The sequence below is a fragment of the Sphaerisporangium aureirubrum genome (assembly GCF_042658925.1).
GTDB lineage: Bacteria > Actinomycetota > Actinomycetes > Streptosporangiales > Streptosporangiaceae > Sphaerisporangium > Sphaerisporangium aureirubrum.
Genome location: NZ_JBHSRF010000051.1, coordinates 1 through 57,253 on the forward strand (window position 1 = coordinate 1; position 57,253 = coordinate 57,253).

At 70.7% G+C, this 57,253-nt stretch carries 51 protein-coding genes, 2 tRNA genes and 1 riboswitch (1 of these 54 cut by a window edge); of the genes, 28 read left to right on the top strand and 25 right to left on the bottom strand.

Annotated features, from left to right (window positions below; all coding sequences use genetic code 11):
- Positions 1-494 precede the first annotated feature (494 nt).
- The 7 genes from ACFP1K_RS27220 to ACFP1K_RS27250 form a co-directional block, all read right to left on the bottom strand.
- Positions 495-3,095: a valine--tRNA ligase gene (locus ACFP1K_RS27220; RefSeq protein ID WP_380758533.1), complete on the bottom strand. Its 2,601-nt coding sequence runs from the start codon at positions 3,093-3,095 to the stop codon at positions 495-497.
- Between the two features lie 239 nt (positions 3,096-3,334).
- Positions 3,335-4,618, bottom strand: a complete 1,284-nt coding sequence (clpX, locus tag ACFP1K_RS27225) for an ATP-dependent Clp protease ATP-binding subunit ClpX (protein ID WP_380758413.1) — start codon at positions 4,616-4,618, stop codon at positions 3,335-3,337.
- Positions 4,619-4,798: 180 nt separating this feature from the next.
- Positions 4,799-5,443: an ATP-dependent Clp protease proteolytic subunit gene (locus tag ACFP1K_RS27230; protein ID WP_380758414.1), complete on the bottom strand. Its 645-nt coding sequence runs from the start codon at positions 5,441-5,443 to the stop codon at positions 4,799-4,801.
- A 9-nt stretch (positions 5,444-5,452) separates the two neighbouring features.
- Entirely contained in the window at positions 5,453-6,097 is a 645-nt protein-coding gene (locus ACFP1K_RS27235) for a ClpP family protease (RefSeq protein ID WP_380758416.1), read from the bottom strand.
- Positions 6,098-6,215: 118 nt separating this feature from the next.
- Entirely contained in the window at positions 6,216-7,790 is a 1,575-nt protein-coding gene (locus ACFP1K_RS27240) for a Na+/H+ antiporter (protein WP_380758419.1), read from the bottom strand.
- Between the two features lie 257 nt (positions 7,791-8,047).
- Positions 8,048-9,427, bottom strand: coding sequence for a trigger factor (gene tig, locus ACFP1K_RS27245; protein ID WP_380758422.1), 1,380 nt, complete (start codon positions 9,425-9,427; stop codon positions 8,048-8,050).
- 208 nt (positions 9,428-9,635) lie between these two features.
- Complete coding sequence (locus ACFP1K_RS27250) at positions 9,636-10,505, bottom strand: helix-turn-helix domain-containing protein (protein WP_380758424.1); 870 nt, start codon at positions 10,503-10,505, stop codon at positions 9,636-9,638.
- A 273-nt stretch (positions 10,506-10,778) separates the two neighbouring features.
- Between ACFP1K_RS27250 and ACFP1K_RS27255 the strand changes: the two genes are divergently transcribed.
- Complete coding sequence (locus ACFP1K_RS27255; protein WP_380758426.1) at positions 10,779-11,264, top strand: ATP-binding protein; 486 nt, start codon at positions 10,779-10,781, stop codon at positions 11,262-11,264.
- A gap of 148 nt (positions 11,265-11,412) precedes the next feature.
- Here the strand turns inward: ACFP1K_RS27255 and ACFP1K_RS27260 are convergent.
- Positions 11,413-11,486: transfer RNA gene (locus ACFP1K_RS27260), tRNA-Pro, on the bottom strand.
- 90 nt (positions 11,487-11,576) lie between these two features.
- Here ACFP1K_RS27260 and ACFP1K_RS27265 point away from each other — a divergent pair.
- Positions 11,577-11,647, top strand: a tRNA-Gly gene (locus tag ACFP1K_RS27265).
- 92 nt (positions 11,648-11,739) lie between these two features.
- On the opposite strand, the gene ACFP1K_RS27270 is transcribed toward ACFP1K_RS27265, so the two are convergent.
- Both ACFP1K_RS27270 and ACFP1K_RS27275 read right to left on the bottom strand, forming a co-directional pair.
- On the bottom strand, positions 11,740-12,234 hold the full coding sequence (locus ACFP1K_RS27270; RefSeq protein WP_380758428.1) for a hypothetical protein: 495 nt from the start codon (positions 12,232-12,234) through the stop codon (positions 11,740-11,742).
- A gap of 16 nt (positions 12,235-12,250) precedes the next feature.
- A complete protein-coding gene (locus ACFP1K_RS27275) occupies positions 12,251-13,276 on the bottom strand; it encodes a LacI family DNA-binding transcriptional regulator (protein ID WP_380758430.1) in 1,026 nt (341 codons plus the stop codon).
- Between the two features lie 472 nt (positions 13,277-13,748).
- Here ACFP1K_RS27275 and ACFP1K_RS27280 point away from each other — a divergent pair, with 472 nt between their 5' ends.
- Positions 13,749-15,839 (top strand): cellulase family glycosylhydrolase, encoded by a 2,091-nt coding sequence (locus ACFP1K_RS27280; RefSeq protein ID WP_380758432.1) that lies wholly within the window; start codon positions 13,749-13,751, stop codon positions 15,837-15,839.
- A gap of 48 nt (positions 15,840-15,887) precedes the next feature.
- Here ACFP1K_RS27280 and ACFP1K_RS27285 read toward each other — a convergent pair whose 3' ends face one another.
- Both ACFP1K_RS27285 and ACFP1K_RS27290 read right to left on the bottom strand, forming a co-directional pair.
- A complete protein-coding gene (locus ACFP1K_RS27285) occupies positions 15,888-16,562 on the bottom strand; it encodes a class I SAM-dependent methyltransferase (RefSeq protein WP_380758434.1) in 675 nt (224 codons plus the stop codon).
- Positions 16,563-16,618: 56 nt separating this feature from the next.
- On the bottom strand, positions 16,619-17,122 hold the full coding sequence (locus tag ACFP1K_RS27290) for a hypothetical protein (RefSeq protein ID WP_380758436.1): 504 nt from the start codon (positions 17,120-17,122) through the stop codon (positions 16,619-16,621).
- Between the two features lie 273 nt (positions 17,123-17,395).
- Here ACFP1K_RS27290 and ACFP1K_RS27295 point away from each other — a divergent pair, with 273 nt between their 5' ends.
- The 3 genes from ACFP1K_RS27295 to ACFP1K_RS27305 all read left to right on the top strand — a co-directional run bounded on the left by ACFP1K_RS27295 (position 17,396) and on the right by ACFP1K_RS27305 (position 20,058).
- Complete coding sequence (locus ACFP1K_RS27295; protein WP_380758438.1) at positions 17,396-17,950, top strand: CGNR zinc finger domain-containing protein; 555 nt, start codon at positions 17,396-17,398, stop codon at positions 17,948-17,950.
- Positions 17,951-17,997: 47 nt separating this feature from the next.
- Positions 17,998-19,374: a dihydrolipoyl dehydrogenase family protein gene (locus ACFP1K_RS27300; RefSeq protein ID WP_380758440.1), complete on the top strand. Its 1,377-nt coding sequence runs from the start codon at positions 17,998-18,000 to the stop codon at positions 19,372-19,374.
- Positions 19,375-19,485: 111 nt separating this feature from the next.
- The gene (locus tag ACFP1K_RS27305) at positions 19,486-20,058 is read left to right on the top strand and encodes a TIGR03086 family metal-binding protein (protein WP_380758442.1); all 573 of its coding nucleotides are present in this window, start codon (positions 19,486-19,488) and stop codon (positions 20,056-20,058) included.
- Positions 20,059-20,074: 16 nt separating this feature from the next.
- Here the strand turns inward: ACFP1K_RS27305 and ACFP1K_RS27310 are convergent, their stop codons facing one another.
- On the bottom strand, positions 20,075-20,149 hold the full coding sequence (locus ACFP1K_RS27310) for a 50S ribosomal protein bL37 (RefSeq protein WP_380758535.1): 75 nt from the start codon (positions 20,147-20,149) through the stop codon (positions 20,075-20,077).
- 159 nt (positions 20,150-20,308) lie between these two features.
- Here ACFP1K_RS27310 and ACFP1K_RS27315 point away from each other — a divergent pair, with 159 nt between their 5' ends.
- From ACFP1K_RS27315 to ACFP1K_RS27325, 3 genes are all read left to right on the top strand, one after another.
- The gene (locus ACFP1K_RS27315; RefSeq protein WP_380758444.1) at positions 20,309-21,127 is read left to right on the top strand and encodes a DeoR/GlpR family DNA-binding transcription regulator; all 819 of its coding nucleotides are present in this window, start codon (positions 20,309-20,311) and stop codon (positions 21,125-21,127) included.
- Positions 21,124-22,194, top strand: a complete 1,071-nt coding sequence (gene galT / locus ACFP1K_RS27320) for a galactose-1-phosphate uridylyltransferase (protein WP_380758445.1) — start codon at positions 21,124-21,126, stop codon at positions 22,192-22,194. The genes ACFP1K_RS27315 and galT overlap by 4 nt, the downstream gene beginning before the upstream one ends.
- Before the next feature lie 73 nt (positions 22,195-22,267).
- A riboswitch (cyclic di-AMP (ydaO/yuaA leader) is annotated at positions 22,268-22,405 on the top strand.
- A 34-nt stretch (positions 22,406-22,439) separates the two neighbouring features.
- Positions 22,440-23,378: a coiled-coil domain-containing protein gene (locus ACFP1K_RS27325; protein ID WP_380758447.1), complete on the top strand. Its 939-nt coding sequence runs from the start codon at positions 22,440-22,442 to the stop codon at positions 23,376-23,378.
- A gap of 36 nt (positions 23,379-23,414) precedes the next feature.
- Here the strand turns inward: ACFP1K_RS27325 and ACFP1K_RS27330 are convergent, their stop codons facing one another.
- A complete protein-coding gene (locus tag ACFP1K_RS27330; protein ID WP_380758449.1) occupies positions 23,415-24,719 on the bottom strand; it encodes a M50 family metallopeptidase in 1,305 nt (434 codons plus the stop codon).
- A gap of 253 nt (positions 24,720-24,972) precedes the next feature.
- Here ACFP1K_RS27330 and ACFP1K_RS27335 point away from each other — a divergent pair, with 253 nt between their 5' ends.
- Entirely contained in the window at positions 24,973-25,578 is a 606-nt protein-coding gene (locus ACFP1K_RS27335; RefSeq protein ID WP_380758452.1) for a LuxR C-terminal-related transcriptional regulator, read from the top strand.
- Between the two features lie 9 nt (positions 25,579-25,587).
- On the opposite strand, the gene ACFP1K_RS27340 is transcribed toward ACFP1K_RS27335, so the two are convergent.
- Complete coding sequence (locus tag ACFP1K_RS27340) at positions 25,588-26,703, bottom strand: PP2C family protein-serine/threonine phosphatase (RefSeq protein WP_380758455.1); 1,116 nt, start codon at positions 26,701-26,703, stop codon at positions 25,588-25,590.
- Positions 26,704-26,821: 118 nt separating this feature from the next.
- Between ACFP1K_RS27340 and ACFP1K_RS27345 the strand changes: the two genes are divergently transcribed.
- A complete protein-coding gene (locus ACFP1K_RS27345) occupies positions 26,822-28,075 on the top strand; it encodes a GNAT family N-acetyltransferase (protein WP_380758458.1) in 1,254 nt (417 codons plus the stop codon).
- A gap of 21 nt (positions 28,076-28,096) precedes the next feature.
- Positions 28,097-28,312 carry a hypothetical protein gene (locus ACFP1K_RS27350; RefSeq protein ID WP_380758460.1) on the top strand — a complete coding sequence of 72 codons (216 nt, stop codon included), beginning with the start codon at positions 28,097-28,099 and terminating at the stop codon, positions 28,310-28,312.
- A 54-nt stretch (positions 28,313-28,366) separates the two neighbouring features.
- On the opposite strand, the gene ACFP1K_RS27355 is transcribed toward ACFP1K_RS27350, so the two are convergent.
- A complete protein-coding gene (locus tag ACFP1K_RS27355; RefSeq protein ID WP_380758462.1) occupies positions 28,367-28,843 on the bottom strand; it encodes a ribose-5-phosphate isomerase in 477 nt (158 codons plus the stop codon).
- 132 nt (positions 28,844-28,975) lie between these two features.
- Here ACFP1K_RS27355 and def point away from each other — a divergent pair, with 132 nt between their 5' ends.
- Entirely contained in the window at positions 28,976-29,464 is a 489-nt protein-coding gene (gene def / locus ACFP1K_RS27360; RefSeq protein ID WP_380758465.1) for a peptide deformylase, read from the top strand.
- Between the two features lie 18 nt (positions 29,465-29,482).
- Here def and ACFP1K_RS27365 read toward each other — a convergent pair whose 3' ends face one another.
- Positions 29,483-30,889 (bottom strand): aldehyde dehydrogenase family protein, encoded by a 1,407-nt coding sequence (locus ACFP1K_RS27365; protein WP_380758467.1) that lies wholly within the window; start codon positions 30,887-30,889, stop codon positions 29,483-29,485.
- 160 nt (positions 30,890-31,049) lie between these two features.
- Positions 31,050-31,688: a mycothiol-dependent nitroreductase Rv2466c family protein gene (locus ACFP1K_RS27370; RefSeq protein WP_380758469.1), complete on the bottom strand. Its 639-nt coding sequence runs from the start codon at positions 31,686-31,688 to the stop codon at positions 31,050-31,052.
- Between the two features lie 236 nt (positions 31,689-31,924).
- Here ACFP1K_RS27370 and pepN point away from each other — a divergent pair, with 236 nt between their 5' ends.
- The 4 genes from pepN (at position 31,925) to ACFP1K_RS27390 (ending at position 38,149) form a co-directional block, all read left to right on the top strand.
- The gene (gene pepN / locus ACFP1K_RS27375) at positions 31,925-34,492 is read left to right on the top strand and encodes an aminopeptidase N (protein ID WP_380758471.1); all 2,568 of its coding nucleotides are present in this window, start codon (positions 31,925-31,927) and stop codon (positions 34,490-34,492) included.
- Between the two features lie 205 nt (positions 34,493-34,697).
- Complete coding sequence (locus ACFP1K_RS27380) at positions 34,698-35,258, top strand: LemA family protein (RefSeq protein WP_380758473.1); 561 nt, start codon at positions 34,698-34,700, stop codon at positions 35,256-35,258.
- Positions 35,259-35,271: 13 nt separating this feature from the next.
- On the top strand, positions 35,272-37,131 hold the full coding sequence (locus ACFP1K_RS27385; RefSeq protein ID WP_380758476.1) for a DUF2207 family protein: 1,860 nt from the start codon (positions 35,272-35,274) through the stop codon (positions 37,129-37,131).
- Positions 37,132-37,177: 46 nt separating this feature from the next.
- Positions 37,178-38,149 carry a hypothetical protein gene (locus ACFP1K_RS27390; protein WP_380758478.1) on the top strand — a complete coding sequence of 324 codons (972 nt, stop codon included), beginning with the start codon at positions 37,178-37,180 and terminating at the stop codon, positions 38,147-38,149.
- Position 38,150: 1 nt separating this feature from the next.
- Here ACFP1K_RS27390 and ACFP1K_RS27395 read toward each other — a convergent pair whose 3' ends face one another.
- Complete coding sequence (locus tag ACFP1K_RS27395; RefSeq protein ID WP_380758480.1) at positions 38,151-39,569, bottom strand: amidase; 1,419 nt, start codon at positions 39,567-39,569, stop codon at positions 38,151-38,153.
- A gap of 205 nt (positions 39,570-39,774) precedes the next feature.
- Between ACFP1K_RS27395 and ACFP1K_RS27400 the strand changes: the two genes are divergently transcribed.
- From ACFP1K_RS27400 to ACFP1K_RS27420, 5 genes are all read left to right on the top strand, one after another.
- A complete protein-coding gene (locus ACFP1K_RS27400; RefSeq protein ID WP_380758482.1) occupies positions 39,775-40,542 on the top strand; it encodes a nuclease-related domain-containing protein in 768 nt (255 codons plus the stop codon).
- A 160-nt stretch (positions 40,543-40,702) separates the two neighbouring features.
- Positions 40,703-42,544 (top strand): dihydroxy-acid dehydratase, encoded by a 1,842-nt coding sequence (ilvD, locus tag ACFP1K_RS27405; protein WP_380758484.1) that lies wholly within the window; start codon positions 40,703-40,705, stop codon positions 42,542-42,544.
- A gap of 201 nt (positions 42,545-42,745) precedes the next feature.
- The gene (locus ACFP1K_RS27410) at positions 42,746-43,372 is read left to right on the top strand and encodes a PadR family transcriptional regulator (protein ID WP_380758486.1); all 627 of its coding nucleotides are present in this window, start codon (positions 42,746-42,748) and stop codon (positions 43,370-43,372) included.
- On the top strand, positions 43,369-44,823 hold the full coding sequence (locus ACFP1K_RS27415; protein WP_380758489.1) for an FAD-dependent monooxygenase: 1,455 nt from the start codon (positions 43,369-43,371) through the stop codon (positions 44,821-44,823). The genes ACFP1K_RS27410 and ACFP1K_RS27415 overlap by 4 nt, the downstream gene beginning before the upstream one ends.
- 23 nt (positions 44,824-44,846) lie before the next feature.
- Complete coding sequence (locus tag ACFP1K_RS27420) at positions 44,847-45,056, top strand: FmdB family zinc ribbon protein (RefSeq protein ID WP_380758491.1); 210 nt, start codon at positions 44,847-44,849, stop codon at positions 45,054-45,056.
- Positions 45,057-45,182: 126 nt separating this feature from the next.
- Here the strand turns inward: ACFP1K_RS27420 and ACFP1K_RS27425 are convergent, their stop codons facing one another.
- Both ACFP1K_RS27425 and ACFP1K_RS27430 read right to left on the bottom strand, forming a co-directional pair.
- Complete coding sequence (locus ACFP1K_RS27425) at positions 45,183-45,662, bottom strand: helix-turn-helix transcriptional regulator (protein WP_380758493.1); 480 nt, start codon at positions 45,660-45,662, stop codon at positions 45,183-45,185.
- 163 nt (positions 45,663-45,825) lie between these two features.
- Positions 45,826-46,335, bottom strand: coding sequence for an HNH endonuclease (locus ACFP1K_RS27430; RefSeq protein ID WP_380758494.1), 510 nt, complete (start codon positions 46,333-46,335; stop codon positions 45,826-45,828).
- Between the two features lie 354 nt (positions 46,336-46,689).
- Here ACFP1K_RS27430 and ACFP1K_RS27435 point away from each other — a divergent pair, with 354 nt between their 5' ends.
- Positions 46,690-48,762 carry a prolyl oligopeptidase family serine peptidase gene (locus ACFP1K_RS27435; RefSeq protein WP_380758497.1) on the top strand — a complete coding sequence of 691 codons (2,073 nt, stop codon included), beginning with the start codon at positions 46,690-46,692 and terminating at the stop codon, positions 48,760-48,762.
- A 68-nt stretch (positions 48,763-48,830) separates the two neighbouring features.
- Here ACFP1K_RS27435 and purU read toward each other — a convergent pair whose 3' ends face one another.
- Positions 48,831-49,679 (bottom strand): formyltetrahydrofolate deformylase, encoded by an 849-nt coding sequence (gene purU, locus ACFP1K_RS27440; RefSeq protein ID WP_380758499.1) that lies wholly within the window; start codon positions 49,677-49,679, stop codon positions 48,831-48,833.
- Between the two features lie 164 nt (positions 49,680-49,843).
- On the opposite strand from purU, the gene ACFP1K_RS27445 reads away from it, so the two are divergent.
- Entirely contained in the window at positions 49,844-50,251 is a 408-nt protein-coding gene (locus ACFP1K_RS27445) for a hypothetical protein (protein WP_380758501.1), read from the top strand.
- Positions 50,241-50,696, top strand: a complete 456-nt coding sequence (locus ACFP1K_RS27450; protein WP_380758504.1) for an NUDIX hydrolase — start codon at positions 50,241-50,243, stop codon at positions 50,694-50,696. Before ACFP1K_RS27445 ends, ACFP1K_RS27450 begins: the two co-directional genes overlap by 11 nt.
- 74 nt (positions 50,697-50,770) lie before the next feature.
- Here ACFP1K_RS27450 and ACFP1K_RS27455 read toward each other — a convergent pair whose 3' ends face one another.
- From ACFP1K_RS27455 to ACFP1K_RS27465, 3 genes are all read right to left on the bottom strand, one after another.
- Positions 50,771-52,819 carry a tetratricopeptide repeat protein gene (locus ACFP1K_RS27455; protein WP_380758506.1) on the bottom strand — a complete coding sequence of 683 codons (2,049 nt, stop codon included), beginning with the start codon at positions 52,817-52,819 and terminating at the stop codon, positions 50,771-50,773.
- 178 nt (positions 52,820-52,997) lie between these two features.
- Entirely contained in the window at positions 52,998-53,501 is a 504-nt protein-coding gene (locus ACFP1K_RS27460) for a GNAT family N-acetyltransferase (protein WP_380758508.1), read from the bottom strand.
- Positions 53,502-53,506: 5 nt separating this feature from the next.
- Positions 53,507-55,075 (bottom strand): XRE family transcriptional regulator, encoded by a 1,569-nt coding sequence (locus ACFP1K_RS27465; RefSeq protein WP_380758510.1) that lies wholly within the window; start codon positions 55,073-55,075, stop codon positions 53,507-53,509.
- A gap of 319 nt (positions 55,076-55,394) precedes the next feature.
- Between ACFP1K_RS27465 and ACFP1K_RS27470 the strand changes: the two genes are divergently transcribed.
- The 3 genes from ACFP1K_RS27470 to ACFP1K_RS27480 form a co-directional block, all read left to right on the top strand.
- Entirely contained in the window at positions 55,395-55,664 is a 270-nt protein-coding gene (locus tag ACFP1K_RS27470; RefSeq protein WP_380758512.1) for a hypothetical protein, read from the top strand.
- A 619-nt stretch (positions 55,665-56,283) separates the two neighbouring features.
- Entirely contained in the window at positions 56,284-57,150 is an 867-nt protein-coding gene (locus ACFP1K_RS27475; protein WP_380758514.1) for a mechanosensitive ion channel family protein, read from the top strand.
- A 34-nt stretch (positions 57,151-57,184) separates the two neighbouring features.
- Positions 57,185-57,253, top strand: partial view of a globin gene (locus ACFP1K_RS27480; RefSeq protein WP_380758516.1) — the 5' portion only. 321 nt of this gene lie beyond the right edge of the window; only the first 69 of its 390 coding nucleotides appear in the window; the start codon lies at positions 57,185-57,187; its stop codon lies off the right edge, out of view.

The window sequence follows — 57,253 nt, forward strand, 5'->3', positions numbered from 1 at the left end:
CACCCGCAGAACACGGGCAAGCCAGGGGACGGGGTTCATGCATATTCATGCACTGGCTTTTAGCACACTGTTGAGTTCTCAAGAAACGGACGCGTACACCGAATCAACCGGATCTTCGATCCGGCCCCATCGGGGCTTCCATTCTGTTCGCTCTGAAACAGAGCAACCCGGCAAACTTACCCAAGTTCCCTAGTCTGGTCAAATCGCGACGCAGTACTCTGAAATCGGACGAGTCATCGGGAGCGCAGGAGATCGAGCACCTTGGGAGCTGATCGGCTCCCGGGCCTCCGCCCTGTTGGGCGGCGGGCCGGTGATCGCCCTGCGGATAGAACTCTAGCACCGGTGAAGGGGTGTCATGACCAACTTCCCCGGACTCCTAGTCCTCCCCCGAGGCCGGAGGCTCAAACCCGAAAAGTTCAAATGTTCTGTGCCGCTCTGAGACGGCGCGAGCCCGCGACCGGAAGGCCGCGGGCTCGTGGGTGACAGGGGAAGGCTCAGCCTGCCGGCAGGGCCGCCAGCTGGGCCTCCAGGCGGGCGATGTCGGCGTCGGCCTGGGTGGCGCGGGCGCGCACCTTGGTGACGACGTCGTCGGGGGCCTTGGCCATGAACTGCTCGTTGGCGAGCTTGGCGGCCACCTGAGCGGCCTCCTTGCGCGCCGCGGCCAGATCCTTGTCCAGGCGCTTGCGCTCGGCGGCGACGTCGATCGTCCCGGCGGTGTCGAGCTCCACCGTGGCGGTGCCGACGGCCAGCCGGGCGGTGGCCGAGAAGGCCGGGTCCGGCTCGTCGAGACGGAGCAGGGTGCGGATGGCGCCCTCGTGGGCGCCGAGCCCCGTGCCGTCCAGCGAGAGGCGGGCGGCGACCCGCTGGCCGGGCTTGAGTCCCTGGTCCGACCGGAAGCGGCGGACCTCGGTGACGAGCTCCTGGACGGCCAGGATCTCCCGCTCCGCACCCGGGTCGGCGTACCGCTGGTCCACGGCCGGCCAGGACGCCACCATGACCGAGGGCTGGACGGTCAGGGCCCGCCAGAGCTCCTCGGTGACGAACGGCATGAGCGGGTGCAGCAGCCGGAGCAGCGCGTCGAGCACGTGGCCGAGCACGACGCGGGTGCGATCGGCGCGCTCACCGCCCTCGGCGATCTGGATCTTGGCCAGCTCGACGTACCAGTCGCAGACCTCGTCCCAGGCGAAGTGGTAGAGCACGTCGGAGATCTTGGCGAACTCGAAGTCGTCGTACGCGGCGTCCACCGCGCCGGCGACACTGCCCAGCCGGGAGAGGATCCACCGGTCGGCGACGGTGAGGTCGCCGGGCTCGGGCAGCGGGGACGCGACCGTCGCGCCGTTCAGCAGCGCGAAGCGGGTGGCGTTCCACATCTTGTTGCAGAAGTTGCGCGACCCGGCGGCCCAGTCCTCGCTGATCGCGACGTCCGAGCCGGGGCCCGCGCCGCGCAGCAGCGTGAAGCGGGTCGCGTCGGCGCCGTACCGCTCGATCCAGTCCAGCGGGTCGACGACGTTGCCGAACGACTTGGACATCTTCTTGCCGAACTGGTCGCGCACCATGCCGTGCAGCGCGACGGTGCGGAACGGGGTCTCGCCGTCCATGGCGTACAGGCCGAACATCATCATGCGGGCGACCCAGAAGAACAGGATGTCGTACCCGGTCACCAGCACCGTGGTCGGGTAGAAACGCTCCAGCTCGGGGGTGCGCTCGGGCCAGCCGAGCGTGGAGAACGGCCACAGCGCGGAGGAGAACCAGGTGTCCAGCACGTCGGGATCCTGGGTGTAGCCGGTCGGCGGCTCCTCGTCGGGCCCGACGCACACGACCTGTCCCTCGGGCCCGTAGTACACCGGGATGCGGTGGCCCCACCACAGCTGGCGGGAGATGCACCAGTCGTGCATGTCGTCCACCCAGTCGAAGTAGCGCTTGGCGAGCTCCGGCGGGTGGATGCGGGTGCGGCCGTCGCGCACGGCGTCGCCGGCGGCCTTGGCGAGCGGCTGGACGTTGACGAACCACTGCAGGGACAGCCGCGGCTCGACCACGGTCTTGCAGCGCGAGCAGTGGCCGACGGCGTGGACGTAGGGGCGCTTCTCCGCGACGACGCGGCCCTCGGCGCGCAGCGCGGCGACCACGGCGGGCCTGGCCTCGAAGCGGTCGAGCCCCTGGAACGGGCCGTGCGCGGTGACCACGCCGCGTTCGTCCATGACGGCGAGGGAGGGCAGGCCGTGCCGCCGCCCGATATCGAAGTCGTTGGGGTCGTGGGCGGGGGTGACCTTGACGGCGCCGGTGCCGAAGGACGGGTCGACGTGCTCGTCGGCGACGATCGGGATCATGCGGCCGGTGAGCGGCAGCTCGACCATGGTGCCGATGAGGTGGGCGTACCGCTCGTCGGCGGGGTGGACGGCGACGGCGGTGTCGCCGAGCATGGTCTCGGCCCGGGTGGTGGCGACCACGATGGTTGCGTCACCCTCCCCGTACCGGATGGAGACGAGCTCGCCCTCGTCGTCGGAGTGGTCGACCTCGATGTCGGACAGGGCGGTCAGGCAGCGGGGGCACCAGTTGATGATGCGCTCGGCGCGGTAGATCAGCCCGTCGTCGAAGAGGTGCTTGAAGATGGTCTGGACGGCCCGGGACAGGCCGTCGTCCATGGTGAACCGCTCGCGGGTCCAGTCGACGCCGTCGCCGAGCTTGGCCATCTGGCCGAGGATGCGGCCACCGGACTCTTCCTTCCACTGCCAGACCCGGGACACGAACGCCTCGCGGCCGAGGTCGTGGCGGGACAGCCCCTCCTTGGCGAGCTCGCGCTCGACGACGTTCTGGGTGGCGATGCCGGCGTGGTCCATGCCGGGCAGCCAGAGCGTCTGCCGGCCTTGCATGCGGGCGCGGCGGGTGAGGGCGTCCTGGATGGAGTGGTCGAGGGCGTGGCCGATGTGCAGGACACCGGTGACGTTGGGGGGCGGGAGCACGATGGAGTACGGCTCACCTGCGCCGCCTACGTCCGCCGTGAAGTAGCCCTCCGCGACCCAGCGCTCGTAGCTGCGGGTCTCGACGTCTGCGGGTGCGTACTGTGTCGGCAGATCAGGCGTTGTCACAGCGACAATTCTAGGGATGTCCGGAGCCTGGATGTGCCGGGGTACAGTCGCGCGCACTTAACCCGCTATACGGACATGCCACTTGTTAACGGCGATCTGTCACCAAAAACCACATTATGTGTGGCTAAAAGGGGGCCCTCACTACGGATTGTAATCTCCGGTGCGGACCGGCCCGGGCCGGTCCGCCCACGGAACGGCCCGCACGAATGCGGGCCGAGTGGAGCCGAGGTGCGAACGCCAGGCGGGCCTCAGGCCGACTTCTCGCGCGGGGTGCGCTGCTGCTTGGCGTTCAGCTGGTCCCGGGGGACCAGGGTGGGGTTGACGTGCTCCAGCACAGACTCCCGGGTGATGACCACGCGCGCCACGTCCTGGCGGGAGGGCACCTCGTACATCACCGAGAGCAGGACCTCTTCCATGATGGCCCGCAGCCCGCGCGCACCGGTGCCGCGCAGGATCGCCTGGTCGGCGATGGCCTCCAGCGCGTCGTCGGTGAACTCCAGCTCCACGTTGTCGAGCTCGAACAGCCGCCGGTACTGCTTGACCAGGGCGTTCCGCGGCTCGGTGAGGATCTGGATGAGGGCCTCACGGTCGAGGTTGTGCACGCTGGTGATGACCGGCAGCCGGCCCACGAACTCGGGGATCATCCCGAACTTCAGCAGGTCCTCGGGCATGACGTCGGCGAAGATGTCCGAGGCGTCGAGGTCGTCCTTGGAGTGGATGATGGCGTTGAAGCCGATGCCCTTCTTGCCGACCCGGGACTCGATGATCTTTTCGAGGCCGGCGAACGCGCCACCGCAGATGAACAGCACGTTGGTGGTGTCGATCTGGATGAACTCCTGGTGGGGATGCTTGCGGCCGCCCTGCGGCGGGACCGAGGCGGTGGTGCCCTCCAGGATCTTCAGCAGCGCCTGCTGCACGCCCTCGCCCGAGACATCCCGGGTGATCGAGGGGTTCTCGCTCTTGCGGGCGATCTTGTCGACCTCGTCGATGTAGATGATGCCCGTCTCGGCCTTCTTGACGTCGTAGTCCGCCGCCTGGATGAGCTTCAGCAGGATGTTCTCGACGTCCTCGCCGACGTACCCGGCCTCGGTGAGCGCCGTGGCGTCCGCGATGGCGAACGGGACGTTCAGCATCTTGGCCAGGGTCTGCGCCAGCAGGGTCTTGCCCGAGCCTGTGGGGCCGAGCAGAAGGATGTTGGACTTGGCGAGCTCGATGCCGTCGTCCCTGCCGCGTTCGCCGGACTGCACCCGCTTGTAGTGGTTGTAGACCGCTACGGAGAGCGCCTTCTTGGCCTTGTCCTGGCCGATGACGTACGCGTCCAGGAACTCGTAGATCTCCCGAGGCTTGGGCAGGCTGTCCCACTTCAGCTCGGAGGACTCGGAGAGCTCCTCCTCGATGATCTCGTTGCAGAGATCGATGCACTCATCGCAGATGTATACGCCTGGTCCGGCGATGAGCTTCTTGACTTGCTTCTGGCTCTTCCCGCAGAACGAGCACTTCAGCAGGTCTCCGCCGTCGCCGATGCGTGCCACCCCAGATACTCCTTTGCGTGGGACCGCCTGCTCCGCGATCCGAATCTTGCGGACTCGGTCCGAAAAGTCATCCCGCTCAGGTTTCGACGTTACCGTCTTCTGGGCCCTCAGTGCGCCCCCTAGCGGTGAGTCGCACCGGAACGTGCCCAATTGGGCACCGTTCCGGTGCGATCCGCGTCCTCAGGAAGCCACGGCTTGAGCGCGCTTCTTCCGTGAGGGGATGATGTCGTCGATCAGGCCGTATGCCTTGGCCTCGTCGGCGTTGAGGATCTTGTCGCGCTCGATGTCGCGACGGACCTCCTCCGGCTGCTTACCGGAATGCCGGGCGACGATCTCCTCCAGCAGCGAGCGCATGCGCAGGATCTCGCGGGCCTGGATCTCGATGTCGCTGCCCTGGCCGCCGCCCTCGGTGGAGGGCTGGTGGATCAGCACCCGGGCGTTCGGCAGCGCGAAGCGCTTGCCCGCCGTGCCGCCGGCAAGCAGCACGGCCGCGGCCGAGGCCGCCTGGCCGAGGCAGACCGTCTGGATCTCGGGCCGGACGAACTGCATCGTGTCGTAGATCGCCGTCATCGCGGTGAACGAGCCACCCGGCGAGTTGATGTAGATGCTGATGTCGCGGTCGGGATCGAGGGACTCCAGCGTCAGCAACTGGGCCATCACGTCGTTGGCCGACGCGTCGTCGATCTGCACCCCGAGGAAGATGATGCGGTCCTCGAAGAGCTTGTTGTACGGGTTCATCTCCTTCACGCCGTACGTCGTGCGTTCGACGAACGAAGGAATGATGTATCGGCCGTTGATGTCTCCCGGCCGGATCAAGTCACTCACTGTTGCCCCTTAGGAGACGGCGCCCTCAGAGGGCACCTGCCGCGCGCTGCGCACGACATGGTCGATGAAGCCGTAGTCCTTGGCCTCCTCGGCCGTGAACCAGCGGTCCCGATCGGAATCCTTTTCGATCTGGTCGAGCGGCTGGCCGGTGTGGAAGGCGATGCGCTCCGCCAAGGTCTTCTTGACGTAGAGCATCTGCTCGGCCTGGATCGCGATGTCCGCGGCCGTGCCACCGATGCCGCCCGAGGGCTGGTGCATCATGATGCGGGCGTGCGGCAGCGCGTACCGCTTGCCGGTCGCCCCCGCGCACAGCAGGAACTGCCCCATGGAGGCAGCGAGCCCCATGGCCACCGTGCAGATATCGTTCGGCACATACTCCATCATGTCGTAAATCGCCATGCCGGCCGTGACCGAACCGCCCGGGGAGTTGATGTAAAGCCAGATGTCCCGATCGGCATCGTCCGCGGCCAGCAGGAGCAGTTCGGCGCAGATGCGGTTGGCGACCTCGTCGTCGACCGCGGTGCCTAGCACCACGATGCGCTCGCGCAGCAGACGGTTGTACAGCTGGTCCTCAAGGCGGTACGAGCCGTTCTCGCGGCCGCGCCCCTGCGGCTCGAAGCCGATGGGCGAATGTGAGGTCGGCGGGCTGGTCACAGCGTCACCTTCCGATGCGTCGTAATCGATGGGCTTTGCTTGTGACCTTAACCCGGCACACCGACCGGTTACGCCTCGTCTCCACCCTGTTCGCTGACGGCGCAGGTACGCCGGCGGCTCAGCCAGGGCCCGAACGGCGGCGGTGTTCGAGGTCGAGTTCGTGCGTGAGCCGCCGCCTGACCTCCACGCTGATCCGGCCGCTCTCGTAGAGCCCGTCGAGCTTCTCGCGCTGGGCCCGGCCCAGCTCCTCGCGCAGCGCGCGGGTGCTCGCCGACCCCTCGTCCCCCTCTTGCTCCCCGTCGCCGTCGCCGTCCAGCAGGGCCCGGACCCGGTCCAGGCGCAGCTCAAGCAGCTGGCGGAAGACGTCGGCCGTGCGCTCGTCCACCTCGCCCTCCGCGCCGAGCTCGTCCAGCCTCGCCAGGGCCGCCTCGGTGCTCGCCCGGCGGGCCCGCGCCTCCTCGGCGGCCTCCTCCTGCGACTCCCCGAGCCGCAGGCGGCGCAGCAGCCGCGGCAGCGTGGTCGCCTGGCCGAGCAGCGTGACGAGCACCACCACCATGGCCAGGAAGATCAGCAGGGGCCGGTGGGGCACCTGGAGCGGGATGGACAGCGCGATGGCCAGGGTGATGGCGCCGCGGATTCCGGCCCAGCCCATGACAAGGCGCTCGGACCGGCCGATGCGGTCGAAGGACAGGTGCCTGCCGGGCAGCCATCTGGCCAGCGGGAACACCGCCATCGTCCAGCCGAGCCGCAGCAGCACCACCACGGCGACCGCCACGACGGCCACCACCGCGAGCGCCCCGGTGGGGTATTCCGCCACGCCCGCGACGACATGCCGGATCTCCAGGCCGAGCAGGACGAACAGGCTGGACTCCAGCAGGAAGACCAGGACTTCCCAGAACGCCGTGCCGGTGAGCCTGGCGGCGGGCGGGAGCAGCCCGTGGGCCCGTATGCCCAGGTAGAAGCCGGTGGTGACCACGGCGAGCACCCCGGAGACGCCGAAGTGCTCGGCAGGCAGGTAGGCGAGGAACGGCGTGAGCAGCGAGATGACTATCTGTGCGCCGTTGTCGGTGACGCGGGCGCGCAGGCGTGCGAGCACCCAGCCGAGCACCAAGCCGTACAGCACGCCGCCCGCGACCACCCGCAGCAGCGTCACGGCGCCCTCAGCGGGGCTCACAGGGCCTTCCAGGGCCGTGAGGGCCAGTCCGAACAACGTCAGCGCGACGGCGTCGTTGACGAGGCTCTCGCCCTCCAGGATCGTCACCAGGCGCCGCGGCGCGCTGAGGCGCTGCATCACCGAGGTGGCCGACACCGGGTCGGTGGGGGCGACGGCCGCGCCGAGGGCCAGCGCGGCGGGCCAGTCCACCTGCGGGACGGCGAAACGTACGGCCGTCGCCACGGCCACCGCGGTCGCGCAGGTCAGGCCGAAGGCCATCACCGAGATCGGGACGGCGTCCTCCTTGGTCTCGCGGGGCGCGGAGAGGAAGGCGGCCCGGTAGATCAGGAGCGGGAGGAAGATGTTGAGGATCACCTCGGGCGGCGGGATCACCTCGGACATGCCGGGCAGGAAGCTCGCGGCGACGCCGAGAAGCACGAGGGGGATCGCCGGCGGCAGTGACAGGCGGCGCGCGATCACCCGCCCGGCCAGCATCAGGACGGCGACGAGCATCGCGATGATGAGGAATTCCTCAACCATCGGACGACCGGCCGGCGCATGTCACAGCCGAGAGTTGCCCTAATTCGTAACAATCACACCAAAGGTCGCCAAGTCACTCGGCCGCGAACGGCTTGAAGTGACCCGCGAGGCGGCCGGCCAGGCACCAGAAGAGCGTGACGGCCAGGCACCGGAAGGTCTGACGGCCGGGCGCCGAAGGTCGTGACGGCCAGACGCCGGCCAGGCGTGCTTCAGGGCCGTCCGGCGCGCTCGTACGCGGCGCCGGACGGCCCCGAGGATCACTCCGCGGGCTGGGCCTCGGGCTCGGGAGCGGGGGCGCTCCCCTCCTGCTCGGGGTTGAGCTCGGCGTAGATGGCCTTCAGGTCGACCTCGTTGCCCGCCTCGTCGGTCACCTTGGCGGAGTCGCCGACGACGGTCTTGGCCTTCTCCCGGACGATCTCGACCATCGCCAGCGTGAGCTGGTCGTTGTCGGCGAGGTGCTGGGCCAGGGTGTTGGGGGCCACACCGAGCTGCGCGGCGCGGCGCACCACGAAGTCGGTCAGCTCCTGCTCGTTGACCCCGAGCTCCTCCTGCTTGACGATCTTGTCGAGCACGAAGCCCGTCTTGATCGCCTTGCGGGCGTTCTCGTCGAACTCGGCGAACCGCTCTTCCTCGGTGGTCTGGTACAGACGGAAGTAGGCCTCGCGGCTGAGCCCGCTCTCGGCGATCTGGTGCTCGAGGTTGTGCTTGCGAGCGTCGATCTCGGCGGTCAGCGCGCTTTCCGGCAGCGGGATGTCGATCTTGTCGAGCAGGGCCGTCACGGCGTTCTCGCGGCTCTGCACGACCTGGTCGATGAGCTTGTTGCGGCGGGCCTGCCCGCGCAGGCTCTCGCGCAGCTCCTCGAGGGTGTCGAACTCGCTGGCGAGGCCGGCGAACTCGTCGTCCAGCTCGGGGAGCACCTTCTCCTTGACGTTCTTGACGTGGATGGTGACGTCGGCCTCTTCGCCGGCGTTCTCCCCGCCCACCAGGGTCGTGGTGAAGGTCTTCTCGTCACCGGCGGACATGCCGACCAGGGAGTCGTCGAGGCCCTGCAGGACCGAGCCCGCGCCGACCTCGTAGGAGACGTCCGAGGCCTGCTGCTCCTCGATGTTCCTGCCGTCGATGGTGGCCGCGAGGTCCATGACGACGTAGTCGCCCGCGGCGGCGGGGCGCTCGACCCCGGTGAGGGTGGCGAAGCGCTGGCGCAGCGCGTCGACCTGGGTGTCGATGTCCTCGTCGGACACCTCGGCCGAGGGGACGGTGATCTCGGTGCCCTCGTAGGCCGGGACGTCGAAGGTCGGCCGGACGTCCACCTCGGCGGTGAACTCGACCTCCTTGCCGTCATCGATCTTGGTGACCTCGATCTCGGGCTGGCTCACCGGGAAGACGTCGCTCTCGTCGACGGCCTGGCCGTACAGCTTGGGCAGGGCGTCGTTGAGGGTCTCCTCCAGGACCACCGCGCGGCCGAAGCGCTGCTCGATGATGCGGGCGGGAACCTTGCCGGGGCGGAAGCCTGGCACGCGCACCTGCTGCGCGACCTTCTTGTACGCCGCCTGCATGCTCGTCTCGAGCTCCTCGAACGGCACCTCGACGGTGAGCCTGACCCGGGTGGGGCTCAGCTCCTCGACAGCGGTCTTCACGGGGTGGTCTCCTTGATCAAGCTTCTGGTGATCGCGGGCGCGTCATGCCGTACGGCCACCGCGACATGCTCGCGCGCCGCGCCCACATGGGCGGCTCAGTGCACGGGCCGAAGGGGCACATCCTGAGGGGCATGCGCAACCGCGGCGGGTGTCCAGCGCCGCATGCCAGTCTAGGGCAGACGGGCGCCTCCGGCGTCATCGACAGGCGTCAGAGTCTATCAGAAATGATCTTCTGCAAGATCTCGACGGTGGCCTCGGGGGTGGTGCTGACGGCGCACAGCCGTTCCATGACCTCGCCGTAGCGGTCCACCTCCTCGCGTTTGTCCAGGTAGAGCGCGCTGGCGAGCTGCTCTACGTAGACGACGTCGGGAAGTTCCTTGTCACCGAAACGCAGGATGCTGAACGCGCCACCCTCGGCGCTGTGGCCGCCGTAGCTGAAAGGCATCACCTGAATGGTGATTCCGGGCAGCCGCATGAGCTCGAGCAGATGCTGGAGCTGGCCGCGCATCACGTCGGCGCCGCCGATGGGGCGCCGCAGCGCCGCCTCGTCGATCACCGCCCAGAAGATCGGGCCCTCGGGGCGGTCGAGCACCCGCTGGCGTTCCATGCGCAGGTCCACCCGGCGGGAGATCTCGGCGGGCCCGATGCCGGCCGCGCCCGCGGTGATGACGGCGCGGGCGTACTCCTTGGTCTGCAGCAGGCCGGGCACGAACTGCACCTCGTAGGTGCGGATGCGGGTCGCCGCCTCCTCCAGGCCGACGTAGGCCTGGAACCAGGTCGGCAGCAGGTCGTTGAACCTGTGCCACCAGCCGGGTTCGTTCGCCCGCTCCACGAGGTCCATGACCGCCGTGCGGGCTTCGCCGTCCGCGACGCCGTAGAGGGTGAGCAAGTCGGCGACGTCACGCTCCTTGAACCCGACCCTGCCGAGTTCCATCCTGCTGATCTTGGACTCGGAGCCGCGGATCTCGTGACCCGCGTCCTCGCGGGATATGCCCTTGTTCTCCCGCAAGCGCCGCAACTGGGACCCCAGCAGAATGCGGAGGGCCGTCGGACCGGATCCGGACTGGAATGCAGTCATGCGCGCCCTCCTTTCTCTGGTTCACTCGGGCCAGCCCACACAGTGTCACCACTTCCGGCCCTCGTGACAAGGGCTGCTCACCCCAGCGTTTTTCCGGTCGGACCACCACAGGGTGTGCGTCTGCACGGCCCACATGCACGTGCATTTGGGTCTTGCACCGAGCCGAATACTCACCCATGATGGCCTAGTGCATATTGGGTTAAACGTGCACCGACCCATATAACAGCCAAGTGGCCGCGGAGACTCACGATGACAGCGGGAGGTATAGGCACCATGCTGGAGCCCGTATCCGCGGCCCACTGCCTGGAAGTGACACGCGAGGTCGGGTTCCAGAAACTCCTGCGCTCCAACGGCGGGGAGGACACCACCACCTGTCCCCTGCGCCCGCAGGCCGACTCGGTGAAGACCGCGAGGGACGTCACCCGCACCACGCTGCGGCGATGGGGCTTCGACCAGATCGGCGACGACGCCGCCCTGGTGGTCTCGGAACTCGTCACCAATGCCGTGAGATACACCCGGCACGCCGCCCTGCACTTCGACGGCCAACCCATCATTTTGATGCTGCTACGGCTGGCTCCGCATGTGCTGCTGGCGGTCTCCGACCCGAGTGACGAGATCCCCCGCCCGAAGGAACCGGATTTCATCTCCGAGCACGGCCGCGGCCTCTACATCGTCGAGACCTACAGCACCTGCTGGGGCTGGGACGCACTCGACGAAGGCGGCAAAGCCGTCTGGGCGTTATTCCGCACCCACAACTGACCGATTCCGGGCCGGTATCCCCCGCGGTGGCCTCTCCGAGAGTTTTCGGGCCGGACTCCGACCGTTTTCGGCGCCCCGCCCGCGTCCCTCCCGCCGCTATCAAGCGGTGAAAGTTTCGCGTTCCGGGCGCGGCCCGAAAACCGACCTGTCGGGGTGACCGGATTTGAACCGATGATCTCCTGCACCCAAAGCAGGCGCGCTACCAAGCTGCGCTACACCCCGGACCGCCGGCCGCTCGCGCACCGAGGAATCTCCGGTACGCTTACGTCCTGACGACCGGCAGAAGTCTAGACCAGACCAGAGCCGGCTCGCGCGGACGTAGCTCAATGGTAGAGCCCCAGTCTTCCAAACTGGCTACGCGGGTTCGATTCCCGTCGTCCGCTCTCACGACAAAGGCCCAGGTAGGGGACGTGATCCCCCATCCCGGGCCTTGTTCGCCTCCGGCCTGACTTCTGAAGTCGTATCCGGGTCGTAGTCAGACGGCGCCGTCCAACTGTTTGGCCAGGCGCTCCAGGCCACCCTTGATGAGCCGCCCGTAGTTGTCGTCCCCTAGTGCGCCGGTGCCGGCCCGGGCCTGCTGGAGGTGCTCACGGGCGCGGTCCAGATCGCCCAGCTTGCGATAGCACTCGCTCAGGTTCAGGTGCAACGACGGATACAGGCCGGCCACCGAGAGCGGTACTCCGGCTTGCGCCACACGCTCATCGGTGACCAGGTCAGCGGCGGCCAGGGCTCGCAGGTCCCACATCAGCTCCTGGTGGACGTCGTCCTGCACATCGGCCATCGAATGGGCGAGGACGCACACGTGCAGCGGGTCGCCCTGCTCGCCGCCGATGTCGTCCCAGATCTTCGCGAACAACTCGCGAGCGGCTTCAGGCTGACCTCGGTGGTGATTCAGCTCCACCCCCTGGCCGATCAAGGTCATCGTCGGATCGGCGGTCATGAGCGGCTCCTCCACCTTCGCAGCGATCATGGTCAGCGTACTTGCCTCAGGTGGCTTGACGACCTTCAGGCTTGTGACGACGGCTCGAGCTCCCCGTAGGGGCGGGCCGTGCGGTGCTCTCCCGGACGGTGAGAGTGGTGGCGAGTTCGAGACCGATCCGGGACGGCTCCTCGCCGCGGCCGAGGGCGAGTGCCAGTTCGGTGGCGACGGCGGCCATCTCGGCGAGCGGCTGGTGAACGGTGGTGAGCGGGGGATCGACGAGAGTGGCTACGGGCAGGTCGTCGAATCCGACCACGCTCAGGTCCGCGGGGATCCGGAGGCCGAGTTCCCGAGCGGCCTGATACACCCCGAGTGCCTGCGGGTCGTTGCAGGCGAAGATCGCGGTGGGCCGCTCGTGCAGGCTCAGCAGGCCGAGCGCGGCCACTCGGCCGTCCTCCCTGGTGAGGTTCGCGCGCGGGACGAGTTCGGGGAGCATCGACAGGCCTGCGGCCTCGAGAGCGGAACGGTAGCCGTCCAGTCTGGCCCGGCAGCAAAGGATCTCGTCCGGGCCGGCGATCATCGCGATCCGGCGGTGTCCCAGCTCGATCAGGTGGCGAGTGGCCGACCGGCCGCCCGCCCAGTTCGTGGCGCCCACGAACGGGACGCCGTCCGGCAGTTCGCTGGTCGGGTCGAACACCACGAACGGGATTTCCTTGGCCTGTAGTTGGTCGCGCTGTTCCTTGGACAGCTGGGCCACGGTGACCACACAGGCCGGGCGGCGGGCCAGCGTGTCCTCCATGGGATGGTCCACCGGGTCGAGACTCGGGCCGAACTCGGTCAGCACCACCCCGACGCGCTGCTGCCGGGCCACCCGCTCGACACCGCGGATGATCTCCATGCCCCACATGTCCTCAAGCTCGCTGAAGACGAGTTCCATGACGTTCTTGCGGTTGGTCCTGCGGTAGCCGTACTCGCTGATGAGCGCCTCGACCCGGGCGCGGGTGTCGGCGGCCACGCCGGAACGGCCGTTGACGACCTTGGAAACGGTCGGAATCGACACCCCGGCGGTCTCCGCGATGTAAGAGATCGTCACGGGACGGGACGGGTCGCCTTTTTGCTGCTCCGGGCCGACGACCGGTCCGCCCGAATCGGCGTACGACAACGCAGCCCCTTTCTGTCGATGCCCCTCCCGGTCGAACGCGCGGGGAGCCGCTCACGGCGCCAGAATAACCCGTCGTGTCACGCCGCAGGCCGGACGCCGGCGATCACCCCGCCGGTGCGGTCACCAGCGGCTTCCGCCGACCGGGACCTCGCGCCCTGGCTACGGCCCTCCCGGCTCTTTCTTCTGAAACATTCAGCTCTCAACGGTGGATAGTTTCTCACTCCGATTTCCGGAGGACCGCGAGATCTGCCAGCTCATAGGCGCCATAGCCCACGCGTGCCCTCGCCTCATAGTGGCAGGCGTTCATGCCGGCGCTGGCCGGGACTCCTATCTGTGCCCACATTATGTTTCCTGTCCAAACGATAGAAACTTTCTGGCGAGGACGCGCCCAAGGGAGTCAGAGATGCAAAAGTCACGGAGGGTCCGCCTGTGGATCGGCGCGGTCGTCGGTGCCGTGGTCGCGCTGTCGACGATGGCGACCGTCAACGCGCACGCGGCGACCGGCTGCGGCGTGGCCTACACCGTCTCGTCGCAGTGGGCGGGCGGGTTCACCGTCAACGTGAACGTCACCAACCTCGGCGACCCCGTCAACGGCTGGAGGCTCGCCTGGACCTTCCCATCGGGCCAGCAGGTCACCCAGGCGTGGAACGCGACGGTCACCTCCTCCGGAGCACAGGTCACCGCGGCCAACGTGAGCTGGAACGCGGCCGTCGCGACCAACGCGACGGTCTCGTTCGGCTTCAACGGATCGTGGTCCGGTGCCAACACCACGCCAGCCTCCTTCACGCTGAACGGCGTCAGGTGCACCGGTGACGTGGTCAGCCCTTCACCTTCTCCCAGCCCGTCCTCTTCGCCCAGCCCGTCTCCGTCGTCGTCCCCGTCCCCTTCTCCGTCTCCGCAGCCGGGTGACGCGATGGCCACCGTGGCCGCCATGCAACCCGGCTGGAACCTGGGCAACACGTTCGACGCCATCCCCGACGAGACGGCATGGGGCAACCCGCTCACCACGCAGGCCCTGCTTCACCACGTGCGGTCCCAGGGGTACAAGAGCATCCGGATGCCGATCACCTGGAGCAACCACCACGGCCCGGCACCCGACTACACCATCGACGCCGCGTGGCTGAACCGCGTCCGCCAGGTGATCGAGTGGTCCCTGGCCGAGGGCTTCTACGTGCTGATCAACCTGCACCACGACTCCTGGCAGTGGATCAACACCTACCCCACCGACTCCACAACGGTGATGAACCGCTACACCGCGCTGTGGCGCCAGATCGCCGGCACCTTCCGCGACCACTCACCGAAGCTCTTGTTCGAGAGCGTCAACGAGCCGCAGTTCGCCGGGACGTCCGGTGACGACCAGGGCGATCAGCTGGTGAACACGCTCAACACCGCGTTCGTCCGCCTCGTGCGCCAGTCGGGCGGGGGTAACGCCACCCGTGTCCTCGTGCTGCCCACACTGCACACGAGCAGCGAGCAGGCCCGTGTGGACGCGCTGAGCGCCACCTTCAACGCCCTGCGCGATCCCAACCTCGCCGCCACGGTCCACTTCTACGGCTGGTGGCCGTTCAGCGTGAACATCGCCGGCGGCACCAGATACGACAGCAACGTCGAGCAGGATCTGATCGCCGGGTTCGACCGGGTGCGCAACGCGTTCGTCTCCCGCGGCATCCCCGTGATCATCGGGGAATGGGCACTGCTCAGCTGGGACCACACCCGCCCGGGCATCATCGAGCGCGGCGAGTTCCTGAAGTTCCTGGAGGCCGTGGGTTACCACGCCCGCACCCGCAACCTCACCACCATGGTCTGGGACGCGGGCCAGTTCCTGAACCGGAACGAACTGCGATGGCGGGACCAGGGCGTGTTCGACATGATGAAGGCCGGCTGGACCACCCGCTCCGGCACCGCCTCGTCCGATCAGGTGTACCTGCCCCGCACCGGCACGATCCCGAGCCGGACGCTCACGCTCAACCTCAACGGCACCACGTTCCAGGGACTGCGACAGGGGACCACCTCGCTGCGCCAGGGCACCGACTACACCCTGTCGGGCACCACGCTCACGCTCACGTCGGCCGCCCTCACCCGGCTGGCCGGTAACCGGGCGTACGGGGTGAACAGCACGATCGAGGCCCGGTTCTCCCAGGGTGTGCCGTGGCAGATCAGCATCATCTCCTCCGACACGCCCACACAGACGGCCACCACGGGGACGACGTCGTCGTTCGCGATCCCCACCCAGTTCCGCGGTGACCAGCTCGCCACCATGGAGGCCAAGTACGCCGACGGCAGCGGGGCCGGACCGGCCAACTGGACCACGTACAAGGAGTTCTGGAGCTCCTTCCAGCCCGACTACACCGCGGGCACCATCATCTTGAAGCCTGAGTTCTTCGCCGAGGTCAACGACGGCCGCGTCACCCTCACCTTCCACTTCTGGAGCGGAAAGCAGGTCACGTACTACATCACCAAGTCCGGCACCACGGTGACCGGTGCCACCGGCTGACGATCGCCGGGGCGGGTGCCGCGTCCCGAGGACGTGGCATCCGCCCGCTCACCGGGGTGGCGCGCTCCGGAGACGTTCGATCGTCGCGAGCCAAGCCGGGGCGCCGGTGGCGTCGTGGAACCTCGTGTGGACGCGGTCCGGGTCGATGCCGGTGACGTGCCAGCCGGTGGCGGGGGTGAAAGCGGTTCTCAGGGCCTCTTGGCTGACGGGGTGGGGACCGGTGCCGGGGCCCTGGTCGCTGAAGCACAGGATGTACAGGGTCCCGCCGGGTTCGGTCACCGAGGCGAGGCTCGCCACGTAGGCCGGGTGTTCGGCGGGTTCGAAGGTGTGGAACAGGCCGCAGTCCAGCACGGTGTCGAAGGTGCGGCCCAGGCGGTCCAGGTGGAAGGCGTCGGCCGTGGCGAACTCGGCCTTGATCCCACGGCCGGCGGCGTTCGAGCGGGCCATCGCCAGGGCGGTCTCCGCCACGTCGACGCCCAGGACCGGCGATCCCAGCGAGGCGACGTGGAGGGTGTTCTCGCCCGTTCCGCAGCCGGCGTCCAGCACCGTTCCGGTGAACACGCCTTCGGACGCCAGCCGGACGATCGCCGGCTGCGGCCCGCCGATGTCCCAGGGGGCGGGACCGTCGTGGTACGACGCGTCCCACGACAGGCCCGTCATGCGTTCGTGGCTGGTCGGGGGGCGGCCGTCGAACGGGTCGTCTGTCAGGGGCTCTTCCGGCAACTTGGTTCCCTTCCCGTGAAAGGTCGTGCCGCCCCATCGTGGCACGACGGCCGGGCCTAGTGGTCTCCGAGGACTCCGGGCTGTGGACGGGAGTTCGGGGGGACCTCCGTGAGGGTGAGGAGGTCGGTCATGACGGCCTGGAGGCGTTCGACGTCGTGGAGGGCGTGGGTGAGGAGGTCGGGGAGGTCGGTGTCCTCGGGGTGGGCGCGGGCGTCCTCCAGGCGGATGCGGAGGCCGCTGACGGGGGAACGCAGGCGCTGGGAGGCGTCGGCGATGAACAGGCGCTGCTGGGCCAGGGTGCGGCGGCTCGGCTCGCCGGCCTGTTCCAGGCGGGCGAGGGTGGCGTTGATGGTGCGGGCCAGGCGGGCGGCCACGCGGGAGCGGCGGGCCTCGGCGACGCGGGTGCTCGAGTCGTTGCCGTTGATGGCGGCGAGCTCGGTCCGGATGGCCTCCACGGGGCGCAGCATCCGGCCGGTGATGCGCCAGCTCGCCCCCGCGGTGACCCCGACGAGGGCGACGATCCAGATCATCGACAAACCGATCGCCGGAAATAGGTCCATGTGAATCCGCCTCCTCGCCTGGCAACTCGAAGGCCAAGACGTCGAGGGGGGCGCGGCACCGGCGGCACGTGGGCGATGGGTCGTCACCGGTCAAACCGGTGACTTTCACTGTAGGGGCGGGCCGCGGTCACCTGTCAAGGCGGTGACTCCCATGCCTGGACCAAAGGTGCGTATAGGTAGAAAAAAGCATCAGGGGGCTGTTTCTGGGGGGTCCGCGTCACCTGTCAGAGTGGTGATGTGGAGTCCGACCACCGCGACGGTCATCGTGATGACGTGGAGTCCGTGTACCTCACCGGACGGCCCGCGCTCGACTTCGCCGGCACCCTGCGCTGGCGGACCAGCCGGTGTGAGGATCTTTTGCCGAGCCCGGCCGCCTTCTCGGCCTGGGCCGAGCGGGCCGGCCTCGTGACCGAGCCGGTCCCGGTCGGCGCCGACGACTTCCCGCGCCTCATCCGGCTGCGCGAGGCGATCTACCGGCTCGCCACGGCGCGGCTGCGCGCCGAGCCGTGGGGCGGGTGCGACCTGGACGTGCTGAACGCCGCCGCCGCCGCTCCGCCCGTCAGCATCCACCTGACGGAGGACGGCACGCTGTGCCGCCGCGGGGACTCCTGCGCGGTCGGGTCCGTCCTCGCGCGAGACGCCATCGACCTGCTCGGCGGCGTGGACGCGCGCCGGATCAGGGAATGCGCGGGACAGGGCTGCACACGTCTCTACGTGGATCACAGCCGGGGCGCCACCCGCCGCTGGTGCGACATGACCGAGTGCGGCAACAAGAGCAAGGCCGCCTCCTATCGCCGCAGGCGGGCGACGCCAGGTCACCTGCCGTGAGGGACGGACGCCCGGTTGGACGCGGAGGGATGGGGCAGGGGGCAGTCATGGGTGTGGAGACGGAAGAGTTCGACGTCGTCGTGCTGGGGCTCGGCCCGGGCGGCGAGGAGATCGGGCAGCGCCTCGCCGAGGCGGGGCTGGCGGTGGCGGGGGTGGAGGCCGAGCTGGTGGGCGGCGAGTGCCCGTACTGGGGCTGCGTCCCGTCCAAGATGATGCTGCGCGCGGCCGAGCTGCTGGCCGAGGGCAGGCGCGTCCCGGGGATGGCGGGGTCGTCGCGGATCGAGCCCGACTGGGCGCCGGTGGCGCGCCGCATCAGGGAGGAGGCGACCGACGACTGGAACGACAAGGTCGCGGCCGACCGCTTCGCCGGCACGGGCGCCACGCTGGTGCGGGGGCGCGGGCGGATCACCGGGGACCGGGAGGTCACCGTCGAAGCCGCCGGGGACGACGCGGGCGGGCGGGTGCTGCGGGCGCGGCGCGGGATCGTGCTCGCCACCGGGTCGGTGGCGGCCGTGCCGCCGATCCCGGGGCTGGCGGAGACGCCGTACTGGACCAACCGGGGGGCGATCGCGGCCGAGCAGGTGCCGGAGTCGCTCATCGTGCTCGGCGGCGGCGCCATCGGGGCGGAGCTGGCCCAGGTGTTCGCGCGGTTCGGCGCCGAGGTCACCGTGCTGGAGTCCGCCGCGCGGCTGCTGCCGGGCGAGGAGCCCGAGGCGGGCGAACTGCTCGCCAAGGTGTTCGCCGGGGAGGGGATCACCGTGCGGACCGGCACCAAGGTCACGCGGGTCGATCACCATGGGTCGGCGTTCACCGCGATGACCGAGGACGGCAGCCACCGCGCCGAGCGGCTGCTGGTCGCCACCGGCCGCCGGGTCGACCTGGCGGCCGTCGGGGCCGGCGCGATGGGGCTGGACGAGACGGCGCACGCGGTCGAGGTGGACGAGCGCATGCGGGCCGGCGACGGGCTGTGGGCGATCGGCGACGTGACCGGGCAGGGTGCCTTCACGCACATGTCGATATATCAGGCGGGCATCGCGCGGGCCGACATCCTTGGCGAGGACGGCCCGCCCGGACGCAGGCACGCCGTGCCGCGGGTGACCTTCACCGATCCCGAGGTCGGCGGCGTGGGGCTGACCGAGGCGGCGGCGCGGGAGCGGGGCCTCGCGGTGCGCACGGTGGTAGGGGACCTGTCCGGCCGGGGATGGATCCACGGCGCGGAGGGCTTCGTCAAGCTGGTGGCCGAGGACTCCGCCGATCCGGTGCTGGTCGGGGCGAGCGTCGCCGGGCCGTACGCGGGCGAGGTGCTCGGCATGCTCACCCTCGCCGTGCACGCCCGGGTACCGGTGCGCGAGCTGAGGTCAATGATCTACGCATACCCGACATTCCACCGGGCAGTGGGGGACGCGCTGAAGAAGATGAGCTGAACCGGATCGGCCGCGAGGATCACCATCGGAGGCGGCCGAGGCCGGTCGGGGACGACTCGGTGAAGGGATCTTCCTGACGGGTTAACGTCGGAGCGACGACGCGGGAGGGTCATGATGACGGTGGGCATCCGCGAGGCGTATCGGCGGGCTCTCGACGATTGCGGCGTTCAGGTGCAGCGGGTGGCGCCCGGCCAGTGGTGGGCGCCCACGCCGTGCGCGGGCTGGGACGTGCGCACGCTGGTCAACCACCTGGTGGGCGAGAGCCTGATGGTGCCCGAGCTCATGTCGGGCCGGTCGGCGGCCGAGATCGGCGATCTGTTCGAGGGCGACCTGCTCGGCGACGACCCGGTGAAGGCGTACGACGTGGCGGCGGCGGCCGCCGTCCGCGCCACCGAGCCGCCGGACGCGCTCACCCGCACGGTGCGCCTGTCGTTCGGCGACGTGTCCGGCGAGGAGTACTTCACCGAGCTGTTCGCGGACGCGTTGATCCACACCTGGGACATCTCCACGGCCATCGGCCCAGAGGTGCGGCTGGATCCGGAGCTGGTACGGCTGTGCGCCGAGTGGTTCGCGCGCACCGAGGAGGCCTACCGGCAGACGGGCGTGATCGGCGAGCGCCCGCCTCTCCCGGCGGACGCCGATCCGCAGACCCGGCTGCTGGCCGCCTGGGGCCGCTGCGGCTGACCCCGGCGCGCGGGCGTCAGCTCGCGGGACGCCTGCCGTGGTTGGCCTTCTTCTTCTTGCGGGCCCGGCTCTTGCGTGCACGTCTGCCCATCGTGGATCACCTTTCGCCTTGGTCTCGTCCCCAACAATGCCCGTGCCGTCCTGCCCCCACAACCCTCGATCATGAAAAGAAGGCCATTCCACCAGGTTCCAACAATGATCCCTTGGCAATATGGGATGATTTGCTGGAATCTGTGGAAAAGGAGGCTCGATGCTGGCCCAGCAGCGGCAGCAGGCGATCCTGCGGCGCGTGCGCAGGCACGGCGCGGCCCGAGTGGCGGAGCTGGTGCGCGACCTCGGGGTGTCGGACATGACCATCCGCCGCGACCTGGAGGTCCTGGCCGAGCGGGGCCTGGTCGAGAAGGTGCACGGCGGCGCCACCGCCGTCGGGTCCGGCTCGACCGAGGAACCCGGCTTCGCCGCCAAGTCGGTACGCCAGCAGGCCGAGAAGGAGGCCATCGCCCGCCGGGCCGCCGAGCTGGTGGGGCCGGGCACGGCGGTCGCGCTGTCGGCGGGCACCACCACCTGGACGCTGGCGCACCACCTGGTGGACGTGCCCGAGCTGACCGTCATCACCAACTCCCCCCGCGTCGCCGACGTGTTCCACCACGCCGGGCGGCCGGACCAGACCATCGTGCTGACCGGCGGGGTGCGCACCCCTTCCGACGCGCTGGTCGGGCCGGTCGCGGTGGGCGCGGTGCGCACACTGAACGTCGACACACTGATGCTCGGCGTGCACGGCATGAGCGCGCGGGCCGGGTTCAGCACCCCGAACCTGCTGGAGGCCGAGACCGACCGCGAGCTGATCGCGGCGGCGCAGCGGCTGGTCGTGCTGGCCGACCACACCAAGTGGGGCACGGTGGGCTTCAGCACGATCGCCAGGCTGGAGGAGGCCGACGTGCTGATCAGCGACACCGGCCTGCCGGAGGAGGCGCGCGAGGCCCTGGCCGAGCGGGACTGCTCGCTCATCCTGGCCGACCCCGCGGAGAGCGGCGGCACCGAGAGGGAAAGCGAGGTGGCCGGGGGATGAAACGCACGATCACTCATCTGGCCGACGGACGCGAGCTCATCTATTTCGACCGCGCGGACGACGCCGACCGCGGCGCGCCCGACACCCGCGACCTGCCGCCCCGCCCGCCGTCGTCGCAGCTGCGCTACGACCCGCTGCTGGACGAGTGGGTGGCGGTCGCCGGGCACCGGCAGGGCCGCACCTTCCTCCCCCCGGCCGACCAGTGCCCGCTGTGCCCGTCGGCGCCGGGGCGGCTCACCGAGATCCCGGCCGCGGACTACGACGTCGCGGTCTTCGAGAACCGCTTCCCGTCCTTCAGTTTCGTGCCGGGCGAGTACGAGCAGGTGGGCGGGCTCAGCGAGGTACGGCCCGGCGTGGGCCGGTGCGAGGTGGTGTGCTTCACCTCCCGGCACGACTCGTCGTTCTCCGCCCTCTCCCCCGCGCAGGTCGATCTGGTGCTCCAGGCGTGGGCGGACCGCACGGCCGAGTTGTCCGCGCTGCCCGGGGTGGAGCAGGTGTTCTGCTTCGAGAACCGCGGCGCCGAGATCGGCATCACGCTGGCCCACCCGCACGGGCAGATCTACGCCTATCCCTACCTAACCCCGCGCACCCGGCAGATGCTCGGCTCCGCCGCGCGGTACCGGGACCGCACCGGCGGCGACCTGTTCGCGGACGTGCTGGCGGCCGAGCGGGCGGAGGGCACGCGGGTGGTCGCGGCCGGCGAGCACTGGACGGCGTTCGTGCCCGCCGCGGCGCGCTGGCCGTTCGAGGTGCACGTCTACCCGAACCGCCGGGTGCCCGACCTGAACGCCCTGGAGCCCGAGGAGCGGGCGGAGTTCGGCACCCTGTACACCGGGGTGCTACGGCGGCTGGACGGGCTGTTCGGGGTGCCGATGCCGTACGTCGCGGCCTGGCACCAGGCGCCGGTGCGGGAGGGGCGCGATCTGGCGTACCTGCACCTGGAGCTGTTCAGCGTCCGGCGGGCCAAGGAGAAGCTGAAGTACCTCGCGGGGTCGGAGTCGGCGATGGGGGCGTTCGTCAACGACGTGCTGCCCGAGGAGGCCGCGCGGATGCTGAGGGATGCCTAGTTTCGCCCAATTTGTCCGATGAGTCGCCACAAGGCGCTGCAGAGTACTAGCATCCCATCCATTCCCGCCGGTAACGGCGGTCACGCCTAATCCCTGGCGCCTCGCCAGGGAACCGGGGACCCAGTGGTTTCTGGGGTGAATCCACCTCGTGTGGTAGGGCGACTCCGGCCCGAACCCGTCAGCTAACCCGGTCGGCGGATGGAGAGGAGAAGGCTCTGCCGCGCACTACCGGCGGTTCCGTGGTCATGGCCGCGTGTGTTCTGCTCATGGCCGGGCTGGTGCCCGGCCAGGCGGTGGCGGGAGCCGCCGCCCCCAAGCCCACCGAGAAGGAACTCAAGGCCCAGCTCGCGTCGCTCACCAAGAAGATCGACAAGCTGATCGCCGAGTACAACGCCAAGCGCGTCGCCGTCGGCAAGGCCAAGGCCGCCGAGAAGGCGGCGCGCGACCGGCTGAAGTCCGCCGAGGCGGCGTACGCCCTGGCCCAGTCGCAAGTGCGCGACATCGCCCAACTGCGCTACCAGGCCGGCGGCCTCGGGCTGGTGGGCGAGCTGATGTCCCCCGGGTACGGCGGCGCCGCGATGTTCGAGCAGCTCCAGGCCGAGCAGAGCGCCCGGCTGAGCGGGTTCGCCTCCGCCCGCGACACCCGCAAGCAGGCCGCGGGCGACGCCGAGAAGCTCACCGCCGAGCTGCGGGACGACATGACCGAGGTCTCCGGGCAGCGCAAGGACGCCGAGAAGCTGATCGACGAGATCAAGGACAAGCTGGACAAGCTGATCCCCACGGCCCCCGGCAAGCGGGCCAACGGCGCCTGGGCGCCCGAACTCCCCACCGGGAGCGACAACATCACCCCGCGCACCCGGCTGATGCGCGCCGAGGTGCGGAGCCACTTCACACTGCGCTTCCCGGTCGGCTGCTACCGCGCGGAGACCAGCGGCGAGCACCCGCTCGGCCGCGCCTGCGACTTCATGCTGAGCTCGGGCGGCGCGCTGCCCGCCGCCGGAGACGCCGCCCTCGGCAACGAGATCGCGGCCTGGATCATCAAGAACGGCGGCAAGCTCGGCGTCAAGTACGTGATCTACCGCCAGCGCATCTACAACCTGGGCTTCCCCGGCTGGCGCCCCATGTCCGACCGCGGCGGCGTCACTGCCAACCACTTCGACCACGTGCACATCTCGATGTACTGACCGGCCCGGGGCACGGGCCGGTCAGATGGGGCCCGGTCAGCCGGACAGGCGGATCGGGTTGACGATGTCGGCGTAGATGAGCAGGGTGCTCATGACCAGGAGCACGGCCACCACGGCGTAGGTCAGGGGCAGGGCCTTGGCGATGTCGACGTAGGAGGGGGCCGGGCGGCGGCGCAGGCGGGCGTAGGCGCGCTTGATGCCCTCCCACAGGGCGCCGGCGATCTGGCCGCCGTCCAGGGGCAGCAGCGGGACCAGGTTGAACATGCCGATCGCGAGGTTCACCAAGGCGAGCAGCTGGATCAACGAGATGATCTTGGTGTCCAGGGGGGCGGCGGACGCGGCGATCTCGCCGCCGATCCTTCCCGCGCCGACGATGCTGGCGGGGCTGTTGATGTCACGCTTGGCGCCACTGAAGGCGGCGTCCCAGACGCCGCCGATGCGCTCGGGGAAGCGGGCCAGCGACGCGGCGGTGCGGGCGGTGAAGTCCCACATCGTGCCGGCGACGAAGCCGAGGTTCTGACGTTCGACGACCACCACGGGGCTCACACCGAGGAAGCCGGCGTTCTTCTCGATCTTGGCTGGGTCGTCCGCCGAGGGCCGGTCCTGCGCGATGAGCGTCGGGGTGAGGGTCAGCGGCGTGCCGTTCCGCTCGACCTGGACGGCGATCGGCCCGGCGCCGTGCTGACGGATCAGCTTGGTGGCCTGCTCCCAGCTGGTGACCGGGGTGCCGCCCACGGCCACGATCTTGTCGTTGGCCCGCAGGCCGGCCACGGCGGCGGGGGACGCGACGTGCGCGGAGGTGCACTCCTGGCCCTTCTGCTGCTCCTGGACGGTCATGACGCACTTGGAGACGGCGGCCACGACCGGCTGGGCGACCTGGATGCCGAACCCCATCAGCACGACCGCGAAGAGCACGAAGGCGAGCACGAAGTTCATCGCGGGGCCACCCACGAAGATGATCAGGCGCTGCCACCAGGGCTTGCGGTACAGGACGCGGTCCTCGTCACCCGGCCTGACCTCCTCCAGGGACGCCTGCCTGGCGCTCTCGATGAGCCCCTGCCAGTAGCCGGTGGAGAGGTTGCGCAGCTTGCCCTGATCCTGCGGGCGCGGCGGGAGCGGGCCGATCATGCGGATGTAGCCGCCGAGCGGAATCCATTTCACGCCGTATTCGGTTTCCTTGGTCCGCTTGGACCACAGCGTGGGCCCGAAACCGACCATGTACTGGGTGACCTTCACCCCGAAGAACTTGGCGGGGACCAGGTGGCCGATCTCGTGCAGGGCAATCGACGCCATCAACCCGAGGAAGAAGATGAGAAACCCGGCCACGACGAGCCAGCTCATAGCTGCTGCCCCCCACCTGCGGAGAAGATGTGTTGGGTTTGGATTGCCCTCTCCGAGACTAACCGAACTCGGGGATGGCCCGGTCCCACCGGGTTAATCATCTTCACACCGACCAACCGTAGGAGTGACTTGCGCACGGTGCACCGAATCGGGAGACTGCATTGACGGTAAGCAATCATCTCGACACCGTGGGATATGACTCGGTTAAGTAACATTTGCCGGATTCAGCGCCACAATGCCCCCTAGGAGAACCTTGATACGCATCCTGGTTGCCGAACATCTCCCCCTTGTCCGGCGGGGACTGGTGGCCTCGCTGGACGCGGAGAAGGATCTCACGGTGATCGCCGATGTGGCCTGTGGTGAGTACGTCGTGCCGGCGGCGCTGGAACTCGACCCCGACGTCGCCGTGATGGACGTGGACCTCCCCGACCTCGACGGACTGACCGCCGCGGCCCGCCTGCACGAGAAGGCGCCACGCTGCAGGGTACTGCTGCTGTCCGCGCAGCCCAATCCGGGGCAGGTGCGGCGGGCCTTCGCCGCGCACGCCCTCGGTTTCCTCAGCATCGACGTGGCCCCCGAGCCGCTGGCGGACGGCATCCGCAGGGTCGCCTCGGGGCGCAAGGCCGTCGACTCCGACCTGGCGATCGCCGCGCTGACCTCGGCGGACAACCCGCTGACCCCTCGGGAGATGGACGTGCTGCGGCTGGCGGCGCAGGGTTCGGCCTCCAAGGAGATTGCCGCGAAGCTGTATCTGTCCGTGGGAACGGTCCGAAATCATCTGTCGCGGGTCATGTACAAGACCGGGGCGCGCAACCGCCTGGACGCCGTGCGCATCGCCAGCGAGGCCGGATGGCTGTAGGGGCGGCGGTCACGGACGCCAGATGAGGATGAGCGCGCAGTCGTCGTTGTGCCCGGCCGACATCGAGTCCACCAGGGGCCGCGCCCCGCTCTGGAAGCCCGACGGCACGAGGCGCTCGGCCTCGCCGAGCAGCCGGTCGAGCCCGGAGTCGATGTCGCGGCCCGGCTGCTCGATCAGCCCGTCGGTGTAGAGCATGAGGGCGTCGCCCTTGTGCAGCACGCCGCTGTCCGGCTCGCAGTGGAGGTCGGGCACGACGCCCAGCACCACGCCCTTGGCGGCCGAGACCTGCCAGGTGCCGGTGCCGGCGTCGAACTTCACCACCGGCGGGTGGCCCGCGGAGGTGATCTCATACGCCCCGGTGGAAAGATCCAGCCTCAGGTGGACGGCGGTGACGAACCCCTCCCCCTCGGGCTGGCGATGGAGGTAGGCGTTGCACGCGGGCAGGAACGCCTCGACCGAGCCGAGCAGCCCGCCGAAGGTGCCCGACAGCATCAGCGCGCGGGTGCCGGCGTCCACGCCTTTGCCCGAGACGTCGACCAGCGCGATATCCAGGATGGAGCCGTTGCGGGTGGACACCAGGAAGTCGCCGCCGAACGACGACCCGCCGGCCTGCTTGAGCACGACCCGCGAGCCCCAGTCCTTGGGCAGCGCGGGCAGGTCGCCCTGCCGCTTGAGCCGGTCGCGCAGCTCCAGCAGCATGGCGTCGCCGCGCAGCCCCTGCACGCCGAGCTTGCCGCGGGTGCGGGCCATCAGCACGGCGAGCACCATGGTGAAGCCGAGCGTGACCAGCATGCCGGGCGTGAGGTGGCGCGGCCCGAGCAGCACCGCGATGGTGCCGAGGGCGGCGAAGACCGAGCAGAGCAGCACGGCCAGGCTGCGCAGCCGCAGCTGCAGGCCGCCGACCAGGGTGACCAGGATGAACAGGCTGGGCGAGAACCACTCACTGGAGACCCGGGCGGACAGGAAGCCGAGCAGGAGTGTGGTGACGCTCAGAGTGATCAGGAGATTCCGGTCGCGTGCCAGTGGCCCCCTGCGGAGGAATCGCACGATCCGCACCAGAAAAGGGATGCGTACCAAGATCGCGCGGAGCCGCGGGGGGATCAGCGGCGCCGGACGGGAACTCATGATGGAGCCGACTCTATCTGCCCGGATGCCCTTCGGGCAGCCCACTTGACCAAGACCTTGATCATTAAACGGGTATATTAGGTGGCCGATCCGGTTTGCCCGGTCCTAACGTGACCCCGTGACGTCTCTGCCAAGTCCCCGGTTCAGCCCGAGAATACGCACCCTCGACAAGTCCGAGTGGCCCGACTGGATAGGAGTGTTCCAGGAGGCCTTCAACGAGGAGTTCCCGCCGGAGCGCAACGCGCGCTTCGAGTCGATGATCGAGTTCGACCGTTCCCTCGGTGCCTTCGACGGCGATCAGCTGGTCGGCACGACCGTCGGGTGCAGCTTCTCCATGACCGTCCCGGGCGGGCCGCAGCCGGTGTGCGGCGTGACGGCCGTGGCCGTGCTGCCGTCCCACCGCCGCAGGGGCGTGCTGTCCGCGCTCATGCGGCGCCAGCTCGCCGACCTGCACGAGAGCGGCGAGGCGCTCGCCGCGCTGTACGCCTCCGAGGCCGGGATCTACGGCCGCTACGGCTACGGCAGGGCCGTGGACAACCTGTTCTTCGACATCCCGCGGCGCGGGTCGGAGTTCGCGCCGCACGCCCCGTCCGATCCGGCGCTGCGCGTGCGGGTGGTCAAGCCCAGCGAGGCGCGCGAGGAGCTGGCGAAGGTCTTCGAGGCCGTCCGCACCACGCGCCCCGGCCTGTACGCCCGCGACGAGGCCCGCTGGAACGGCATCCTGGCCGACGACGAGAGCGCCCGGCACGGCAACGGGCCGCAGCGCTGCGTGATCGCCGAGGACGACTCGGGCACGCGGGGCTACGCGCTGTTCCGGGTCAAGCCGTCGTTCACCGAGCACGACGTGCCCGAGGGCGAGGTGCTGCTGAGCGAGCTGTTCGCCCTCGACCCCGCCGCGTACGCCTTCGTGTGGCGGCAGGTGCTCGACCGCGACCTGTGCTCGCGGCTGCGCGCCTGGAACCGGCCCGTCGACGACCCGCTCATGCACATGATCGCCGAGCCGCGGATGCTCAGGGCGGGCTGGCTGGACGAGATGTGGGTGCGCGTCGTCGACGTGGAGCGGGCGATGACGGCCCGGGCGTACTCCGCGGCGGCGGACGTGGTCGTGGAGGTGACCGACCCGGTGTGTCCCTGGAACGAGGGCCGCTGGCGGCTGTCCTGCGACCGCGAGGGCTCCACCTGGTCCAGGACCACCGACCCCGCGGAGCTGCGGCTGCCGGCGAGCGTGCTCGGCGCCGCCTACCTCGGCGGACGGCCGCTCGGCCCGTACCACTCGGCGGGTGTCGCCGACGAGCTGCGGCACGGCGCGCTGCGGGCGTTGTCCTCGGCGATGATCTGGGAGATCGCCCCCTGGGGCGGGCTGGTCTTCTGAACCACTGAGTAGGATCCGGGCATGGCACTGCAGAGCTTGCAGATCACCACCGTCACGGCGATGCGCGCCCGTGACGTGTCCCGTCCGACCACCGAGCAACAGGACTCCGCCGACCGCAGGCCGCTGCGCGACGAGGCGCCCCGCAAGGCCGAGCAGCCGGCCAAGCGCCCCGAGCCGCCGCAGCGGCGGGTTCCCGAGCCGAGGCGCAAGCCCGAACCGAGGCGCCGCGCCGACTGACGCGGCGAACCGGCACGTCCCGCGGCGCCGAAGGGTGCCGCGGGACGTGCGGCGTCACTCGCCCGCGGGCAGGGGCGGCAGGACGCCGGAGTTCTCGTAGGTGGACAGCTGGGCGATGCGGCGCCGGTGGCGCTCGTCGCCGGAGAACGGCGTGGAGAGGAAGACCTCGACCAGGCGGGTGGCCTCTTCGGCGGTGTGCATGCGCGCGCCGATGGCGATGACGTTGGCGTCGTTGTGCTTGCGGCCGAGCGCGGCGGTGTCCTCGCTCCAGGCCAGGGCGGCGCGGATGCCGCGCACCTTGTTGGCGGCGATCTGCTCGCCGTTGCCCGAGCCGCCGATCACGACGCCGAGCCCGCCCGGGTCCGCGGCCACGGCCTCGGCGGCGCGCAGCACGAAGGTGGGGTAGTCGTCCTCGGCGTCGTAGACGAAGGCTCCGTCGTCGACGACGTCGTGGCCGTGGTCCTTCAGCCAGGACACCAGGTGGTTCTTGAGTTCGTAGCCGGCGTGGTCGGCGGCGAGGTAGACGCGCACGGCCTCATTCTCGCAGTCACGCGCCCCGCGGGTCCAACCGGCCGCGCCGATGGCGATCCGGTGGGACCGGCGGCCCGCCGTCCGCTAGAGTAATGGTCTCTCGGCCCTAGGACCTCTTACAGGAGAGCTCAAATGCGCGACATCCGCGTGATCGGCGACCCGGTGCTGCGCAGCCCCGCCGCGCCGGTGACGGACTTCGACCGTGACCTGCGGCGCCTCATCGACGAGATGATGGAGGCGATGTACGCGGCGGACGGCGTCGGCCTGGCCGCGCCGCAGATCGGCGTGGCCAAGCGGGTGTTCGTATACGACGTGAGCGGGCGCAAGGGCCACGTCGTCAACCCCGAGCTGGTGGTCGACGACACCGAGCAGATCCTGGACCAGGAGGGCTGCCTGTCGATCCCGGGCCGCACCACCGGCAAGCCGCTGTACGCCACGACGCCCCGCGCGGCCGGCGTGAGCCTCAGCGGGGTCGACCGCCTCGGCCGCCCGGTGAAGCTGAAGGCCCGCGGCATGCCGGCCCGCTGCTTCCAGCACGAGTGCGACCACCTGGACGGCGTGCTCTACGTCGACCACCTGGCCAAGGACACGGCCCGGCAGATCCTCCTCCAGGCCCCCTGACCGGTCCCGCCCGCTGGGTCACAGCTGCAGCGACTTGATCTCCTGGTACTCCTCCAGGCCGTACTCCCCCAGCTCGCGGCCCACGCCCGACTGCTTGTACCCGCCGAACGGCGCCGCGTGGTTGAAGCGGCCGCCGTTGATCGCGACCTGGCCGGTGCGCAGCCGCCGCGCCACGGCCACGGCGGCCTCCTCGCTGTCCGCCCACACCGCGCCCGCCAGGCCGTACGGCGTGCCGTTGGCGATCTCGACGGCCTGGTCCACCGTGGCGTACGGCACGATGACCAGCACCGGCCCGAAGATCTCCTCCTGCTCGATCGCCATGCCGGGCTCCACCCCGGCGAAGACGGTGGGCTCGATGTAGAAACCGCGTTCTTTCGGCCGGTCGCCGCCACCGGCGACCAGCCGGGCGCCCTCCTCCTGCCCCCGGGTGACGTAACCGGCCACGCGGTCGCGCTGCGCCGCCGACACCAGCGGCCCGAGACGGGTGCCCTCGTCGAAGGGGCCGCCGAGGGTGTATCCGGCCGTGGCGGCCACCGAGAGTTCCACGGCCTCGTCGTAGCTGTCGCGGTGGACGAGCATGCGGGTCCAGGCCGAGCAGGTCTGGCCGGAGTTGATGAAGGCGTTCGCCACGCCCACCTTGACGGCGGCGCGCATGTCGGCACCGGGGAGGATCACGTTGGCCGACTTGCCGCCGAGTTCCAGCGCGACCCGCTTGATCGTGTGGGCGGCCAGCGCCGCCACCCGGCGCCCGGCCCGGGTGGAACCGGTGAACGACACCACGTCGACCCCCGGGTGGGCGGCCAGCGCCTCCCCCACCACCGGCCCGAGCCCGCTGACCATGTTGAACACGCCGGGGGGCAGCCCGGCCTCGTGGAAGATCTCGGCGAGGGCGTACGCGGCGAGCGGCGCGACCTCGCTCGGCTTGAGCACGACGGTGCAGCCCGCGGCGAGGGCGGGCGCGACCTTGCACATCACCTGGTGCAGCGGGTAGTTCCACGGCGTGATGGCGGCGACCACCCCGGCGGGTTCGCGCACGATCAGCGAGTTGCCGACCCGCCGGCCCGCCTCGTCCAGCTCGGCGGCCATCCGGGCGTGGTCCTCGAGCACCGCGAGCGGCACGAGCGTCTGCACCCGCAGCGCCATGGGGTACGGCGCGCCCATGTCGGTCGCGATGATCCGCGCGATCTCCTCGGCCCGCTCCCGCAGCAGCCCCGCCGCGGCGCTCAGCAGCCCGGCGCGCTCGGCGGCCGGGGTGCGCGACCACGCGGGGAACGCCTCGCGCGCCGCGGCCACGGCGCGGTCCACGTCGTCCGGCGAGCCGGTGGGCACACGGTCGACGACCTGCTCGGTCGCCGGATCGACGACGTCGGTCCCGTCCCCCGAGGAGGACGGGACCCATGCTCCGCGCACGTACAACTGCCGCATACCCTCAACCCTCGCACCCGTTGGGCGCCGTCCCGGGGCGGGCGACCGGCGCCGTCCGAACGACGTTACGGCGGCGCCGCCGCGAGGGTCACTCCCTGACGCCGGATGTTGACGATTCGAAACCTGAACGCTACCCGGGCGCGTGTGCGCGGAGCTCGCCTCAGGTGAAGATGGGCGCCCTGGTGCGGGATCGCTTGATCTCGAAGAAACCGTCGGTGCCCGCAACCAGCAGCACACCGTCCCACAGCTTCCCCGCGTCCTCGCCCTTGGGGGCGGGGCTGACGACCGGGCCGAAGTAGGCGATGTCGCCGACGGCGATCACCGGGGTGCCGACCTCCTGGCCGACCAGGGTGATGCCGCGCTCGTGCGACCGGCGCACGGCGTCGTCGTACTCGGTGGAGTCGGCGGCGTCCACCAGGCCGGCGTCCAGGCCGAGGGATTCGAGGGCCTCGGCCAGCGCCGCGCGGACCGCGGCGGGCCGGCCCGGTCCCTTGGCCGCCGCCAGCACGCCCTCGACGTGGAAGCGGGTCCCGATCGCGGTGTACAGGTCGCCGAGGACGGCCTCGCCGTACTTGTCGGCGGCGGCCTGGAGCACGCGCACCGACGCCATCGCGTCCTTGAGCGCCTCGCGGTACTCGTCGGAGATGTCCTTGTCCTCGTTCAGCACGGCGAGGCTCATGATGTGCCACCGGGGCTCGATGGACCGCACGCCCTGGACCTCCTTGACCCAGCGGGAGGTCATCCAGGCCCACGGGCACAGCGGGTCGAACCAGAAGTCGACCGGAGTTGGTTCGGTCATGACACTCAGCTTTCCTGTGCGGGGTTCGGCGTCGTGGATTGCCGCGACAACAGCCCCAACCCACCCCCTGGGCCGTTCTATTCCACCCTAATCGAGTATGGAATAGGGCTGACATGGGGATGACGGAGCCCTGGGCACCCGGCGGAAACCCGTGCGCCATCACGGCGCCCGACGTGGCAGGATTCATGCATCCCTTCCGCGAGGAGGCGGGAGGAGCGCCAGGACGAGGAGTGGATGTGGCAGGCAATTTGACCCGCGACGAGGCCAGGGAGCGGGCCCGGCTGCTCGACGTCGAGTCCTACTCGGTCGAGCTCGACCTCACCGAGGGCGAAGAGCGGTTCGAGAGCATCACGACGGTCCGCTTCTCCTGTGCGGAGCCCGGCGCGGCCACGTTCATCGAACTCGCCGAGGCCAAGATCCGCTCGGCGACGCTGAACGGCACCGAGCTCGACGTCTCCACCTACGACGCCGCCACGGGCCGTCTGCCCCTGCCGGGCCTGGCCGCCGCCAACGAGCTGCGCGTCGACGCCGACTGCGTCTACATGCGCACCGGCGAGGGCCTCCACCGGTTCGTCGACCCCGTCGACCAGAAGGTCTACCTGCACTCGCAGTTCGAGACGGCCGACGCCCACCGCATGTACGCCTGCTTCGACCAGCCCGACCTGAAGGCCGCCTTCGAGCTGTCCACGCTGGTGCCGTCCGACTGGGAGGTCGTGTCCAACGCCGCCCCCGACTCGGTCGAGACGCTGGAGGAGCACCAGGGCAGGCACGGCGTGCTCCAGTCCGCCAAGCGGTGGCACTTCCCGCCCACGCCGGTGATGTCGACGTACATCACCGCCCTGATCGCCGGGCCGTACTCCGTGGTGCGCGCCGAGCACGACGGCATCCCGCTCGGGATCTTCTGCCGCGCCTCGCTGGCCGAGCACCTCGACGCCGACAACGTTTTCGAGGTGACCCGGCAGGGCTTCGACTTCTTCCACCAGGTCTTCGGCCTCCGGTACCCCTTCGGCAAGTACGACCAGCTGTTCGTCCCGGAGTTCAACGCCGGGGCCATGGAGAACGCCGGCGCGGTCACCCTGCTGGAGGACTACGTCTTCCGCTCGCGCGTCACCGACGCCATGGTGGAGCGCCGCGCCGAGACCATCCTGCACGAGATGGCCCACATGTGGTTCGGCGACCTGGTCACCATGCGCTGGTGGGACGACCTGTGGCTGAACGAGTCGTTCGCCACGTACATGTCGGTGCTCTGCCAGGCCGAGGCCACCCGCTGGGGCCAGGCCGCGTGGACCACCTTCGCCAACGTCGAGAAGGCCTGGGCCTACCGCCAGGACCAGCTGCCGTCCACCCACCCGATCGCCGCCGACATCCCGGACATGCAGGCGGTCGAGGTCAACTTCGACGGCATCACCTACGCCAAGGGCGCGGCGGTGCTCAAGCAGCTCGTGGCCTACGTCGGGCTGGACAACTTCCTGGCCGGCGTGCGCGACTACTTCGGCGAGCACGCCTGGGGCAACACCGAGCTGAAGGACCTGCTGTCCGCCCTGGAGCGCACCTCGGGGCGCGACCTGTCGTCCTGGTCGAAGGAATGGCTGGAGACCTCCTGGGTCAACACGCTGCGGCCGTCCTTCACGACGGACGACGAGGGCCGGTTCCTCGGCTTCGACGTGCTGCAGGAGGCCCCGGCCGAATACCCCACCCTGCGGTCCCACCGCATCGCCATCGGCCTGTACTCCTGGTCCGGTGACGCGCTGGAGCGGGTCCGCCGCGTCGAGCTGGACGTGGTCGGCGCCCGCACCGCGGTGGCCGAGCTGGTCGGCGAGGCGCAGCCCGACCTGATCCTGCTCAACGACGACGACCTCACCTACGCCAAGATCCGGCTGGACGAGCGCTCGCTGCGCACGCTGGTCAACGGCGGCATCGCGGCCTTCACCGACTCGCTGCCGCGCGCCCTGTGCTGGGCCGCGGCGTGGGACATGACGCGGGACGCCGAGACCGCCACCCGCGACTACGTGCGGCTGGTCGCCGGCGGCGTGCACTCCATCACCGACATCACCGTCCTGCAGACCGTGCTGCGCCAGGCGCACCAGGCCACCCGGCTGTACGCCGACCCGGCCTGGCGCGCCGAGGGCCTCGCCGAGCTGTCGGCGGCGCTGCGCCGCCTGATCGACGGCGCCGAGCCGGGGTCGGACCACCAGCTGTCCTTCGTCAACGCCTTCACCTCGGGCGCCACCTCGCCCGGCGACCTGGCGTTCGTCCAGGGCATCCTGGACGGCACGTCGGTGCCCGAGGGCCTGACCGTCGACGCCGACCTGCGGTGGTCGCTGATCCACTCGCTGGCGGCGGGCGGCGTGCTCGGCCCGGACGACATCGCGGCCGAGCTGCGGCGCGACCCGACGGCGACCGGCGAGCGGGCCGCGGCCACGTGCCAGGCGTCCGTGCCGACCGCCGAGGCCAAGGCCGCCGCGTGGTCCGCCATCACGGGCGGCGCGCTGAGCGGGGCGATGCTGCGCTCGACCATCGTCGGCTTCATGGACCCCGACCACGCCGAGCTGCTCCAGCCGTACGGCGAGCGGTTCTTCGCCGAGGTCGGCCGCATCTACGCCGAATGGTCGTCCGACAGCGCGCAGCGTTTCGCGATCGGCTGCTACCCGACGCTGCTGATCGACCCGGCGACCGTGGCCCGCACCCAGGACTACATCTCCGCCTCCGCACCGCCGCACGCGCTGCGCCGTCTCCTGCTGGAGGGCGCCGACGGCGTCAGCCGGGCGCTGCGCGCTCGGGCCAAGGACGCCTCGGCCGCCTGACGCCCGCCCGCGAGCCCGGCCCGCCTGACGCGCAAGTCCGGTTGCGCGTCAGGCGGGCCGGTCGTCCACCGGGGGTTCGGCCGCCTGTAAGCGCCGTGCAAGCGGCGGGCGGTGAGATGGGGACACAGCAAGGACAGCGGCCGTTCACACCGGGCCTGGCCAGGTCTGATGTGCGCGCTGTCACCACCGCCCGGGAGGACCCCCCGTGATTACCCTCGTCGTCGCCGGCGTCGTCGCCGTCCTGTTGCTCCTCCTGATCCTTTTCGCCGTCACGACCTACAACGGGCTGGTCCGCAGGCGCGGCGCCGTGGACAACGCGTGGGCGCAGATCGACGTGCAGCTCAAGCGGCGCCACGACCTGATCCCCAACCTCGTCGAGACCGTCAAGGGCTACGCCGCGCACGAGCGGCAGACCCTGGAGGCCGTGATCGCCGCCCGGCACCACGCCGTCGCCGCGCAGGGCCCGCAGGACCAGGCCGCCGCGGAGAACATGCTCAGCGGCGCGCTGAAGAACCTGTTCGCCCTGTCGGAGGCCTATCCCGACCTCAAGGCCGACCGGAACTTCGCCGCCCTCCAGGACGAGCTGGCGACCAGCGAGAACCGCATCGCGTACTCGCGCCAGTACTACAACGACGCCGTGCTGGCCTACAACAACGGCATCCAGACGGTGCCGGCGAACATCGTGGCCGGGATGACCGGGTTCACCGCGCGGGTGTACTTCCAGACGCCCGGCGAGGAGCGCGGCCCCGTCCAGGTCCGTTTCTGACCCGCCTCCCGTCATGGCGATGATCTTCCTGGCGGTCGTGGCGGTCACGCTCGCCCTGTGGGGGCTGCTGGTGGCCGCCCTGTCCTTCGCGACCCGCACCCCCGCCGTACGGCCGGGGCTCGCGACCGGCGCGCTGCGCCCGGAGTCGCCCGCCGTGGTCGACCTGATCACCGGCGGCTGGCGGCTGTGCGACGAGGCCGCCGCGGCGACCCTGCTCGACCTGGCCGCCAAGGGCGCCGTGCAGATCGAGGAGATCGGTCCCGAGCTGTCCCTGGTGCGGATGCGCGAGCCCCGTGAGCCGCTGGCGTCGTACGAGAAGCTGGTGTACGACCACGTGCGGTCCCTGGCCGTGGACGGGGTGGTGGCGACCGGCGCGCTGGCCGAGGGCGCTCGCAGCCTCGGCCGGTGGTGGAAGAGCTTCCGGCGCAAGGTGGTCGCCGAGGCCCGCGCTCAGGGACTGTCGCGGGCCCGGTGGAGCAAGGCCCAGGCCAGTCTGCTGACGCTCGCCGCCGCACTGCCCGCCGGGGCGACCGGCCTCGCGGTGGCCGCCACCGCCGAGGACGACAACAGGGGCGGGGGCTTCGGCGCGGCCTTCCTGGCGTTCGCGGTGCTCACCGCCCTGGTGGGCAAGCTGAACGGCGAGCGCGGCACCGCCGAGGGCGCCAAGGCGGCCGGGTACTGGCTCGGCGTGCGCGAGCACCTGGCCGCGGGGAACGCCTACGCGGAGCGGCCGGCGGCGGCGGTGACCGTCTGGGGCAGGCACCTGGCGTACGCCGCCGCGCTCGGCCTCGCCGGGCGGGCCGTGGCCAGCCTGCCGGTCAGCGTGCCCGCCGACGACCGGCGCGCCTGGTCGGACTACGGCGGCATGTGGCACGTGGTCGACGTGCGGTACCCGCGGCGGTTCCTGTGGGGCCGGCCGCCGCTGACCGTCGCGTTCAGCGGGGTGGTCACCGGGTTGTTCGCCGGGTTCTGGACGTGGATGGTGGCGATCGCCGGAAACGCCTTCGACGTGTGGCCGCAGCCGCTGGTGATGCCGGTCGCCCTGCTCGTCGGCGGCACCGTCGCGGCCCTGCCGATCGCCTTCGCCGTGGCGGATCTCGCCGCCAGGGCCGAACTGGAGGGGCAGATCGTCCGGCTGCGACGCTTCCAGGCGGGCTCCAACGACGACAAGCCCAAGTACGCCTACTGGGTGGCCCTGGACGACGGCCGCGCCCGCGAGGTGAAGGCCTTCGGCATCGACGAGGCCAAGTGGGAGCCGCTGGCCGAGGGCGACGTGGTCCGGGTGCGGGCCGGGCGCCGGGTCGGCTGGATCCACGAGGTGGAGGTCCTCGCGCGCTCGCGGCACCGGGACACCCCTTCTTACGACGACACCGGCGAGCACACGCTGGACGCCCCGCTCAACCTCGGCGAGGCCGGGCCGTTCGCCGGGAGCGCGGCCCGGACGACCGCGGTGTCGTCCAAGGTCACGGCCCTGGTGACGCCGGCCGACCTGCGCCGGGTGCTCGGCATCGAGACCGGGGCGGCCGAGGCGAACCCCGACGGGCCGACCACGCCCGGATGGCTCGCCACCGAGTCCTGCCGCTACCGGACCACCGCGGGCACCGAGGTCACGGTGGACGTGTACGCCGCCTCCGGCCGGCGCGGCGCATACCTCATGGCGCTCGGGCATCTGCTCACCCGGATCCAGGGCAGGCCGGTGCCGGGGGTGGGCAGCGCGGCCATGCTCTACCCCGGCGTGATCGCCGCCCGCACCGGCGTGGGGACGTTCGCCGTCCACGTCCACTCCCCCGCCGGCCCGCCGCACCCGGACGCGCTGGTGGAGCTCGGCCGCACGGCGGCGGCCCGTATGGACGGGAGATCACCGGTGGCGTGAGCCCGGTGCGTACGAAGGGTCACCGGCGACATGAGAAGGTGTCCGGGTGGATTCGCCCCGACACCTTCTCGCGGAGCTCGCCCGGCGCCACGCGTTCGCCGACCTCGGGGCGCTGGCGCCCAAGGTCATGCCCGAGGCGGTGCTGATCCCGGCGCTGTGCGAGTTCGGCCAGCGGCTGCTCACCCTGGACGCCGAGGACTTCGCGGCCGAGGTGGACGCCGGGATCGTGCCCGCGCCGCTGCGGCGCCGCGCCCGTGACTGCCACATGCCGCAGACGGCGCGCGAGCAGCCGCGGGGCGCGCTGGCATCGCTGCGCCCGGCGTACGGGCTGCTCCTTGAGGTGATCAAGGTGCGGTGGGAGCGCCGCGAGCTCAGCTCGCTGATGGCAGCCGTGCACATCGCCGGGGAGTACCTCCCGCTGCTGGCCTTCGAGCCGGTGCTCGGCCACGCGGGCGACCCCGCGCGCTGGCCCGAGGGCCTGCGGGCCGAGGGCAGCAGGTTCGGTGCCATCGGCGACCGCGAGTGCGACCACACCAAGCCGGAGAAGTCGGCCGCCGAGCGCACCCTGCGGGTGGCGCACGAGCCGCCGGCGGGCTGGCGCGCCTACTTCGACCGCCAGCACAGCCAGCTCGCCGGGGCCCTCGCCACCTGCGTGGCCCGCTGCCGCAACCCGTGCACCGCGATGGACTGGGTCCCCGTGGAGTCCCGCGAGGACCTGGTGGCCCGGTGCAAGACGGCCCGTGCCTTCGCCGACACCCCACTCGTCCGGCTGAGGCACGCCGCCCCCGTCGGCCACGGCTTCGGCGTCCCCTCGCCCGAGGAGGTCCAGGACGCCTGGGCCCGCAGCCGGGCCCAGCTGGCCCGGACCGTCCCGGGCCAGGCCGCCCTCACCGGCGACGCCTTCCCGCTGCAGGGCCTGCCCGCGCTGTTCTCCGCCGTCGCCGCCGCCCCGATCGTCCCGGCCACCCTGCTGGCAGACGTGGCCGCCCACCTGGTCAAGCTGATCGAGGCGCCCTGAATCACCACATGGACGGGCGGCGCTCCCCCCAGAAGCCGCCCACCGCGGCCTCGACCTGGGCGGAGACCGAGATGAGGGTGGCCTCGGCGCCGACGCGGCCCGACAGCATCACGCCGACCGGCAGCCCTTCGGGGGTCCAGTGCAGCGGGAGGTTGACCGAGGGCTGGCCGCTGACGTTGTAGGTGGCGGCGAACGGCGCGAAACGTTCCATCCGCCGGAACGTCTCCTCGGGGTCCTCGACGTCCTCGAACCAGCCCACGGGAACGGGGGGCTCGGTGACCGTCGGGGAGAGGATGGCGTCGTACTCGTTCATCACCAGGAACCCGAAGCGGGTCGCGGTCTGCAGCGCCGACTGGGCCTGGAGGAACACCGGGGCCGGCGTCGCGAAGCCGCGTTCGCGCAGCCAGCGGGTCAGGGGGCGCAGCTTGGGCTCCATCTCCGGGTTCACCGGGTGCACGCCCGCGAAGCAGAACCACAGCTTCTCGAACTCCGGGACGATCGAGGCGCCGAACGCCGGCGGCATGTCGACCACCTCGTGGCCGAGCGACTCCAGCAGCGCCGACGCGTTCTCGTACGCCGCGAGCACCTCCGGGTGCACCACGGCGCCCGGCACCACGGGAGTGGCGGTGCGGCCGATCCGCAGCCGCCCCGGGTCCCGGGTGACGGCCTCGGTGAACCCCACGGGGGACGGCGGCGCGACGTACAGATCCCCGGGCTGGTTGTGCGCCATCGCCTCCAGCAGGGCGGCGGCGTCGGCCACGGTGCGGGCGATGGGGCCGCTGGTCGACAGGCCCGCGAGGTCGGGCAGGATCGGCGCGAACGAGATGCGGCCGCGGGTCGGCTTGATGCCGTACAGCCCGCACACCGACGCGGGGATGCGGATGGAGCCCGCGCCGTCGCTGCCGTGCGCGGCCGGGGCGAGCCCGGCGGCGACCGCGGCGGCGGCGCCCCCGCTGGAGCCGCCCGCCGACCGCGACAGATCCCACGGCGTGCGGGACGGCGGTGAGACGTACGTCTCGGTGTAACAGGGCAGTCCGAATTCGGGGGTTGCGGTCTTACCCAGCATGATCGTGCCGGCCTCGCGGAGCCGCTCCACCATGCTGTCGTCCACGGGTGCGACGAACCCCTCGTAGGTCGCCGAGCCGAACAGGATCGGCACGTCCTTCACGAGGTTCAGGTCCTTGATCGGCACGGGAACGCCCAGCAGCGGCGGCGGCTCGGCGCCCGACAGCAGCAGGGCCTCGGCGTCCCGTGCCTGATCGAGGGCCAGTTCCGGGGTGGGCGTGACGAAAGCGCCCACCTGCGCGTCCAGCCGCTCGATACGATCCAGATAGTGCTCGGTGATCTCGACCGGGGACAGCTCCCGGCGCCGGACGGCCGCCGCGAGCTCCAGGACTGTGAGATCGTGTATGTGCGCCACGCTTCCGCACAGTATGGCGTCCGGCCGGGAGTTATCTAGAGAGAAAAAATGTAGATACCCGGCTTTTCACCGTACGATGCGGGAACCCACGGCCACAAAAATGTGAACTAGCCAACACTAGGCACACCCCGGGGCGTCAACTACCGTGAGTAGCGTGGATTCCGGCCTAGACCCAGACGACGGTCACAGTACGTCACCCATCTGGGTGAGTGACCGCTCCTCGGAGCCGCGATCTCAGCCGGCGCCTCCCGAGGAGACCTACGCGCCCGTCGAGCGCGCCTCCCTGCTCGGCCTGCTCCAGCAGCCCAAGTACCGGCCGCTGCGCATCCGCCTGATGATCGCGGTCGCCGCCGGGCTCGTCGTCGGCATCCCGCTGTGGAGCTGGCGCCTGGGGCTGATCGCGGCGATCATCGCGGCCATCGCCGACACGATCTACCGCGCGCGCACGGTGTCCTCCGTCGCCCCGTGGCGGCGCGCCTCCGTGGCCGAGCGCCGCACCGAGGCCCAGCTGAAGAAACTCGAGCGCAGCGGCTACCTCACCCTGCACGCGAGGGCCATCCCCGGCAGCGACGCGCAGATCGACCACCTGGTCATCGGGCCGACCGGCGTTTACGCCGTCGACTCCGAGAAGTGGGACAAGCGCCTGCCGGTGCGCGTGCAGTCGCACCGCAAGCTGTTCCACGGGCCTTTCAACCAGAAGCCCCGGCTGGACGAGGCCCGCTGGGAGGCGTCCCAGGCGGGTGAGCTCATCACCAAGGCGCTCGGCCACGAGGTCACGGTCGTGCCGTCCCTGGCGATCTACGGTCCGGCGATCCCGTGGAAGATCCTCAACATCCGCGAGGTCGACGTGTTCGACGGCGGGCGGGTGCGCAGGTGGATCACCAACCGGGAACGTTCCCTGACCCCGGAGGAGATCGAGGACATCTACGCGGTCGCCGCGGAGGTCCTGCCTGCGCGCTATCCCGAGAACTGACCGTCGTAAGGGTCCTTCGGGGTCTCCCGACATCCACCACTGCCCCCGGGGGCCCCGAAGGATCTTTGTCACGCGTCCAGCCTGTGGACCACTGGTCTCGCCTACCGAGCGGCGGCCGTACCATTTGAAGACTGAGCAGTCATCGGATGGGAGAACGGTCATGCCGGCCCTCAGATCTCGCACGGTCACGCACGGCAGGAACATGGTCGGCGCGCGTGCGCTGCTCCGCGCCACGGGCGTGGCGGGTTCGGACCTCGGCAAGCCGATCGTCGCGGTGGCCAACAGCTTCACCCAGTTCGTGCCCGGCCACGTGCACCTGCGCGAGGTGGCCGAGGTGGTGGCGGCGGGCGTCCGCGAGGCCGGGGCGATCCCGCGCGAGTTCAACACCATCGCGGTGGACGACGGCATCGCCATGGGCCACGGCGGCATGCTCTACTCCCTGCCGTCCCGCGAGCTGATCGCCGACGCGGTCGAATACATGGTCAACGCCCACTGCGCCGACGCGCTGGTCTGCGTGTCCAACTGCGACAAGATCACGCCGGGCATGCTGCTGGCCGCGTTCCGGCTCAACATCCCCACCGTGTTCGTCTCCGGCGGGCCCATGGAGGCGGGCAAGTCCACCTCCGGGCGCAAGCTCGACCTCATCGACCCGATGGTCGCCGCCGCCGACGACAGCGTGTCGGACGCCGAGCTGCTGGAGATGGAGGAGAACGCCTGCCCGACCTGCGGCTCGTGCAGCGGCATGTTCACCGCCAACTCCATGAACTGCCTGACCGAGGCGATCGGCCTGGCGCTGCCCGGCAACGGCACGACCCTGGCCACCCACGTCGCCCGCAAGGCGCTGTTCGAGCGGGCCGGGCGGCAGGTCGTCGAGATCGCCAACCGCTACTACGAGCACGACGACGCGTCCGTGCTGCCGCGGGCCATCGCCACCCGCGACGCCTTCGAGAACGCCATGGCGCTGGACGTCGCGATGGGCGGCTCCACCAACACGATCCTCCACCTGCTGGCGGCGGCCCGGGAGGCGGGCGTCGACTTCGGGCTGAAGGAGATCAACGAGCTGTCGCTGCGGGTGCCGTGCCTGTGTAAGGTCGCGCCCGCCACCTCCAAGTACCACGTCGAGGACGTCCACCGCGCGGGCGGCATCCCCGCGATCCTCGGCGAGCTGGACCGCGCCGGGCTGCTGCACCGCGACACCCACAGCATCCACGCCTCCTCCCTCACCGAGTACCTCAGCGCCTGGGACCCCGCGTCGCCCGGCGTCACCCCCGAGGCGCTGGAGCTGTGGCACGCCGCGCCCGGCAACGTGCGCACCGTCAAGGCCTACTCCCAGAACGCCCAGTGGGAGGACCTCGACCTGGACCGGGCCGAGGGGTGCGTGCGCGACCTCGAGCACGCCTACAGCCGTGACGGCGGGCTCGCCGTGCTGTACGGCAACATCGCCCCCGACGGGTGCATCGTCAAGACGGCCGGCGTGGACGAGTCGGTCCTGCGCTTCAGCGGGCCCGCCGTGGTCTTCGAGTCCCAGGAGGACGCCGTCGAGGGCATCCTCGGCGGCAAGATCACCGCGGGCGACGTGGTGGTCATCCGCTACGAGGGTCCGAAGGGCGGCCCCGGGATGCAGGAGATGCTCTACCCCACGAGCTTCCTCAAGGGCAGGGGCCTCGGCAAGGCCTGCGCCCTGATCACCGACGGGCGTTTCTCCGGCGGCACCTCCGGCCTCTCCATCGGACACGCCTCCCCCGAGGCCGCCGAGGGCGGCATCATCGCCCTGGTCCAGGACGGCGACCAGATCGACATCGACATCCCGTCCCGCACCATCGACCTCCGCGTCCCCGACACCGAGCTGGCCACCCGCCGCGAAGCCCTCCTGGCCACCCTGGGCCGCTACCGCCCGGTCCACCGCGAGCGGCCGGTGAGCGCCGCCCTCCAGGCCTACGCGGCGCTGACCACCTCCGCCTCCACCGGCGCCTCCCGGGACCTCTCCCAGCTGGCCCACTGACCCGGCGCCTCCTGCGGGCGTACCTCGATACGCACGCGGGAGACCGAGTCTCCGCCCGTAGCCCTCAGCGCGTCCGCCGTCCGTACGGCGGGCGCGCTTTCGCGTCGCGCCCCGTGCCGCGTTGACAGGCTCGCCGTGCGAGGTAATACTCGGATCCGAGTGATCGGAGGCGATTATCAGGTGGCGACTGGTCGGCGTAGGGTGTCCAACTCGTTGGGGCTGGCGGTGCTGGGGCTGTTGACGGAGCGGGAGATGCATCCGCACGGCATGGCCGTGACCCTGCGGGAGCGGGGGATGGACCGGGTGTTCAAGGTGACCACGGGGTCGTTGTACGACGTGGTGCGGGCCCTGGAACAGGCCGGGTGGATCGAGGCGTGGGAGAACGAGCGGGTCGGGGCGCGGCCGGAGCGGACCGTGTACCGGCGGACCGCGCTCGGGGAGGCGGAGTTCCTGCGCTGGGTGGACGAGCTGGTGCGGGTGCCGGCGGCCGAGTTCCCGAAGTTCCTGTCCGCCGTCAGCTACCTCGGGGTGCTCGGGCCGGACGGGGCCGTGGACGCCCTGCGGGAGCGAGCCGGACGCGTGCGGGAGTTGCTCGGGGAGATCGAGGAGGGGCATCGCGCGGCGCTGGACGGTGGCCTGCCGCGCTTGTTCGTGGTGGAGGCCGAGTACGCGGTGCGGATGTACCGGGCCGAGCTCGGCTGGATCGAGGAGATCGTCCGCGACATCGGCGACGGGCGTCTGCCCTGGCCGGAGGCAGTGCCGGTACCCGTCCGGGCGGACGGCCCGGGGAAGGGCGGTTCGGTTCGCGAGGAGGGGGAGATCCGATGACGGTCCTGGTGGCGGGGGCGGGGCCCGCCGGGTTGATGCTGGCGGGTGAGCTGGCGCTGGCCGGGGTGGAGGTGACGGTGGTCGATCGGCTGGCGGGGCGCTCGGCCTTCTGCCGGGGGTTCACGCTCAACGCGCGGAGTCTGGAGTTGCTGGACCGGCGCGGGATCGCCGGCCGGTTTCTGGCGGAGGGGCCCCTGGTGACGCACAACATGTTCGCCGATCCGAGGCGGCCGCTGGAGCTCGGGGTCATGCGGACCGATCACCCGTACGTGCTGGGGATCGCGCAGACCCGGGTCGAGGAGCTGCTGGAGCAGTGGGTGGCGGAGCTCGGGGTGCGGGTGCGCTGGGGGTGCGAGGTGACCGGGCTCGACCAGGACGGCGACGGGGTCACGGTGACCGTGCGCTCCGGGGACGGTGAGGAGCGGGTGCGGGCGAGTCACCTCGCGGGGTGTGACGGGAGCCGCAGCACCGTGCGCAAGCTCGCCGGGATCGGCTTTCCCGGCACTCCGGCCACCATGTCCGGCCTGCTCGCCGACGTGGAGCTCGTCGATCCCGCCGCGTTGCCGTATGGGGTGACCGAAGGCGAACGCGGGGCGGTGTTCGTGATCCCCCGGCCTGGTTACGTGCGGATCGTGCTCACCGAACCGTCACCGCCGGGGGACCGCGATCAGCCGGTGGGCCTGGCGTACTTCCGGCGTGTGCTCGACGAGACGCTCGGGCGGACGGTGGTGCTCGGGGCCGCGCGATGGCTCACCAGGTTCTCCGACGCGGCCCGGCAGGCGGACCGGTACGTCGCGGGACGCGTCGTCCTGGCGGGGGACGCGGCGCACATCCATCCGCCCGCCGGGGCCGTCGGGGTGAACGTGGCGCTGGACGACGCCGTCAACCTCGGCTGGAAGCTGGCCGCGACCGTCCTCGGGCACGCGCCGGACGGCCTGCTGTCGACCTACCACGACGAGCGCCATCCCGCCGGCGCGCGGGTCCTGCGCACCACACGCGCCCAGGCGATCCTCGGACGCCGGGACCCCGGCCTCGATCCGCTCCGTTCCCTGCTCGGCGAGCTGGCGGAACTGCCGGCGGTCCGCAGGCATCTGGCCGAGCTCATGACCGGTGTGAGCACCAGGTACGACCCGAAGATTCCCGGCGACCATCCCTGGCTCGGCGGTCTGGCCCCGAACCTGAAGCTGTTCACCGACGGCCGTGCCACCAGCGTCGCCGAACTGCTCGCCCCCGCGCGGCCCCTCCTGCTCACCTTCACCCCCCGCTCCCTCCCGGCCCTCCCCACCGGCCGGGTGGACGTCCATCACGGCCGATGCCCCGGCCACCCCGACCTGGAAGCACTCCTGCTCCGCCCCGACGGCCACACCGCCTGGATCTCCACCAAACCCAGCCCCCAGCCCCCCGAGACCCTGACCGCCGCCCTCGCCACCTGGATCGGCGCCGAGATTTGAGAAGCAGGCCGTACCCTTGTCCCATGCCGCGCTATGACTATCGCTGCCGCGCCTGCGGCTCGACGTTCGAGGTCTCCCGCCCCATGTCCGCCTCCGCGGACACCGCCCCCTGCCCGCAGGGCCACGCCGACACGGTGAAACTCCTCTCCACCGTCGCCGTAACCGGCGGCGCCACCGCCCCCCGCCCCACCAGCGGCGGCGGCGGATGCTGCGGCGGCGGATGCTGCGGCTGACCCACCCCTCCCCGCCCGCGCTCACCTATGAGTAATGCCTCATACATTGCCCGCGGCCTTTGGGGGTGATCGCCCCGGGGACGCGGGTGGGGGGCGTCCCCGGGGCTTCGGTGTGGGCCGGGGTTTTCAGGCGGCGGTGATGCGGCGTTGGAAGGGGAGGTAGCGCTCGGCGCGGTGGGGGCGGGCGGGGATGAGGGTTGGTTCGGCGGCGACTATGCGGTCGAAGCGGAAGGCTCGGATGCCTATGCGGGAGCGGCACCAGCCGACGAGGTACCAGTGGGTGCGGTGGACGAGGCAGGTCACGGGCTCTACGTCGCGGGAGCTCACGCGGCCGCCGGCGTCGCGGTAGTGAAGGCGGATCACCTGGCGGCCGGTGACGGCGTTCGCGATGGTGCGGGCGCGTCTGGCCACGTCAGGCGGGAGCGGTGTGGTCAGGGTGTCCAGGGTGGAGGCGGTCACCTCGTCATCGAGGTCGAGCGTGTCGAGCATCCGGCGCAGCGCGCGCCGGGCGGTCAGCGCCTGGGGGCCCTCACCGAGGTGGGCCAGGGAGAGGGCGAGGGCGGCGATTTCGGCGGTCGTCAGGAGCGGCGTGGTGACGTTGGCCATACCACTACACTAGTCGCCGCATACGACATTTTTCGAACACCAGATCTGAAACGCGCACTCCGCTGGGGTGACGTTTTCTTGCCCACCGGTAACGCCGTCCTACCCCGGCGGTGAAACGCACCACCCCCCGCACGCCGGTGGCGCCGGGGGGTGGATGTGGTCGTCAGGCTGCGGTTTCGGACAGATATGGGGCCCACAGAGGGTCGCCGTCGAACTGCGCCCCGATGAGCCGCCAGTGGGCACCACGGGGCACGGCGGGGAGCACCCGCAGGCTCCAGCCGATCTCGTCCAGCAGACGGTCGGCCTTGCGGTGATTGCAGGTCATGCACGAGGCCACGCAGTTCTCCCAGGTGTGCAGCCCCCCACGGGAGCGGGGCAGCACGTGGTCGATGGTCTCGGCCCGCTGCCCGCAGTAGGCGCAGCGGTAGTCGTCCCGGCGCATCAGGGCCGCGCGGGTCAGGGGAATGCGTGAGCGGTAGGGGATGCGGACGTAACGCCGCAACCGGATGACCGAGGGAACGTCCAGGGTGCAGGAGGCCGAGCGCAGGACCGCGCCCCGCCCGTCACGATGGACGACGTCCGCCTTCTCCCTGATCACCAGCACCACGGCGCGGTGCAGGTTGAGGGTGGTGAGCGGCTCGAAGGTGGCGTTGAGCAGAAGGACCTGGCGCATCAGCGGGCCCTTCCCGCCGCGCGTGATCGAGGATGGGGTGCGCAGTAGCACACCCCGGATTGCGGCCCGTCTGATTGGGCCCCGGATGATTCCGTCACGTGGACCTCCGCCGGACGGTCCGGTGGATGGGTTCCACGGCACCGCCCTCAGCAAGTGTGGCCTTTCGGTCGACTCTCCCGCCACCCCAATTAACGGTCGTGTCTTCCAGACCCCGCCTTTCGGTTTATGTCCGGTTCCACCCGCTAAGCAAACCTTTCCGGGAAAGATCACTCTTGTCCCGGGGAGATCCGCCCACGGCGAAGCCGGTCTCCTTCCCTACGCTCACTATGACGATGGTGCCATAAGCTCGCCATCATGACGCGAGAGCCGTACCCGAACGCCCTCCGGGACGACGTCGTGGACCACATCCACGGCACGCCGGTGCCCGACCCGTACCGCTGGCTGGAGAGTCCCGACGACCCCGCCACCAAGGAATGGCTCGACGCGCAGAGCGATCTCTTCGCCAAACAGCTGGCCGCCGCGCCCCACCGGGACGCGTTCCGCGACCGCGTCGCCGAGCTGGTGAGGTCCGGCACGATCGGCGCGCCGACCTGGCGGGGCGACCGGCGCTTCTTCATGCGCCGCACCCCCGACCAGGAGCACGCCGTGCTCTACACCGTGGGCCCCGACGGCGCCGAGCAGGTCCTGCTCGACCCCATCGCCATGGACGCCTCCGGGCTGACCACCATCGACTCCTGGCAGCCCGACAAGGAAGGCCGCTCCCTGGCCTACCAGATCTCCGTCGGCGGCGACGAGGAGTCCAACCTCTACGTGATCGACGTGGTCACCGGCGAGCTCCTGGACGGCCCGATCGACCGCTGCCGGTACTCCCCCGTGGCCTGGCTGCCCGGCGGCGAGGCGTTCTACTACGTCCGCAGGCTCGCCCCCGGCGAGGTCCCCGCCGGCGAAGAGGCCTACCATCGCCGGGTCTACCTCCACCGCCTCGGCACGCCCACCGAGCAGGACGTCATGATCTTCGGCGAGGGCCGGGAGAAGACCAACTACTACGGCGTCTCGGTCGCCACCGGCGGTCGCTGGCTGTCGGTCTCCGCCTCCCGGGGCACCGCGCCGCGCAACGACCTGTGGGTGGCCGACCTCTCCACCTCGCCGCTCGAGGCCCCCGAGCTGGTCACCGTCCAGCAGGACGTGGACGCGCAGACCGTGCTGCAGTTCGGCAGGGACGACCGGGTCTACGTCTTCACCGACCTCGACGCGCCGCGCGCCCGGATCTGCGTGACCGAGCCGGGCCGGCTGACGGCCGAGCACTGGCGCGAGCTGATCGCCGAGGACGCCGAGGCAGTGCTGTCGGACTTCGCGATCCTCGACGACCTCGACCGCCCGGTGATGCTCGCGGGCTGGACCCGCCACGCGATCAGCGAGATCACCGTGCACGACCTGGTCACCGGCGAGCGGATCGGCGAGGTGCCGCTGCCCGGCCTCGGCAGCATCGGCGCGATCACCGAGCACCCCGAGGGCGGCCACGAGGCGTGGTTCGGCTACACCGACCAGACCAGCCCCACCAGCATCCGGCGCTACGACGCCCGCACCGGCGAGACCACCCTGTGGGCGGCGGCGCCGGGCGCGGTCGAGGTGCCCGAGGTGACCACCGAGCAGGTGGTGTACCACTCGGCGGACGGCACCGAGGTCCACATGATCGTCACCTCGCGTCCCGGCGACGGGCCCCGGCCGACCATCCTGTACGGCTACGGCGGCTTCGGCGTGTCCCTGACCCCCGGCTTCTCGGCCGGCACCCTGGCCTGGGTGGAGGCCGGCGGCGTGTACGCGGTGGCGCAGCTGCGCGGCGGCGGCGAGCAGGGCGAGGAGTGGCACCGGGCCGGCATGCTCGGCGGCAAGCAGCGGGTCTTCGACGACCTCCACGCCGCGGCCGAGCACCTCATCGCCACCGGGGTCACCACGCCCGGGCAGCTGGCCATCTCCGGCGGCTCCAACGGCGGCCTGCTGGTGGGCGCCGCGCTGACCCAGCGGCCCGAGCTGTACGCGGCGGTGGCCTGCGCCGCGCCGCTGCTGGACATGATCAGGTACGAGCAGTTCGGCCTCGGCGCCACCTGGAACGTCGAGTACGGCTCGGCCGCCGTGCCCGAGGAGTTCGCCTGGCTGTGGGACTACTCCCCCTACCACCACGTCCGAGAGGGGGTGCGGTACCCCGCCACGCTGTTCATGGTCTTCGGGTCCGACACCCGGGTGCACCCGCTGCACGCGTGGAAGATGTGCGCCGCGCTCCAGCACGCCCAGACCGACGACGAGCGCCCCATCCTGCTGCGCAACGAGAGCGAGGTCGGCCACGGCGCCCGCGCGGTGAGCCGCTCGGTCGAGATGCTGGCCGACCAGCTCGCCTTCCTGGCCCGCCACACGGGCCTGACCGGCTGACGGCCGAGGATCCGGCCCGGTCCTGGAGAGCGTGCCGTGCGCGGCACCGCCAGGGCCGGAACGCCGGGTCAGCGGGGGAAGACGATGGTCTTGTGGCCGTCCAGCAGGACGCGTTGTTCGGCGTGCCAGCGGACGGCCCGGGCCAGGGCCAGGCGCTCGACGTCGCGGCCCATGGCGGCGAGGTCCTCGGGCGAGTGGGTGTGGTCGACCCGGGCGACCTCCTGCTCGATGATCGGGCCCTCGTCGAGGTCGGCCGTCACGTAGTGCGCGGTCGCGCCGATCAGCTTCACGCCCCGGGAGTGCGCCTGGTGGTAGGGCTTCGCGCCCTTGAAGGACGGCAGGAACGAGTGGTGGATGTTGATCACCCGGCCGGACAGCTTGGCACACAGGTCCTCCGAGAGCACCTGCATGTAGCGGGCCAGCACCACGAGGTCGACCCGGTAGTGGTCGACCAGGGTCAGCACCTCGGCCTCCTGGCGCGGCTTGGTCTCGGGGGTGACCGGCAGGTGGTGGTAGTCGATGCCGTACGACTGGGTGAGCGGGCGCAGGTCGGGGTGGTTGGACACCACCGCGACGATCTCGATGTCCAGCAGCCCGGACCTCATGCGGTACAGCAGGTCGTTCAGGCAGTGGCCGAGCTTGCTCACCATGACCAACACCCGGGGTTTCACCGCCAGGTCGTGCAGGCGGAACTCCATGGCGAGCTCGGGGGCGAGGCCGGCGAACAGCCCGCGCAGGTCGCTCTCGGTGAGGTCCGAGGTGAACTGCACGCGCATGAAGAACCGCCCCGCCGCCGGGTCGCCGAACTGCTGGCTCTCGGTGATGTTGCAGCCGTGCGCCGCCAGCAGGCCGGACACCGCCGCGACCACCCCGGGCCGGTCGGGGCAGGACAGGGTCAGCACGTACTCGGAGCTCATCGGTGAATTCACTCCTCCACCTAGCGTTGAGGAAGATTACCGCTCCGGGGGGTGATCGTGGCCCGGCCTTCCACAGGTTGGACGCGACGCGCGGGCACCCAGCGGCCCGGGCGGGGTAAACGGCCAGTACAGTGTCGCCCGGGCGAGCGGAGAGGAGCCGGCGGGTGCTGAAATGGGACACGCTGTCACCGGGAGAGAAGCGGGCGGCCGTCGCCCTGGCGGCGATGCTGCCCGGCTACGTCAACGCGGTCTTCGTCGCCGAGCATCTGACCGAGGCGATCGCCTGGCAGCGCGGCGAGCTCACCGACGACGAGCTGGTGGCGCGTACCGGATGGATCCTCAACGCCACCCCCGAGCAGTACGCCGAGATGGCGATCAGGTCCGCCCAGGCGGCCGGTGTGGATCCGGTCGAGTGGCTGGAGGCCATGAAGGGCGCGTACACCGAGCAGCGCGCCATCGCGGCCGAGCTCCAGCGGCAGGGCGACCGGCAGGCCACGGCCCCTCCCGACGACTTCTGGGCCATCGTCAACGCGAACACCTGGCCCGACACCCCCGACGACCTTGAGCAGTGACCGCCCGGCGGCGCGGGTCGTCTGCGTGGACGGCCGCGGCCGGGTGCTGCTGATGCACTGGCGGGACACCGTGAGCGGCGTCACGTTCTGGGAGCCGCCCGGTGGCGGGCTCGACCCCGGGGAGACGCCTCTGGACGCGGCGCGGCGCGAGCTGACCGAGGAGACTAGCCTGCCCGGCGACGCGGTGCTGGACACGTGGGTGCCGGTGCCGCGCGACTACCACTGGCTAGGGGTGCACTACTCCAAGGTCGAGCCGTTCTATCTGGCCCTCTTCCCCACCACCACCCCCGAGGTCGCCCCGTCCCTCCTCACCACCGAGGAGAGCGAGACGTACCTCGGCTCCGCCTGGCACTCCCCCGCTGACTTCGCCACCCTCCCCGACCAGGTCGATCCGCCGGAGCTCCCGGAGATCATCGCGAAGCTTCTCCAGCTCGCCGAGTCGTGACTCTTCGGGCAAATGCTCAATAAACCACCTATATCTATTTGTTAGGCACCCCCCGCCTCCCACGTCGCCGGGCGTCACCGCGCGGAACCGGAATCCCCTGCCGCGTCGCGCACCTCGGCGAGGGCCCTCGCGATGTCGGGGTCGGCGGGGTCGAGGGCCTGGGCGCGGAGCAGATCGTCCAGCGCGCGGTCCAGCCGGCCGAGGTCGCGCAGGGCCATCGCGCGGTTGAAGTGGACGGCCGCGTCGCCGCCGAGCTCGACGGCGCGGGTCAGGTCCGTGACGGCGCCCTCCAGGTCGCCCTGGCCGTAACGCAGGCTCGCCCGGCTCGCCCAGGCCTGCGCGAGCCCCGGGGCGGTCTCCAGCGCCGCCACGAACGCCTCCTCGGCCTGGCAGGGCCGCCCCGCGGCGGCCTCCAGCTGGCCGAGGATGCAGCGCAGATGCGGGTCACCGGGCGCCAGCGCCAGCCCGGCCTCGACGTCCGCCCGGGCCTTGTCGTCCAGGCCCAGCTCCAGGAGCAGCCCCGCGCGGTTGACGTAGGCGTCCAGCCAGCCGGGGTCCAGCTCCAGGACGCGGTCCAGGTCGGCGCGGGCGCCGGGCAGATCGTCCAGGGCGAGCAGCAGCTGCGCGCGGTTGTAGTACGCCTCCGGCAGCGGCGGGCTGAGCCGCAGCGCCGTCTCGACGTCGGCGAGCGCGGCGTCCGGCCGTCCCATCCGGAACAGCAGGGTGCCCCGGTCCAGGTAGTGGTCGGGGTGGTCGGGGTCGATGCCGATCGCCGCGTCCAGCTCGGCGAGGGCCTCGGCACGGCGCCCGAGGCCGCCGAGAAGCTGGGCCCTGTTGCCCCGCAGGACGACGCGGTGGATCAGGTGGCGCCCGGCGGGCAGGTCACGCTCGGCCAGGCCGATGGCCTCGTCCACCAGCGCGAGCGCCGCGCCGGAGTCGCCGCGCCGCGCCTCGATCAGCGCCTTGCCGTTGAGGTCGAAACCCAGCTTGAAGGCGCGGACGGCCGGGTCGGGCAGCAGGGAGGAGATCGCGACGGCCTCGTTGATCCATCGCTCGGCCCGGCCGAGGTCGCGACGGTCCGGGTCCGGGTGGCGGGCGTCCAGCATGGCCGTCCCGTAGGCGGCGGCCGAGTGCACCTCGGGGTCCACGCTGGCCCCGCGCGCCGCGTCGTACAGCTCGCGTGCCTCGTCCGTCCGGCCGAGCCCGGCGAGGGCCGTCGCGGCCGACTGGGTGAACGTCCACCAGCGCGCGGTGCCGGGCTCCGAGAGCCGCAGCCCGCGCCGGGCGAGGTCGGCGGCGGCGTCCAGAAAGCCCTCGGCCACGCAGTGGGTCAGGGCCGCGAGGACGGCCTCGGCGCCCGCGCCGCACGGATCGCCGCCGTGCTCGCGGTGATAGGGGATGGCGCCGAGGGCCCAGGACGGGTCGCCGGTGGCGGCGAGCTCGTCGGCGCGCCGGTCGTGCAGCCGGGCGCGCTCGGCGGCGGGCAGCGCGTGGTAAGCGGCGGCGGCGCGCGGGTCGTCCAGGGTGCCGTCCGAGGTGACATAACGCTCCGCGAGGTCTTCCGGATCTCCCCAAGGGGATGATTCGGCCGTAATACGGTGACCTTTAAATGATTCCGGCGGAGGCTCACCCGAACACGCGACAATTGTCAATCGCCGTGGGTCGAAACGGCGGACGAGCGTGGCCAGAAGTTCACGATCGGTCGGGTCCGCCTCGTGCACGTCGCCGACCACGACGCTGCCCGGACAGGTGCCGCAGTCCCGGACGAATTCCGCGATTCCATTGGCGATCCGCGACGTGCGCCGCGCCCCCGGCACCAGAATGCGCTCGTCCTCGGGGAGGACCGAACTCAGCGGGCGGTGCCGCGCGGCCACCCGGGCGCGCAGGTCCACGGCGGCGGCCCTGATCTCGATCTCGTGCGCGGCGACCACGCCGGGCGCCCGCTCCGCACAGGGCGGAACCAGGGCGCGGAGCAGGGATCCGCCGAAGGTGTACGGCCCCCGCCTTCGACGGTGCGCGTCGAAGACGAAGGCCGGAATCGGGAGATCCAGTCCCGCGACCAGGGCCCGGCGTGCGCCGGACGACCCGCCGTGGATCCAGATGTGCTCAGGGTGATCGCTCACCCTTTGTGAATCGCACTGGCCGCGCCGGTCAGACGGGCCATACCGGGCTTGCGAACAACGATCTTTTTCATCCTGAACCCTCCCGGGGTCGGCAGCTCAGCAGAGCTGAAGACCCAATTATTCGCGAGTCAGGATAATTCGCAAGCACCAATTCTGGAGTCGGCTGATATACGATATGTTACGAGTATCTACTGATCTCCGATGAAGGCCGCACAGTAACCGGCTTCTCACCGTAAACAACCACAAGCCCGCCTTGTTGCTCCCGGCGGACCTCCCGCCAGCCGAACTTGCGGTACAGCTCCAGCGCCGCACCCTGAGCCAGGGTCGTGTCCCCGCGCAGCCAGGTGTAGCCGAGCCGGGAGGCCGCCTCCTCCAGGGCCTCCAGCATGCGGGTGGCGAACCCGCGGCGCTGGAACTCGGGATGGACCCGCAGCCGGCACACCTCGGCGGTCTCGTCGTCGACCCGCCGCAGCGCGCCCATGGCGACGAGCTGCCCGCCGTCCACCTCACCGACCAGGAACTCACCCCGGTCGGCGAGATAGATCTCGTTGATGCGCGGCATGTCGTCCTCGTAGTACACGCCGTCCCCGGCGATGATGCCCACCTGTGCCAGACACGTGCGGTGCAGCGCCCAGACGGCGTCAAGATCCGACCAGCGATACCGCCTGAGCAGCAGCCTCATCTAACCTAAGCCTCCGCTGTCATGTTCTCCGGGGACTCCTGCGTGTCCTTCCGCTCGTTGAGCGATTCCCGGAACTGGCGCAGACCGGGGATATCGCCGCAACGCAGCTCGATCGCCCGGGCGAGGTCCACCGCACGACGGGTGATGATGTCCGTAAGATAGCCGCTTCCGACCCGCTTGACGGCGTCATCGCCGATCCTCAGGGCCTCCTCGCCGTCACCCTCCAGCAGACGGCAGTGGGCACGGTCGAACCGGATCAGTGTCTGGTCCAGAAGGTCGCCTTCGTACTTCTCCAGCGCCTGTTCCAGGATCAGGTCGGCCTCGATGGTCTGGCCCAATCTGGCCAGCGCGTCTCCCTGATGGAAGTAGAGCTGGCGCTCGGTGTAGCCGAAGACGGTGTCCTCCTGCTGCGCCGGGGCCATCTGGGCGAACGCGGCCCGCGCCCGGGCGAGTGCCCGCTTGGCCTGGTCGACCACGTCCTTCTTGCCGCTGGCGTTGGCGAGCATGGACAGGGCCCTGGCCTCGACCACCGGGGCCATGGCCTTTGCTGCGCAGGGGGTCTGGCCCGCGAGGTCACGGCTCTTCTTGGCGAGGGTGAGGGCCTCGCGCGGATCGCCGTAGAACAGCGGGACCAGGGCCTCGCGGGCGGTGACCCAGGCGCGCAGCGCGCGGTCGCCGGTCTCGTCGGCCGCGCTGCGGGAGGTACGGAAGAAGGATCGGGCCAGCCGCTGGTCACCGAGATCGATCATGATGATCCCGGCCAGGCCGGACAGGCGGGCGGCGAGGGCGCACAGGCGCTCCTGCAGGTCGATGGGCTGGTGGCGCTCCATCGCCTGCCGGACCGTGCTGAACTCCAGCAGCACGTCGCACAGCTGGCGCATCGGCGGGGTGTTCATGTACTGGCGGCCGAACGACGCCGCCGACTCTTCCCAGTGGTCGAGCATGGCCGGCGACACGGTCGTCGAGACCAGGGTCTCGTCCATGCGCCGCCGGATGTTCTCGGCCGCGTTGATCACTTGCGGTGTCAGCGGCACCGTGGCTCCGGTGATGACCTTCAGCAGGGTCCTACGTAACACGTTCTCGTCCTCCTCACCCCCGTCCGCGGAAGGATCGCCGGGCGGTTTCACCCAAAGCTCGCGCGGATCGGGGGAATCATCGGGTGTGGCCTCTTGGAGGCCGCCTCGGACGACGCCGGGCATGCGGTGGCCGTGGCCACAGATGCACGGCCCGTCGTAGCCGAGGGCGACCGGTTCGACCCGGTAGACGGAGCACAGATAGTGGAGGTACTCAGGTCCCGGCCTCTTGAGGCCGCTTTCGTAGGCGCTCAAAAGCGTCTCGCCGATGCCGGGCACAGGTTTGCCGTCGCGTTCGAACAACGCGCGGACCTGTTCGATGACGTCGGCCAGGGCGATGCCATGAGCGAGCCGGTGAGATTTAATGCGAGTTGTCCCAAAATGAGGGGCACACTCTTCGTAAACCTCCTCGGCGATTCGGGCTGAGGTACGCCCGACCGCCAGGCCACGCGCCCGGGTTCGCCGCGCCAACTCCGTTTCCTTGTGCTGTCTGCCGGACATACCGGCCCCTCCTTCGTGGCCAGTCGCTCACCTGGTCACTTGTTCCGACCGGTCCCACCTGCGCTGACACGGCGCCGTGCCCGGGTTTTGCCGTGTCTTGTTAAGAATGATGGACCAGATTTGACCGAGCGCGAATGGACTGTAAGACCTGCTGGCATAGGATCGTCCCCCGCCGGGGACCTTCTTTCAACCCACTTTAAATATCCCCTTACCCATCGCTCGACGAACCTTCGTTGACCGCGTGGTCGGGGTCGGTCAGATTTGGCCCCACGAACCCGGAATCACCATCCCGAAACAGACGAGACGAGGAAGACCCCCAGTGGACGAAGGCTTCCGGCACCTGGAACGATTGGTCGACGAGCTCGACGCCCGAGGGCTGCTCGCCCGCGTCGTGCGCACGCAGTCCGGGCGGACTTTCGTCCGGGTGATCAACCCAAGGGCCACAAGCCTCGCCGAGAACGTCACCTGCCGGCCACAGGCCTCCCCCGCCTACTACTGGTGGTCCTGGGGTGAGCGCATGCATCGGGCCGACGATCCCGCCGGAGCGGCGACCAAGGTCGCCAGAGTGCTGGCCGCGGTGTCCGACTAGGCCGAGCGGGACCCGGCGGGCACGCCCGCCTGCCCCGTGTCCCGCACGCCCCTGGCCGTTCACCGCGGCCTCCTGGGCCGGCGGGGTGCCCGGTGCGGAGCGTCCGCGCGGCGTGGCTCACACGACCGTACGGACGCTGGGCACTCCGCCGGTTCCGGCGATCCCGGCGACCCCGCCGGGAACATGAACGGCCACCGCGTCCGAACCTCCATCCGGGCTCGGTGGTGGTCGGGGGGCAGCCCCCGATCGGAGACGGCGCGGGACACACTTCCGGGTGTGTGTCCCGCGCCGGGTCCGTCGTCACCGGGGTGCCCGGGTCCGCCCTCCGCGGCCCCGGACCAGGGCGCTCCCGTCTTCCCCGGCGTGCCGTGACGGCGGCCGGGCCGGTCGGCGGTTCCAGTCGGGTCAAGTACCGTTTTCTCTAGGTCAAGTACCGCGACTGCGCCGCCGGCCGGTCCGATCCGAAGGAGGACCCCTCCGCGTGTCCCTGCTCGCCCTGGAGCCGACGCCCACCCCCACACCGTCCATACCTGATCTCGGTGAGACCGCCAGAACTGTGATGGAGACGTGTAGCACCGGTACTGGCGATGCCAATCCGCTGTGTGCGACCCTGCTGCACGTGCTTCCCACGACCTGGGTGTCGCCGGTGGCGTGGGTGATCGGCCTGGTGGTCATCGTCATCGGCGCGCTGATCGTGCGCGCCCTGTTGCAGCGCCTGATCAACCGGGTGATCCGGCGGGCCGCCGACGGGCTCCGGCCCGAGCGGCTGCGCCAGCGGCAGGCGGCCGAGCAGGACACCTCCCCCACTGCCCTGCTGCTCAACGAGCGGCGCCGGCAGCGGGCCGAGACCCTCGGCTCGGTGCTGCGCAGCCTCGTCTCGGTCATCGTGATCGGCACCGCCGTGCTGATGATCCTCGGGCGGCTGGGACTCGACCTCGCCCCGGTGCTGACCAGCGTCGGCATCCTCGGCGTCGCGGTCGGCTTCGGCGCCCAGGAGCTGGTCAAGGACTTCATCGCGGGCATGTTCATGCTCCTGGAGGACCAGTACGGCGTCGGCGACCACATCGACACCGGCGCCGCCGTCGGCACGGTCGAGGCGGTGACCCTGCGCATCACCCGGCTGCGGGACGCCGACGGGCGGGTGTGGTACGTCCGCAACGGCACCATCACCCGGGTCGGCAACGAGTCGCAGGGCTGGTCCCGGGCCCTGCTCGACGTGCCGGTCGCCTACGACGCCGACATCGCCGGGATCCGCGACCTGCTCCAGCAGATCTCCGTCGAGATGTGGGAGGACCCGCAGCTGCGGGAGACCGCGCTGGTCGAGGAGCCCCAGGTGTACTCCCTGGAGCAGCTCTCCGACAAGGCGATGATCTTCCGGATCACCGCCAAGTCCGTGCCCGCCCACCAGGCCGAGGTGGCCCGCGAGCTGCGCATGCGCGTCAAACGTGCCCTGGACGGCGCGGGCGTCCCGCTGGCGGGCGTCTAAGAAAGCCCGCCGGGGGCTGAGTACCCTTGGAGGCGTGTCCGCTACTCCGCAGGAATCCGAGTCCTTCTACGACGCCGTCGGCGGCGCGGAGGTGTTCGAGCGC

Coding starts and splice junctions, on each gene's coding strand:
- ACFP1K_RS27250 (WP_380758424.1), bottom strand. CDS start 10,505: ATGACTGCATTCCAGTCCGGATCCGGTCCGACGGCCCTCCGCATTCTG.
- ACFP1K_RS27435 (WP_380758497.1), top strand. CDS start 46,690: ATGACGCGAGAGCCGTACCCGAACGCCCTCCGGGACGACGTCGTGGAC.
- ACFP1K_RS27240 (WP_380758419.1), bottom strand. CDS start 7,790: ATGGTTGAGGAATTCCTCATCATCGCGATGCTCGTCGCCGTCCTGATG.
- ACFP1K_RS27315 (WP_380758444.1), top strand. CDS start 20,309: ATGCTGGCCCAGCAGCGGCAGCAGGCGATCCTGCGGCGCGTGCGCAGG.
- ACFP1K_RS27385 (WP_380758476.1), top strand. CDS start 35,272: ATGGCGATGATCTTCCTGGCGGTCGTGGCGGTCACGCTCGCCCTGTGG.
- def (WP_380758465.1), top strand. CDS start 28,976: ATGCGCGACATCCGCGTGATCGGCGACCCGGTGCTGCGCAGCCCCGCC.
- ACFP1K_RS27420 (WP_380758491.1), top strand. CDS start 44,847: ATGCCGCGCTATGACTATCGCTGCCGCGCCTGCGGCTCGACGTTCGAG.
- ACFP1K_RS27415 (WP_380758489.1), top strand. CDS start 43,369: ATGACGGTCCTGGTGGCGGGGGCGGGGCCCGCCGGGTTGATGCTGGCG.
- galT (WP_380758445.1), top strand. CDS start 21,124: ATGAAACGCACGATCACTCATCTGGCCGACGGACGCGAGCTCATCTAT.
- ACFP1K_RS27465 (WP_380758510.1), bottom strand. CDS start 55,075: ATGTCCGGCAGACAGCACAAGGAAACGGAGTTGGCGCGGCGAACCCGG.
- ACFP1K_RS27300 (WP_380758440.1), top strand. CDS start 17,998: ATGGGTGTGGAGACGGAAGAGTTCGACGTCGTCGTGCTGGGGCTCGGC.
- ACFP1K_RS27330 (WP_380758449.1), bottom strand. CDS start 24,719: ATGAGCTGGCTCGTCGTGGCCGGGTTTCTCATCTTCTTCCTCGGGTTG.
- ACFP1K_RS27255 (WP_380758426.1), top strand. CDS start 10,779: ATGCTGGAGCCCGTATCCGCGGCCCACTGCCTGGAAGTGACACGCGAG.
- ACFP1K_RS27340 (WP_380758455.1), bottom strand. CDS start 26,703: ATGAGTTCCCGTCCGGCGCCGCTGATCCCCCCGCGGCTCCGCGCGATC.
- ACFP1K_RS27365 (WP_380758467.1), bottom strand. CDS start 30,889: ATGCGGCAGTTGTACGTGCGCGGAGCATGGGTCCCGTCCTCCTCGGGG.
- ACFP1K_RS27270 (WP_380758428.1), bottom strand. CDS start 12,234: ATGATCGCTGCGAAGGTGGAGGAGCCGCTCATGACCGCCGATCCGACG.
- ACFP1K_RS27290 (WP_380758436.1), bottom strand. CDS start 17,122: ATGGACCTATTTCCGGCGATCGGTTTGTCGATGATCTGGATCGTCGCC.
- ACFP1K_RS27305 (WP_380758442.1), top strand. CDS start 19,486: ATGATGACGGTGGGCATCCGCGAGGCGTATCGGCGGGCTCTCGACGAT.
- purU (WP_380758499.1), bottom strand. CDS start 49,679: ATGAGCTCCGAGTACGTGCTGACCCTGTCCTGCCCCGACCGGCCCGGG.
- ACFP1K_RS27280 (WP_380758432.1), top strand. CDS start 13,749: ATGCAAAAGTCACGGAGGGTCCGCCTGTGGATCGGCGCGGTCGTCGGT.
- ACFP1K_RS27325 (WP_380758447.1), top strand. CDS start 22,440: ATGGCCGCGTGTGTTCTGCTCATGGCCGGGCTGGTGCCCGGCCAGGCG.
- ACFP1K_RS27370 (WP_380758469.1), bottom strand. CDS start 31,688: ATGACCGAACCAACTCCGGTCGACTTCTGGTTCGACCCGCTGTGCCCG.
- ACFP1K_RS27425 (WP_380758493.1), bottom strand. CDS start 45,662: ATGGCCAACGTCACCACGCCGCTCCTGACGACCGCCGAAATCGCCGCC.
- ACFP1K_RS27350 (WP_380758460.1), top strand. CDS start 28,097: ATGGCACTGCAGAGCTTGCAGATCACCACCGTCACGGCGATGCGCGCC.
- ACFP1K_RS27430 (WP_380758494.1), bottom strand. CDS start 46,335: ATGCGCCAGGTCCTTCTGCTCAACGCCACCTTCGAGCCGCTCACCACC.
- ilvD (WP_380758484.1), top strand. CDS start 40,703: ATGCCGGCCCTCAGATCTCGCACGGTCACGCACGGCAGGAACATGGTC.
- ACFP1K_RS27460 (WP_380758508.1), bottom strand. CDS start 53,501: ATGAGGCTGCTGCTCAGGCGGTATCGCTGGTCGGATCTTGACGCCGTC.